This window comes from Ruegeria sp. CI1 (assembly GCF_056536925.1).
Genome location: NZ_JBQFQP010000022.1, coordinates 1 through 57,671, shown reverse-complemented (window position 1 = coordinate 57,671; position 57,671 = coordinate 1). Strand labels below are relative to the sequence as shown.

Below are 57,671 nucleotides of genomic sequence, written 5' to 3'. Positions count from 1 at the left end.
AAGCCCGACCACGACCATATCCAAGAATTGCCCGTCATTGAACCACGCCTGACGCATCTTGCCTTCGGTCTGGAACCCTACACGCGTCACCAAGGCCTGGCTTCGTTCGTTGTCGTCCCGATAATACGACGTGATCCGGTTCAATCCGAGTTGGCGAAATGCAAGGTCCAGAACCAACGCGACAGACCGCAGGCCGACACCGTTTCTGCGCACCGACTTGTCTATGAACAGTGCGATAACCGCATCCCGGTTTACCGAAGAAACCCCTTCCAGGCCGACAATGCCAACGACATCTGCATCTTCGGTCTCTACCGCAAACCAGCAACTGCCGTTTTCGGTCATCGGCCCGACGGCCGCTTCCCATTCCTTCTCGGTCGCGGCCAGGCTAAGCGGAACGCGCCCGGTTCGATCAAACGCGGCCAAGTCTTCGACATCCTGAAACCAAGCCGCCACAACCGCAAGATCGCCTTTCTCGATTGGCCGAAGCGAGTAATGACTTGAACGGGAATCTGGCATGTACAGGTTCCTTTTTTTCTTCTCTGGTCGAGAAATTCACTTTCTCAATTGCAACATGAATGAAAATTTTTGTTTGAACTGTATCACAGTTCACAGAGTTGTACCGTTTGAAAAAGAGAGTTGCACTCTACCATGGCTCATAGGTCGATTCTTGCCGATGTTGACCGACCGGGGATGCGATAGGGGCAACTCTGTTTTTGCGCAGTTCGTGCATGTGAGATATTGCTTTAAGCATAAAATTTTAAGGTTAAAATGATTGGGAACCTGTGATAGTCGTTTCTCTGTCCAAATATGACGAATCGCGATGGAGGGGACGGCGATGAAAATCACCATCATTGGCGGCGGACCGGGCGGGCTTTATACCGCACTTTTAACAAAAAAGGCGCGCCCAGATTGGGATATCGAGGTATTCGAGCGCAATCAGGCAGACGACACATTTGGATTTGGAGTGGTGTTTTCGGACGAAACTCTGGACGAGTTCCTAAATCGCGACAGACGTGTTTTTGAACGAATCCGGGACGAGTTCGCCTATTGGGACGACGTGGCGATACATTTCAAAGGAAACGAGATGCGCTGCGGCGGGAATGGGTTCTGCGGCACGTCCCGGCACACGTTGCTGCGCATCCTGCAAGAACGGTGCCTTGAACTGGGTATACATATCACCTTTGGTGCTGAAATCGACGCGGCCGAACTAAAAAACCAATTCCCTGACTCCGATGTAATCGTCGCCAGCGATGGTATCAACTCGGCCATTCGGGAGCATTTCAAAGCCGGCTTCAAACCGACGACAACCTGGAAATCCAACCGCTTTTGCTGGATGGGATCGACCCGGCCAATGGGGGAGTTCAACTATTTCTTCCGCGAAACGGAATTCGGGCAGATGGTTGCCCATTGTTATCAATATGAAAAAGACCATTCTACCTGGGTCTTCGAGATGGATGAAGCAACCTGGCAGGGGCATGGGTTCAGGGAATTCGACGAAGAAGGCTCGAAAGCCAAACTGGAAGAGATCTTTGCCGATGAGCTTCAGGGGCACCCTCTGTTGTTGAATCGGTCGAATTGGCGCAATTTCCCGCGGATATTTTGCGAAAACTGGTTTGTCGACAACATAGTCATACTGGGTGACGCCAAGGCAAGCGCACATTTCTCGATCGGCTCGGGGACCAAGCTGGCAATGGAATGCGCCATCGCGCTTTCGGACGCCTTGCTCGAACATGCCGAAACGGATGTACAAGTGGCGTTTCAGGCTTATGACGATTCTCGCCGAACCCCTTGCCAGATCATCCAGCACAACGCGGATGTGTCACTATCCTGGTTCGAACACATGGGCCGGTCGTGGGATATGGATCCTTATCAATTCGCAATGGTCGTAATGTGCCGAGCCAAGTCAATTACCTATGACAACCTGATCGTCCGGGATGCTGAATTTGTACGAAAGGCGGACGACGAGTGGTATGCGCGCCATTTGCGAGAGACCGGTGAAGATTTGACAGTATCCCGACTTACCCCGATGTTTTCCAAGTTCAAGCTGCGGGACATGGAATTGGCTAACCGTGTGGTGATGTCTCCGATGGCACAATATTCGGCAGACCTCAACGGTAACCCAACCGAATGGCATAAAGTTCACTATTGCAGCCATGCAATGGGAGGTATGGGGCTGATCTTCACCGAAATGACCTGCCCGTCCGCCGACGCACGCATTACCGAAGGCTGCCCAGGTATGTGGACGGATAGCCACGAAGAAGCATGGAAGGACATCGTCGATTTCATTCACGCAAATTCGGCGGCGAAAGTTGCGATGCAACTGGGCCATGCCGGACGAAAAGGTTCCACCCAATTGGGGTGGCAGCAGGCGGACTATCCCATTCAGGACAAAGAAGGCAATTGGCCGTTGGTTTCAGCCTCTCCCCTTCCCTGGATCCAAGGAATAAGTCAGGTCCCTGACGAGCTGGATCGCGCAGGGATGGATCGGATCAAGGCGGAATTTGTGCAGGCGACAGAACGCGCAGCGCGGGCCGGGTTCGACATGCTGGAGTTGCATTGCGCGCATGGCTATCTTCTGGCATCGTTCCTGTCACCCCTCACCAACAGACGCAATGACGACTTTGGCGGCTCTCTAGAAAACCGGGCGCGCTTTCCGCTTGAAGTTTTTGCCGCCATGCGACGCGTTTGGCCCGTTGGCCGTCCAATGTCAGTCCGCGTTTCCGGCACAGACTGGAAGGAAGGCGGTTTAACCGAAGCCGACCTCATCGGAGTAGCCGAAGCATTCCGTGACGCGGGTTGCGATCTTGTCGACGTTTCAGCAGGACAGACTGTCCCTGAACAACAGCCAGTCTATGGCCGTATGTTCCAAACTCATCTGGCTGAAGCTGTTCGTAACGTGCCAAGGATCGCGACAATGGCGGTCGGCGCGATTACAGAAGCCGCTCAAATCAACACAATCCTGCATACGCGGCGCGCCGATTTGGTCGCTCTGGGGCGCCCTCATTTGTGGAACCCATATTTCACTCACCAGGCAGCAGCCTGGTATGGAGCGCAAAATGAGGAGTTCTGGCCACCGCAATATCGGAGCGGTGGCGCGCAAGTATTTCGTGAGGCGGAAAAAAATCGCGTACGGATGCTTGATCTGCAACGGAAAGCCGCACCGGGGCGCCATGTCAGTTAGGCATTGTCGCCCGGCAATCGACCAACGCGTGTTACGTAATCAATTTTTTTGCGTAAGTAGAGGCTTGTCTCAGGAAGCGCGGTGGATTGGAACGGACCGCATTATGGATCTTAGGCCTTGTGAGGATTTTCCGGCAAATATACCTCATTCGCCTCTTCAACGAATTGGCTGAGAGTCTGATTGGCTGTTTTGATGATCTGGAACATCGGATTCTGCGACTGCACCGCAAAGGCGACTTGATATCCAGACCTTTGCGTTGGGTTCTCACCTTTTCGATCCCGGGAAAAGGTTATTGCGCCGGTGCACCGGCGCAACTGCCACTCCTAGTTGTATGCGGCCATCAAGGCTTTGGCTTCATCTATGAGGGCTTGTCCATCGATGCCCTTTTCCTTCATTTCGGAAATCCAAGCCTCATAGACCGGCGCTGCGGCCGCGGCCCATTCGGCCGACTGCTCCGCGCTCAAGGTGACGATATTGTTGCCCATCTCGACGGCAAGATCGCGCGATGGTTCGTCATAATCCTGTTGCGTTCCGCCAGCGAATATTGAGAATTTGAGGCCGGAAGCTTCGTCAATCACAGCCTTCAGGTCGTCAGGCAGGCTGTTGTACTTTTCGTGTGACATTGCCAAGACAAAGGTGACGGTATACAGCATCGGGCCGGTAAACTCGGTATGATTGTCCACCAGTTCCGGCACCTTCAGCGCCTTTGTAACCTCCCAAGGGATGGTCGTTCCGTCGATAACACCTTTGGAGAGGGCCTCGGGCACGGCTGGTACCGGCATTCCAACGGGTGTTGCACCCAACTCTTTCAATAATGCGTTGACCTGACGTGACGCGCCGCGGATCTTCATGCCATTGAAGTCCGCTGGCGTCAGAACGGGTTTGTTTGCGTGGATGACCCCTGGGCCGTGAACCCAAACACCTAGCACCTTGACATCTTTGAACTCGGTGTCTGCCATGTGTTTTTGCATCATCTGCCAATAGGCGGAGGAAGCAGCTCTCGCATCGGTCACAAGGAACGGCAGCTCGAACACTTCGGTGGACGGGAAACGCCCCGGAGTATACCCGACCACGTTCCACGTGATATCAATCGCACCATCGATGACTTGGTCAATCAGTTCCGGGGGTTTGCCACCCAACTGCATCGACGCGTATCGCTTGATTTCGATGCGTCCTTCGGATGCCTCTTCGATTTCATCGGCCCAGATATCAATGATCTTGCTGGGGATTGTGGCCTGGGCCGGCAGGAAGCTTTGCAGATTGAACGTATATTCGGCAGCTAGCGCCATCCCCGCTGTCGTTAGCGCTAGGGCGGCTCCTCCGACAAAGCCTTTGAACAGGTTTAGTATGGTCATTTTCTCCTCCCTTGACCTTTGTTGAATGGCTTGCTCTGATCCAATAGCGCAGATCGGAGCGGCAAGATTCCCAAGGTTTTTTGTGCCGTGACCGCAGTCGGCTAGATCTAAAATGCGCCCACATCACACCGGGTCCCAGGTGAACACGTCTTCGGTTCGATCGAGGTCGAAAAAGCTCGGCCTCATTGCGGGAAGGACATGCTCCAAAACGCTTTCCGGCGTCCAACCTTCGTTTCGCTGCATTCCCCGAACGGGCCGCGACTGACCCATCAGGAAAATCTCGTTGTTGCGCACCGCAAATATCTGCCCTGTCACATCTTTCGCGTCATCCGAGGCAAGAGCGGTTGCGACGACGGCGATCTTGTCCGGTGTCATCTGGCGCAGTTTTTGGATACGCGCACTTTCCTCTGGGGTTGTCGCGGGAATGGATTCCGTCATTCGGCTCCATGCAAACGGTGCTATGCAGTTGGACCGGACGTTGTAGCGAGCCATATCTATCGCAATGGATTTCGACAGTCCCGCAATGCCTAACTTGGCGGCCATGTAGTTGGCCTGACCTACGTTGCCGATAAGCCCAGACGTCGACGTCATGTGGACAAAGCACCCAGAGGTTTGTTTGCGAAACACCTCTGCGGCGCAGCGGCTGACATTGAATGTTCCTTTCAGATGAACGGCAACTACCTGATCAAAATCCTTCTCGGTCATCTTGTGAAAGATCGTGTCACGCAAAATCCCGGCATTGTTGACTACGATGTCGATACCGCCAAAGTCTTCCTGCGCCTGCTCGACCATGGCCTTGGCATCACGGAACTGGGCTACCGAACCATAGTTCACTACGGCTTCACCACCCCCTGCGATGATCTGGTTCGTGACTGCGCGAGCAGGTGTTTCATCCTGTCCTTCACCGTCGCTTTTCGCGCCGATGTCGTTTACCACGACCTTGGCGCCAGACATTGCCATCATCAATGCAATGTCACGCCCGATCCCACGCCCCCCACCGGTGACAAGTGCTACTTTTCCCTCCAGCAGACGCTTTCTCAAGATCCAAACCTTCTTGCTACACCCGTTTTTCCCTAATTCAGAATGGCTTGTGGTGATTGGAAAACCTACCTGCCAATTCCTGGATTGCGCGGTCAATAAATTAGGTATACAAGTACTACAATACTTTTTATGAAAACGGAAGTGGTTTGAGAGGCGAGCTTCGTGAGTCAGCTAAATCACTACAATGCCGCCCAAGTTATGGTGGACATCAATGTTTCAAGAGGTTTCGGTGAAAAGTGCGCCTTTGTCGATCCCGACCGGTCCCTCACATATGCGCAATTGCAAAAGGCGACCAACCAGGTCGCCAACATGTTGAACCAGCTCGGGCTTCATCAAGAGACCCGAGCCGCAGTATTAATGTTGGACACGGTAGACTATCCGGTTGTTTTCTGGGGGTGTGTCCGTGCAGGCATCGTTCCGGTCTGTCTCAATACGCTCCTGACTGCTGATCAGTACCTCTATATGCTGAGCGACAGCCGTTCTCAGGCCATTTTCGTGTCCATCGAGCTGATCGATTTGGTCGAGCCGCTTATTGACCAGCTTCCGTTCCTCAAGCACGTCATCGCCGTCGGCAATGATTGCGGTGCCTTCCCGACTTTGCGCGCGCTTATGGCCGAAGCCAACGATTCATTCGAAACCGCGCTGACCCATCCGGACGAAACAGCGTTTTGGCTATATTCTTCGGGGTCGACCGGCGCGCCGAAGGGCGTTAGGCATGTCCATACCAGCCCAGCCTATGTCGCCGACACCTATGGGCAAAACGTGTTGGGAATTCGACACGATGACGTATGCTTCAGCGCAGCAAAGCTTTTTTTCGCATATGGGCTGGGCGCAAGCATGGCGGTTCCTATGTCGGTCGGCGCAACTGCGGTTTTGCTTCCGGACCGGCCAACACCGCAATCTGTACTGGACATGATGCAGCGCTTCAGGCCGACCTTGTTCTTTGGCGTTCCAACGCTTTATGCCGCCATGCTTGCAAGCAACTCATGCATCCCGAAAAACGGCTCGGACCGGTTGCGGCTTTGCATTTCGGCGGGCGAAGGCTTGCCTGAAGATGTCGGCACGAACTGGGAACGCCGCATGGGGGTAGGTATACTGGACGGTATCGGGTCAACGGAGATGCTGCACGTGTTTTTGTCCAACCGACCCGACGATATCCGCTATGGCACATCGGGGCGCGAATTCTCGGGCTATAAACTCCGACTGGTCGATGAGCAGGACCAGGACGTCGAAGACGGCGTTCTGGGTGAGTTGCTGGTCTGTGGCGGCTCGGCTGGTGACGGGTATTGGAATCAACGTGCAAAATCTCGTGCCACGTTCATGGGCGAATGGACCCGAACCGGTGACAAGTACATCCGCGATAACGAAGGGTACTATCATTACTGCGGTCGAACCGATGATATGTTCAAGGTCAGCGGTCGCTGGGTGTCTCCCTTCGAAGTGGAACAGGCAATCATTTCTCATCCCGCAGTGATCGAGGCCGCCGTAGTGCCGCACGAGGATGAGGAGGGCCTTGTCAAACCCAAGGCCTACGTCGTGCTGAACGATGCCGGCGACGAAAATGATCTGATCAGGGAACTCAAAGACCATGTCAAGAAATCAATTGGGGTTTGGAAGTATCCTCGATGGGTTGTCGCGGTAGACGAACTGCCCAAAACCGCGACTGGCAAGATCCAGCGGTTCAAGCTGCGAAACTGAGAGCTTGTAGGAAACACCACACGACGGGAGCGCAGAATGCTGGAAATCGTGATCCTGGGGAGAGGAGGCCAAGGCGCACAAACTGCGGGAAACTTGTTGGCGCAAGCGCTGTTTGCCGAAGGCCACTATGTGCAGACGTTTTCCACCTATGGCGGTGCGCGTCGTGGTACCCCGGTCACGTCATCCCTCAGAGTGGATGCCGTCCCGATCCGCAGGCGTTGCAACATCGCAAACGCCTCTGCCCTTCTGTGTTTTGATGACAGCCTGCTGGATGGCGCATTTCTTGAAATTGCGAAGGTGGGTGCGGCAGTGGTGGTCAACACAGCGAAACATAAAGAGATGCTGCCAGCGTCGGGTGACCACAACATCATACAGGTGGATGGCAAGGCCATCGCGCGTCGTAACAATCTGGGAAAAATCGTGAACTCTGCCCTGCTGGGCGCGTTCGTGGCGACACTCGGCAAACCTGGAATTGATACCATGTGCAGGGTCATCAAAGAAACCGCGCCGGCGAAAGTTGCTGAAAACCTGGCGGCGTGCCGCGAGGCATTTGCACTGTTTCAGCCGGTCACCGAGAAAGCCTAGATCATGAACAAGCAGCTATCCCATTTGTGGACTCATTTGACCAGTGAAGGTCGCAATACCGGCACTTGGCGCAGTGCGCTGCCGAACTATCAGAACCAACCCTCGCCGTGCCTAGGGGCCTGCCCGGTCAACGGGCGAGTTGCCGAATGGATCAAACAAGTCGGCGACGGAGATCTGTTTGGCGCATGGACAACCCTCACCGACAACAACCCCTTCCCGGCAATTGCAGGGCGTATATGCCATCATCCCTGCGAGACAACTTGCAACAGACAATACATGGACGAAACCGTCGGCATTTGCAGCCTGGAACGGTTTGTCGGTGACACAGCACTTGCAGAAGGGTGGCAGTTTCCCGCAGCCGAAGAGGAATTGACGTTCTCAGTGGCCATCATCGGCGGAGGGCCTGCCGGACTGTCAGCGGCCTATCAACTTCGCCGCCTCGGCTTCGGCGTGTCGCTTTACGAGACAAAGGACGAGTTGGGCGGTGTGATGCGATACGGTATCCCGACCTATCGATTGGCCAGATCGGTTCTGGCGGCCGAAATAGAGCGGATCACCGCCATGGGTATTACTTTGCACCTTGGGATTCCTGCAATCGATGCAACGGCATTGGAAGCTCTTCAAGATTCTCATGACGCGGTATTTCTGGCAACAGGCGCCAGTGTGCCGAGACGGCTTCCAAACTTGGACTACTCCTGTCCCTGGGTGATCGACAGCGCCGATTTTCTTGCCGCTTCAATACCTGAGCAAACTCGCGCAACAGGGAAACGAGTTGTCGTGATCGGCGGCGGTAGTGCGGCAATAGATGTCGCGCGAACGGCCCGGCGCCTTGGTCGTGTCGTCAGGGTACTTACGCTGGAACCGCGAGATCGGCTACCCGCACAAACCGTAGAAGTTCGCGAAGCCATCGAGGAAGGGGTGCAATTCGAGCACGGCACGATGATGCAATCGGCCAAGGTAGCGACCGGTGCCGTTGTTTTGAAATGCGTTCCTGTCAAATTTTATTCCGGTCTACGGTCGGGTCAGTTCTCGGTCGAGCCACTGGATGCCAGCGGGTTCGAGATAGCCGCGGATACTATAATCCCAGCTATCGGCCAGAATGCCGATCTTGTACGATGGCGCGGAATACTGGACGAAACCGGCCCAGTGATCAACACGGATTCCGATTGGCAAACAAGCAAACCCGGCCTTTATGCAGGCGGCGATGTGGCAAGCACAAACCGCTTTGTCACTCACGCCGTCGGCATGGGCAAAGAGGCCGCTTTTGCAATCGCCTCGACATTGCTTTCCGACGGCAAGAGCCCAGTCGAAGGCAGCGTCGAGCCTGTCGAATATGAACGGATTAATACCGCTTATCACGCCTCGTATGAGCGCAACCGACAGTATACGATTGGAGTCGACAAAAGGCTGGCCGGTTTTGAAGAGGCACAAACTCCTTTCGGCCCAGACGAGGCTCGGTCAGAAGCCCAGCGGTGCTTCAGTTGCGGCACCTGCATCTATTGTGACAATTGTTATTTCTATTGTCCCGACATGGCGATCACCAAGCTCGAAAACGGCTATGCGGTGAACGCGGATTATTGCAAGGGCTGTGGGCTTTGTGTGGCCGAATGCCCAACCGGTTCCATCCACATGCTGGAGGACATATCGTCATGAATGCGCCCGTTTTTACCGAAGACCTTCAGCTGCTGAACGGTAATCACGCCGTGGCTTGCGGCGTTTGCCTGGCTGAGCCCGACGTTGCGCCGGTCTATCCAATAACGCCGCAAACGCCGATTTTGGAAAAGCTTATAGAATTCCAGAGCAAGGGAACATTTCTGGCCGAACTTCTGACTCCGGAATCGGAACATTCGGCCATGGCCGCCGCAATCGCCGCATCCGCTACCGGAGCGCGGGTATTTACGGCAACCTCATCACAGGGGCTGCTGCTGATGCACGAGTTGTTGCATTATGCGTCCGGTGCCCGAACCCCTATCGTGCTGTTCAATGTGAATCGAACACCGGCGGCACCATGGGGATTCTGGCCTGACCAGATCGACAGCTTGTCCCAACGTGATACGGGCTGGGTGCAGCTTTACAGCGAAAGCCCCCAAGACTCGCTCGATACCGTGATACAAGCGTTTCGAATAGCCGAAGCCGTCAATCTGCCGGTCATGGTCAATCACGACGCGTTCTATGTTTCGCATTCAGTTGAACCCGTCAACGTTCCCGACCAAGATCTGGTCAGGAGTTTTTTGCCGCGCGCTCCACGCGACTTCCGACTTGGCGACGGAAGCGGCAGATCACTGGGTGCACCCGTCGATCAAACAACTTGGAACCTGACGCGTCGGGAGCTGGATACAGCCATGAAACGCGTTGAAGAAGTGACCCGCGAAACTGGAACTGTGTGGGAGAAACTGACAGGTCGGCAATCCGAGCCACTTGAAAAATACCGTTGCAAGGACGCAAAAATCATATTTGTGACCATGGGCAGTATATCCGGCACCGTTCATGAAGCAGTCGATCATCTGCGCGAGGCCGGTCTTCAGGCTGGGCTTGTCAGAATCCGGCTGTTTCGCCCTTTGCCTGTGCACACTTTGCGCAATGCCCTGACCGGGGTGCCGTGTGCTATTATTATCGACCGCAACTATTCGCCGGGAACGGGCGGAGTTTTGCATCAGGAACTGAAATCCGCGCTGTACAGTATGAAGAATCCACCACATGTGCACGGGTTTCTTGCCGGTGTCGGTGGTGTGAATGTGCCGGTCGAACGCATCGTGGAAATGGCCGTTAGATACGGAAATGCTGAAACTACGACCGATCCGATCTGGGTGGAGTAGGTTATGGAAAAAATCAACTACCGTGACGAGGGGCAGTTTTGTTCAGGGCATGTTGCTTGTGCCGGTTGCGCCGAAGCGTTGTCGATGCGGGTCATCCTCAATGAAGTTGGCGAAGATGCCGTGGGAGTTGTCGCACCATCCTGTACGGCCGTCATCCTTGGTGGTCACCCGATGAGCGCTTCAAAAATTCCGGTTCTCCATGGAACACTGGAATCCGCCGCGGCCTCTGCCAGCGGCGTTAAACGCGCCCTCAAGGCACAAGGCCGGGACAATACGACGGTCCTCTGCCTTGCCGGGGATGGTGGAACTTATGACATCGGGCTGCAGGCACTATCATCCGCTGCAGAACGCAACGAAGATATTCTGTATATCTGCTTTGATAACGAAGGCTACATGAATACGGGCGGCCAAAAGAGTTCCTCAACCCCGCATCTGGCAACGACTGGCAGCACCCCGCTAGGCAAGGCTAGCCACAAAAAGAACCTTATCGAAATTCTTGCCGCCCACCGGATACCATATATTGCCACCGCCAGCCCCTCCCATCTTGGTGATATGGCGGCGAAAGTTGCGACGGCCAAGTCGATCCGGGGCACCAAGGTAATCATTGTCCTGATACCATGCCTGCCTGGCTGGGGCGTAGCGGAAAACGCCGCGATCAAGACCGCGAGGCTGGCAGTTGAGGCCTGCGTGTTTCCCTTGCTCGAGGTCAGGAATGGAGTCGACTATTCATTGGCCGTCCCGGAAAGACCACTTAGAATCAACGCGTATCTTGCCGAACAGAAACGGTATCGTCAGTTGGATGATCAGGACAGAGCCACGCTTCAGTCAGAAGTTGATGACGCTTGGACGCGGCTACTGGCGCGGGCAGAGGGGAAACCAACGGCTTGAAGTATCATCCATTTGGACTTGATTTCAATGGATCGATGTCGTGGTTAGTACATCCGAACAGTGGTTATGATTGGATAGCTTCAGCATGACTCATCGCAGCCGCGGCTTTTTTTCGGCGCTCTATCTGTTTCAACATGGTAGCGATTGTGATCGAGGCGTAGGTCGACAGGGAAATTTCCCGGATTTCCTTCGAGATGTCGAACAGAGCCCATTCTTCGTTGGTCGCCTGGGAAGGGTCGGCGAGTTTGCATCCCATCGACGTGTCTTCGAATAGGCTGATGACCTCCAGCAGGTTAAGCCGCTTGGCATTGCCCGTGAAACTGTATCCACCGCCGACACCGCGGGTTGCCTGAACAAGTCCAGCGCGGCCAAGTGTCATCAAGACTTTGGCCAGGTGGTGGGCGGACACGCGATACTTCTCTCCGATTTCAGCGGCTGAAAGCTGGCGGCCCGGATTTGATGCCAGTTCGATCAAAGCATAGATTGCCAAACGACTTGATTGCTGCACGACTACACCTCTTGGGGTTATGCTAAGTTTTACTCAGGAAGTCTCGCTGGCAAGACTCAACTCCATTTGGATGTAAGGACCAGCCATCATACCCTCGCTGCGAAAGAATGACATGTGCAGCGGATCCTGACGCCGAACCATCGTTCGCACTGTAGTAATGCCGATCTTCCTGAATTCCTTACACAATGCCTGAAATAAGGCTTCTCCGATGCCTTGCTGTCGGTGATCCGGATCAACCGATACTGCAAAAACCCAACCGCATGGCTCTGACCCGAACTCCCAACCCCGTACTTCGCCGACAATCAGGCCAAGAATTTGCCGCTGGGAGTTTTGTTGCGTGGGCTCGGCGATCAAAAAGAATCGCTCATCGACATGCCGCGAACCGTAACGTTCGAAAATGTCCTGCCAATACTCAGGTTTTGGTTGTCCGGTGATCCGTGCATCCAATTCGATGGCATGCGGAAGCTGGTCCGATGTCGCCTTGCGGATACGCAACCCTTCTTCTTGCAAACGCGTTTCCAGCGCATCAGTCATGGCAGCTCCTGTTTCATAAACCTTCGCGTCGAGTAGTTTGGTATCAGTACCAGAATGCGGATTTTAGGGTAATGTCGGTCAGGTTGGCAACCACGAGTGCAGCTGGCATCCGGACTGGCACTACCGGTTTTTCCTGTTTCAATCTGTTTTTGAGAATTTTGTGTACTGCAAAGTCTTTTAAAGTATAATGGTACCAAATTATATCTTTATCCATCAGGGACTCAAAAAGGGTCACAGCCATGAAGCGAATCGTTAGCCTGAACGTAAATGGCCGGACAGTCGAGCATGTCATCTCCGACAACCTTCTTTTGATTGATTTCCTGCGCGAACAGCAAGCGCTCACGGGAACAAAAAAGGGGTGCGATGGTGGGGAGTGTGGTGCGTGCACGGTTCTGCTGGACGGGCGTCCACGACTGGCTTGCCTGACATTGACGGCCAGTTGCGAGGACTCTGAGATCGAAACTATCGAAGGTCAGGCCCGGAATGGCAGGCTGTCGGCCCTCCAGCGAGCCTTTCATGAAAACCTTGGTTCACAGTGCGGTTTCTGCACACCCGGAATGATCATGGCCGCCGAGGGGCTGCTGCGCAATAACCCCGACCCGGATGATGCGGAAATCAAGACAGCATTGGGGGGCAACCTTTGCCGCTGCACCGGCTATGTGAAAATCATCAAGTCTGTGAAAATAGCGGCTTCGGAGGCGAGTCGATGAATACAAAGTCAAAGGTGGTAGGTCAGCCCGTTCCGCTGGTGGACGGAATTGAAAAGGTAACCGGCCGCGCGAACTATACTTCTGACCTTGATGCTCGCGACGTTTTGGTAGGCCGTATCCTTCGCGCTCCGGTGAGCCACGGTCGCATCATTTCGATAGACGTTTCTCGTGCTTTGGCACTCGATGGCGTTTGCGCAATCGTCACCGGACAGGACTGCGACAAGACATTTGGCGTCATCCCGATAGCAATGAACGAATACCCGATGGCACGTGACCATGTCCGATATCGCGGCGAACCGATCGCAGCCGTCGCCGCCCGGGATGCCGCGACGGCCGCCCGCGCGCTCGAATTGATCGACGTCGAGATCGAGCCGCTTGTCCCATGTTATACACCAAGTGAATCCCGAGCGCCGGATGCACCGCAACTGCACGAAGGAAAACCAGGCAACCTTGAACGAGAAGTACACCACGTTTTCGGTGACCTGAACGCGGGTTTCGATGAGGCTGATATCGTTCGTGAAGAGACGTTTTCCTGCGCCGAAGTCAACCACGCCCAGATGGAACCCCATGCAGCGTTGGCAGAATTTGATGTTGAGCGCGAAAGATTGACACTGCATTCAGTTACGCAGGTTCCATTCTACGTCCACCTGATGTTGGCGCGATGCCTGGAAATGGACAGTTCGCGCATACGAGTCGTCAAGCCCTTTGTCGGCGGCGGGTTTGGTGCACGCACGGAGACGCTGAACTTCGAGATTATCGTCGCGCTTTTGGCCCGAAAAGTCGGAGGCAAGGTGATGATGCAGCTAAGCCGCGAGGAATGCTTCCTGACTCACCGGGGACGTCCCAACACGCAAGTCAAGCTCAAGATTGGCATGACTCATACAGGAAGGATTACGGCGGTCGACTGCGAAACCGTGATGAACGGCGGGGCTTATGCTGGTTATGGCGTCGTAACGATCCTTTATGCAGGCGCACTGCTTCATGGGATCTATGACATCCAAAACGTCAAGTATGATGGTTATCGCGTCTATACCAATCAACCGCCTTGTGGCGCGATGCGTGGACATGGAACTGTCGACGTTCGCCATTCTTTCGAAGCGATGATTGACCGGATGGGTCGCGAACTTGGTCTTGATCCCTTTGTCGTGCGCCGGGCCAATCTGTTGCAGGCTCCTCTGTTCACTAGCAACGGGTTGATGGTCAACTCCTACGGCTTGGGGGAATGCCTAGACAAGGTCGAAACGGCCAGCGGCTGGTCAAACCGCAAGGGGAAATTGGGGAGCGGCCGTGGCCTTGGGATGGCGTGCTCGCACTATGTCTCGGGCGCAGCTAAGCCCGTGCACTGGACAGGTGAACCTCACGCCGTTGTTTCGATGAAACTCGATTTTGACGGCAGTGTAACGGTTCTTACTGGCGCTTCCGATATCGGCCAGGGTTCGACTACGATCGTCGCGTTGGCCGCTGCAGAGGTCCTGAGCATTGACCTTGGCCGGATCCGTGTGGTCGCCAACGACAGTGTCATCACACCCAAAGACAATGGGTCATATTCCAGCCGGGTGACCTTCATGGTCGGCAATGCCGCCATTCAGGCCGCCCGAACACTGCGTGAGAGACTGATCAATGCCGCCGCCGAGTTGTTGGACACGACACCGGAGGATGTCGAGTGTGAAGCCGAAACCTTTTTCGTCCAAGGCAGCTCGCAATCGGAACTCTCCTTTCACGACGTCGCCATTGCCGCGCTTGCCAAGGAAGGGACTATTACCGTCAAAGGCACTTTCTCGACGCCAATCGAAGCTCAAGGAGGCAAGCACAGGGGTGGAGCGGTTGGGTCTACCATGGGTTTTTCGTATGCGGCGCAGGTGGTTGAAGTCCGCGTGGACGAAGACACTTGCCAGATCAACGTTGAAAAAGTCTGGGCTGCCCTTGACTGCGGGTACGCCATCAATCCTCTGGCCGTTGAGGGGCAGATCGAAGGCTCTGTCTGGATGGGCATGGGTCAGGGCCTATGCGAGGAAACACACTATATTGATGGTCTACCCGCCCATGCCAATTTGACAGACTACCGTTTCCCGACAATTTCAGAATCTCCTCCGATAGACGTTCATATTGTCGAAAGCATCGATCCGCTGGGGCCGTTTGGTGCCAAGGAAGCGGGCGAAGGTGCGTTGTCGGGATTTCCGCCAGCGCTGGTGAATGCGGTGGCAGATGCAATTGGATTGGATGTAAACTTTTTGCCTGTCACGCCCGATCGATTGCTTGACGCACTAGTAAAGTACCGGCGTGCCAGCCGCCGAAAGGAGGCAGCGGAATGACTGAAGTTCTTCCAGGTTTCCACCTTGTCGAACCGACCTCAATAGGCGAGGCGATCGCTGCCTTGAGTTCGATGCCTGGCGCCCTGCTCTACGCGGGAGGAACAGATTTGATAGTGAAACTCCGCAAGGGCCTCGCGGACGCCGAAACAGTGATTAGCTTAAACCGCATCAATGTTTTGAAAGAGATAGAGGAAACCGACGCGGGTTTGCGCATCGGTGCCGCAGTTACTCTTTCCCAGATTGAGGATTTGCCGGCAATCACTGGAGATTTCTTCGCTGTAGCCAAGGCGGCTCGCTCAATCGCGAGCCCGTCGCACCGACAAGTTGCGACACTAGGTGGAAACCTATGCCTGGATACCCGTTGCGTCTATTACAATCAGAGCCACTGGTGGCGTAAGTCCAATGGGTTTTGCCTGAAATATAGAGGCGATATTTGCCATGTCGCTCCGCAGGGCGACCGGTGTCGGGCTGCATATAGCGGCGATATGGCACCAGCTTTGATGGTTCATGGAGCCATGATCGAAATCGCAGGACCAGCAGGCCTGAGGAAAATCTCGTTAACCGACTTCTATCATGAGGACGGCGCCGCCCATATCAAGCTTGAGTCTGGCGATATCCTAGTCGCCGTGCATCTGCCGTATTCGCAAGCGGTATCCGATTATGAAAAAGTCAGGGTGCGCGGGTCCATCGACTTCCCCTTGGCGGGTGTGGCCGTCGCCTGTGAAAAAACAGCAGATGGCGCAGCCAGATTCACCGTCGCCGTTACAGGTACCAATTCCAAACCTCTTTTGATCGAAATGCCGGGTGAACTACTGGATGAACCGTCTTCGGAAGCTTTTTGGGTCGGACTGGGAAAAGCCGTGCAGAAGGCTGTCTCACCACAACGTACTACAACCATTGCACCCCATTTTCGCCGTTTGTCGGTCTCAGCTTTGGCGGTTCGGCTTGCCCGAAGACTGATATGAGCAGCGAAGCTCCAGGAACGAATTGGAAGGCGGCGGACGGTTTGCACGTCGATACTCGCGGCTTGCTTCCACCTGATCCGATGATCACTATTATTTGGCACATCTCGCAACCCGGACAAACAGGGCCAATTACGGCCTATTTCGACCGAGACCCCATATTCCTTTTGCCTGAACTTCAGGAGCGCGGGTGGCTCTATGAATATGCAATGCGAAACTCATCAGGTGTCAAACTGGTCTTGAGGGCCAGACCATGACCATGTCGGCTGGATTTCTTGGTGGCGCTCGCGACCGATTGCTACCGGCTTCGATACCATTTCGCTTCTTTATTGCGGCCGCAGGTTTCCAGGTACTGGCCTGGGCCACTCTGTTCTTTGCTTCGGGTGAGGTTCCGGGATTTCAAGGCGGCCTGGGCATGACTCTGGCAGCGATTCATCTGGTCACTCTGGGTGTGCTCACAATGACCGCGATTGGCGCCTGCTATCAGCTTTTGCCTGTCGTAACACGCAAACCGTTGACATGCGACTGGCCGCCACGCCTGAGTTTTTGGCTGATCTTTCCAGGTATTGTCCTATTGACGTATGGAATGGCATCAGCCGATCAGGCTACAATGAAAATTGGTTCAATTCTTGTATGTGCTGGTCTTTCTGTCTTTGCCATTGTGACTACTGACAACTTAAGTCGCGCGCATGGTGTTCCTGTTGTTTCCGCGCATGGCTGGTTGGCGCTGATTTCTCTGGCGATCGTTGTCGTTCTTGGACTTCTGTTAATTTGGGATTATGACGCAGGTTTTCTTGAAGATCATTTCAAAGTGGCAATTGTTCACATGGCACTTGCGAGCTTTGGCTTCATGGGACTTCTCGTGCTGGGCTTCAGTCTTGTGCTGATCCCCATGTTTGTCATGTCCCGTAGTTTGCCAATGCCAATCTGCTGGACCCAGGTCTCGCTTGCGGCTTTCGCCCTTTCGGGGTTTTCTATTGCGTTTATGTTGAACGTCCCCGTGCTGACATTGACGGCCTTTGCTCCGGCCTTCACCGCCGTCGGCATTTATCTCTGGCTGATGCGAACGGCACTCAGAACCGGGATGCGGAAAAGACTGGGATTGCCCTTTGTACTGATGCGCACATCCTGGCTTTTTCTGGTCGCGGGACTACTACTGTCCGAAGCTGCTTTCACAGAGATCGATATCCCTAACGCCCCTGCTCTGGCCGGCTTCTTCATTCTTGTCGGGTGGCTACTGACTTTTCTAACCGGTGTGCTTCAACGCATCATGCCATTTCTTGCCTCAATGCATATCGCCGGAAAATCCGGCATGCCGCCTCTGCTTTCAGACCTGACTGCAAATCAGCCCCTAAAAATTCACGCCGCATGCATTATCGCGGCGCTGTTGTCCTGTTCTTCTGGCATTCTTTTGGACGTGGTGTGGATGATTCAAACAGGGGCAATCATCGGAACAATCGGAGCAGCGTCATTTGCTTTGTTCACCATCAATGTGGCGCTAAACCTTTGGCAATTAAAGTACCCTGAGTGAATTAAGGTTCTCCAGAAGCCTAGGAAAATCGTGTTGAATTTTATTCGGTATTTTGGTACGAAATTATATAATTTATCCCCAGCCCACAGGCACAACCAAATGACCTTTTCACGGCGCACTGCACAACTCTTGCATGAGGACCATCAGGCAACAATCGCCGTAATCGAAGCACTGGATCGATTGATTGCCAAGGCGGGGAAAATGGTTCCTGACACAGGCAATCCCATGGTCCGAAATACCTTGGCTCAAACCACGGGCGCCTTGGAAGAGGAGGTGAACCAACATTTCGAGTTTGAAGAATCCGAACTGTTCACCCGCCTCGAAGAAATGGGAGACGTTGGTATCGGCAAGCATCTGCGAGAAGAACACCGCGTGCTTGCGCCATTGGGCACATTTGTTGCGGAACAAGCTCGCGATGCATTGAAAAACGGATTTGACCACGAAACCTGGACTAAATTCCGGAACCTAGCGGCCGAGTTGGTAGAGCGCATGTACGCACATATCCAAAAGGAAGAAATGGCATTGGTGCCGGCATTGGAAGACCTACTGGATCAAGAAACAGACATGGAATTGTCCACCGCATATGCCGCGAAACGATGAGGAGCGCATACATGCAAATACAAGGCGCAACAGCGCAACCTAGTGTGCGCCCCCTTTCTCCCGGTGATCTGGAAAAGGTCATTGCAATTGACATGGCCGCATCAGGGTCGCCGCGGCGCGGATATTTCGAAAAGCGGCTTCTGGCCGCAACCGAAAAGCCAGGGGACTATGCCTTTGTTGGCGTGTTTGCTGGCAACAAGCTTGCGGGATTTGCTTTTGCCAAACTCGGCAAAGGTGAATTCGGAAAAAGCGACGTGAGTGCCTCGTTGGATGCTATTGGTGTGGACGGAGATCATGGACTTCAGGGGGTCGGACACAAACTGTTGGGCGAAGTCGAAAGGATTCTTCGTCGCAAAGGCGTAACCGAGTTGAGCAGCCAAGTGGACTGGAACCAATGGCCCTTGCTCAGCTTCTTTGCGCATTCCGGTTTCAAAATGGCCCCGAGTTTGGTTTTGACACGCATCGCAAGGGAAATGCCGCACAAATTGGCAGATGATCCGGCGGAAAACCCGTTGGAACTCGACTACAGTTCACCCGACGGTGATTCCGAAAATGCATTGTCCCGCGACTTAGTTCCGGTTCGCAGCATGACGGCATCCGATTTGCCCAAGATCATTTCCATTGACGCAGAAAGCACCGGCTATTCACGGAGCGAGTACTTCTCCCGAAAGCAAGACGAAAACCTCAATCACAGCGGTATCAGAGTGTCGTTGGTGGCGGAACAAGATGGATTTCTGGTCGGTTTCATCATGGCGCGCGTGGATTATGGCGAATTCGGTCGCACCAGTGCCGAGGCTGTAATGGACACGATCGGTGTTGACGGAGGATTTCGAAGGCAGGGTATCGGACAGTTTCTGATGGCCAAACTAATAGCTAACCTCAAAGCATTGCAGGTAGAAACGGTTCGCACCGAAGTTGGCTGGAACGAGTCTGCACTCATCGGATTTTTCAGCTCCGTCGGTTTCAGACCTTCGCAACGGATCTCCCTCACTAAACCTCTTTAGCGGTCCGCAGAACGGATATCAGTTCTGTGGAACCAAAACCGGAACGCAATCGCGTTCCGGTACTGTGTCGTATATTGATCTGCCAAAATCGGACTAATGCAGAGCTTCGTACTTGGCCTGCAATTCCTCGCGAGATTCTTCCCAATCCGGGTTTTGCACAATGCAATCCTCCGGGCAGACCAGTTTGCATTGCGGTTCATCCTCTTCGCCGACGCATTCGGTGCATTTCATCGGATCGATGGTGTAATAGGGTTCCGCAGCCGAAATTGCTTCGTTGGGGCAAACCGGCTCGCAAGCATCGCAGGCAGTGCAAGGGTCAACAATCATCAGTGCCATGTGTAATTCTCCTCCTGTTTGAGTCTCAGGATGCCCTAAGCATCTGGCCACTATTTAAGAGCTTTTCATACCGGAAAGCCCCCCAAAGCGCTGCTCCAATGGCGCCGGCATAGATCGAGTCAGGATGGTTCACCACCTCGGCGTCGACGCCCTTCATTTTTGCAAGCTGCTCGCGCATCGCCTGACAAAGCCCTTCATCCTGCGCAAGACCACCAGTCATCATGATCAAATCGCTCTTGACACCAATAGACTTCAGCAACCGCGCCAAACGGCTGGCCATCGACAGGTGAATTCCCTTGAGTATGTTTGGCGCAGTAATGCCACGCGACACCATGTTAATCACATCGGTTTCCGCCAGCACTGCGCAGATCGAAGATACTTCTTCGGGATCGTCCGCCTGCATCGACAGATTACCGATCTCGTCTTGGGCAATCCCAAGGTAGCGGGCGATATTCTCCAGAAACTGCCCGGACCCTGACGCGCATTGGCTTGTCATCTTGTAGTTCGTGACCTTACCCGCCGCGTCGGTAATCATGGCCCGACCATGCAGAGCGCCACAATCGAGGATCGCGATGGACTTCGGGTTCAGAAACCGTGCGCCGCGGGCATGTGAGGTCATGGAATAAAAGTGACCAGTATGATAGGGAATTGTCTCTCCCTCTCCAGTAGTTGCAATGTAATCGAGATCGGTTTCCAAAACTCCTGCGTCTTCGAGTGTTTGGACAAATGCCTCGCGGGAAAGCTGAATGGGATCCCGCTGGCGGATCCTGAGCGTGCAGCGCGACAACCATTCTTCCCTACCATCTTCCACCCGAAAGATTGCCGCCTTTACGGCTCCCGTTCCTACGTCAATTCCAGCAGTCAGTGTCATGCTTCCACCCCTTCCGTGCGGCCCTCGGCAGCGCGCCTGGCAAATTCGGCGGCGCCAAGCGCACCAGTGTAAATAGAGTCCGGGTTGATGTTGATTGTCACGTCACCGTAGTTTTCCGCTATCAGCTTTTTCAGCTCGCGCACGGCGGCCTCGTTTTTGGCCACGCCACCAGTGAAGGTCATCTGATCGGACACGCCGCCCGATCGAGACAAAATCGAGACCGCACGCAAGATGATGGCGCGGTGAAGACCGGCAAGAATATCCTCGCGTTTCTCACCCAGCGCCAAGCGGTCACGGAGTTCCGCACCGGCGAAAACGGTGCAGGTTGAATTGATCCGGGCAGGCTTGCCGGATTTCATCGCCAACGGGCCAAGTTCGTGCAGTCCCATGTTCATCTCGTCCGCGATGTATCCAAGGTACCGGCCACACCCCGCCGCACAGCGATCGTTCATCTGGAAGTTTTCGACAATCCCTCTTTCATCAACTTGAATGCCCTTGGTGTCTTGCCCGCCAATATCCAGAACAGTACGGGTTTTGGGGTACATCATGTGCGCGCCCAGCCCATGGCAAAGGATCTCGGAACGGATGTGTTCCTTGGAAAACGGCAAGGTCACGCGACCGTAGCCTGTACCTACCAGATAAATTTCCTCCAATTGAATTCCCAGCGCGTGCTCTGCCTTTTGGCCAAGCTCGCTTGAAAGTCCTGTCTCTTGCTTAGCTACTCTCGCCAATGCGCTCTTGAACTTCTGGTTCAGGTTTCCCGAAGGCGGGCGGTTTTCCACCGCAATAATTGATTTGTCGTAGATATTGAGCAGAACATCATAAGGGATACCCGCGTCGCGCCCGACCTCTTCGGCAACGGCCAGATAACGGGAACCGGCAATGTCGCGAAAGAAATCCGATTTGCGTTCTGCATCCGGTGCATACATGGCCGGTGCTTCCGTGCGAAGGCGCTTGAAGACCTCGGCCAAGGCCGCTTTCACCTCTGTGCCAGTTTTTTCGAAACGCTCTCCCCGTACCAGACGCGTGCATGTTTCTTCCAGATCCCCGAGCTGCTCAAGGAACTGCTCGAGCCGGAACGAACGCTCCAGCGCCGAAAGGAAACTCTCGACCTCATCGTCGAGCTTGTCGGCCCCGCCGAACTCCTGCCGGAACAGAGTAAAACGCGCGTCGATCTTGGCTTCTTCGGTAGCTACCTTGCAGGCCGTTTCGTAATTTGATCGAGAGTTGGTAATACCACGCCCCAAAACGCGCTCTTGGTCGTCCAACAGCACCGCCTTGGTTGTGGTGGAGCCCAGGTCGATTCCCACGAAGGTTTTCATGCCGCCACTCCTTTCCCGGTGCGTTTTTGTTCAACCATCTGGAAGTAGCTTTCGAGGCGGTTCTTCACATTGGCAGCCGAGAAGTACCGTGGGTCGACGAGGTCAGTTTCGATAAAGGCGGCCGGCTTCCCGGTGCGCTTTTCGACCTCACGCATGATCAGTAATTGACCTGCCGAAAAGCTGTTGCAGCTTTTGATCGAGTTGATCAGCAACCCGTCTGCTTCGTATTCGTTGATATAGTTCACCAACATGTCGATGCGCATCGGCAGACTGCGGTTCGTATAGACGCCCAGGCAGTATTCAGCGAGGGACTCCAGTGGGTTGCTGGGATCGTGGCGGAAACCGAAATCATATGTGCCACCGACCTTGGTGTAAGACGATGCCACAACAGTTGCACCTTCTTCGTAAAACATTTTCCAAAATTGTCGGAATGAAGTGTAATTGGGTGGGCCTTCGACAACGAGGCGGTACTTTTCCTCTCCCATGTCGCCATCCGGTGTTACCGGCCCTTTGCCTGCCGCGACACGGGCATCTACTTCCTGACGCAGAAAGCGGTAATACTCGATGGCATCGTCGGTGCCACGAAACGCGCCGAAGATCGGGCCAATGTAGTAGATACCGCCGAAATAGGCATCGATTGGCGAGGGCTTGTTCTTTGCGCTTTGCAGAACATGCACAAGATCGTCTTCGGTTTTGGCCGATTTCCCTAAATACTCTCTCAGCCGGTCGATGTCGAACCTGACGCCTGAAACCTGTTCCAGAGTTGGTATCACATCCTCTTTGAACTGCTTGACCATATATTCGATCATGTTCTTCGTAATCTTGCCGTCCGCCATGTAGGGGGTTTGCAGGAATATGGTCGGGCACTTGTACTGTTCGCGAAGCAGTTCGAACCATTTCAGGAAGGTGAAACACCCGGTGTAGGACAACAGCAAGACGTCCGGGTTTGGCAATTGCTTTCCGTTTGGACCGATATTTCCCTTCATCATCATGCCGATATCAGACTTTACATAGGTACAAACATCCTCGGAATGCCCTGCCCGTTCAGCCTCCATGATATAGCTGCCACTTTGCTTGCGCAGTCCACTTTGGATCGCATTGACCTCCGGCAGATTGTTAACCAAGTCAAAGCACATGAGCAGCTCGTTCAAATTGCCCGGCACGAATGTCGACGCAACCTTTTCACCGGTTTGCGGAGCGTTAGTAAGCCTGTCGTAGTGCTTGGCCATCATCTCCTTCTGCTTGATCATCGAGGCGTCCTTGAGAACGTCCTGGGACGGGGTCTGGGCAACGGGAGGTTTCATGCTGCGCTCCACAATTTGATTGAATCCACAAATGTTCCGGCCTGCTCGCGGATGGGCTGCATCTGGCCGGAATTCTCTGCATACTTGAAAGCGATGTAGGGGATACCGGCGTTTTTCAGCACGTTTTGAAGAATTGGCCGGTCAAGCAGCGCCGGATCGCAGAAGCTCGTGGACGCAAAAATCACGCCCTCCGCACCCGTCTTGTGCACTGCGCGAACAAGGAATTGTCCTTTCTCGGCCTGGTTTGGCTCGTATTTTGCAGCAGTCGATATGGAGCGGTGCAAGAAAGCCTGCGACAGGTTGTGAACCGGATCACCCTTGGTCGGGACATCCCCTGTCAGCCAGCGACTGACCAGCACAAAATCGTCGTCCACTATGTAGCAGCCCGACATTTCAAGGGACTTGATGAGGTTCAGTGGCGGCTGTTCACAGAACATACCGGTCAGGATTACCCGGCTGTTGTCCTTGAGCGGTCGTTCTTCCTTATCGGCAGCGGCAATATAATCGAGTACCAATCGTGTGTGTTCTTCAACCGGCAGGGTCAAGCCTGCACGGATCACAAGATAGGCCTCAAATGCCGGGGCTTTCCACGGCTGCGAAGCCCGCAAAGCATAAAGATCGTCGATGGCCCGTCTGTTTTCATTGTAAACTTCTATCGAGTAGCGAATGTCATCATCAGTGATCTTTCGGCCAGCCATGTCTTCCAGATCATGCAAAAACTCTCGCATCTCGTTGGTATAGAACACGCCTCCGACCGCGTCCTGATAGGTCTGAGGTACGTCGAAGTATTTGGAATAGACATGCGGAAACAGCGTCTTCCACATGCCTGAGAGATTGCGGATCACATCGCAGATCGATGGGAACAACATGCCATCAACAAAATCCAGCCGCCCCGATACACCAAGCTCAATCGTCGAGCGTGGGATGCGGCAGATATAGCTCTGATAGTAGGCATCACCGTGAATGACTTCCAGATTGTCACCACCCCCCATGATACCAAGAGGCAGCATGCCGGCGGCATGAATCAACTCACGCGGGACATAGATAGGCATGTAGCCGATAACCTTGCGGCCCGGTTCCGCATTCTTCCATTCGCGGGCGACCGTGAAATTCAGGTCGTCGTAGAGCGCCTGACAGCGCGCAACGATTTCGGATACGGTTGTTTCCGTCATCTGTTTTCCCACCTTGCTGTGCGTTTTGCCAGAAAGGCTTCGAGCCCTTCGACGGCATCACGCGTTGACATCAATTCATCCAGGTAAAGCGCTTCGACCTCATCCAACCGAGAAAGAACATCGCGGCAAAATCCAGCACGGGCGGCCCGGACAGCCATGCGTAGACTGCTGGTGCTCTTGGGTGTTAGATGCGTTTTCACATAGGCGACCACCGCTGCCTCAGGATCATGGGTAACCACATCGACCAAACCCATTTCTCCAGCTGCCGCACCACTCAACGAACGACCCGAATACAGCAGATCTTCGGCCTTGGCCTGACCAATGCGCCTCGGCAACAGGCAAGAGGCTGCCGGGGCAAACACACCAAGCATCATCTCAGGTTGACCGAGAGTGGCGTCCGGCGCGGCAAAGATCGTATGCCCTGCCATCGCCACCTCCAGCCCGCCCCCCAGGCACTGCCCCCGAACTGCAACGAGGATCGGCACCGGGTACTCCAGCATACGCCGAACCAGCGCGTGCAATGATCTCAACATTTGTGCACAGCTTTCGGGAAGGTGCTCTTCCACGGACGCACCGAAGCTGAAATGTGGGCCTTCGGCCTCGACAAGCACAGCAACCAAGTCACGATTGTCCTGTTGAGCCGCCAAGGCTCTATCCAGTGCCGCGATCATTTTTGCATCGACAATATTGGCCTTGGGGCGGTTCAAACGGACCCGAAGAAGAGAACCGTCCAAGGCGAACATCTCACCGACAACCGCGCTGTTTTCTGCAACAACAGCGCTCATTTGCGCACCCCCGGTATCATGCTGTCGATATAGTCGGGCGTGAATTTGGCGCCATCGGCCAGTTCTCTGCGCAGTTGAACGAAATCCACTTCTCGCCCGACTTCACGATTGCCTTCATTGAATGCGCGAAAACCTAAGTTGGCTTCGGACATCATGTTCAGACCAAGCCAAGCGCGCGCGTTTTCCTTGTTCATATTCCAGGCGTTGAGCTTGGGTTTGCGAAGCTCTTCGACGGACTTGGTGGTACAGCCTGGGAAGGTCAGCAGCAATTTCCCGCAAAGCTCGTCAACCTTTCTATCCAACTCGCCCAGATCCACCTCGCCTTTGCTCATCAACGCCTTGCCTTCAGCCAGCGCTTCACCTGTTTTGGGCTTGCCATGCATAATACGACCCCATTCGTCAGTCACCATCCTGGTTTCCACCAAGGGGTTTGGCACGAACTTGCCATCAACCCTCAAAGCCGGGGCAATATCGGAGAGGATTCCCAGCCTCATTGCCTCATGCGCAGAGAAGCTTTCGCACAGTACGCCCGAATTCATCGCCATCTCGCAACCGATCATCAGAGGCAGAAAGTCAGTCGAACCACCAATCGCGGCGCTACCGTGTTTCGGCCCGGCCTGCCCGAACCGTGCAAGGTCGGAGGCAACCGAGAAATCACATGCCATGCCAATTTCTTGCCCGCCGCCGATACGCATCCCGTTCACGCGACATACTACTGGCTTGTCGCAGCCGAGAATGGCTGACACCATGTCGTTGAACAAACGCATGTATTGCCGATACTCTTCAGGCCGCCCGGCATAGTATTCGGCATATTCCTTAGTGTTTCCTCCGGTGCAGAACGCCTTGTCGCCCGCCGCGGTGAAAACGACCGCATTCACGTCGCGCATGTTGGATGCTGCCCGGAACGCAAGGATCACAGACTTGACCATATCGGTCGTGTACGAGTTGTACTGGGCCGGGTTGTTCAGAATGATCCATGCGTTGTAGAGGCCGTCAGCGACCGTGCCGTCCGGCAGTTTGGCAGGACGCTTCTCAAAGATCACTTTGTCGGTTATTCCCTCGCGCGTGACGTCCGAAACCAAATCGTGCGAAACAAAATCAAACGTGGCATAGTTCATGACTAATCTCCTTTACATCTCGGGCACGAGGATTTGACGCCGGGTGACCTTCCCATCGTGGACGGCTTTGAATACATCGTTGATTTCGCTCAGCGACCGCTGCTCAACAAACGGCATCAACTTGACCTTGCCGCTCATCACGAGTTCCAACGCGCCTGGATACAATTCTGGTGGGCACCCCCAGTTGCCGAGAAGACGAGCATGGAACGCCATCAGGTTCGATAGGCGGACCTCGAGTTTGTCCATGGTGAAACCCACCACGCACATTGTCCCACCATGATTCAGCAAGCTGAATGCCACAGCTTGACCTGCAGCTGTCCCCGAGCATTCCATAATGATCCACTCGGTTGGCCTCAGTGCATTTTTTGCTGCAAATTCCTGGATCGTCTTCTTGAGACTTCGCGCATCATATTCGCGGGCGTTCAGGGTCAACTTAGCGCCGTATTCGCTAACTGCTTCCAGCTTTTCAGTCACGACGTCAATTGCGACCACTGTGGCACCGAGTGCATTGGCCACCTGGACGGCATAGCCGCCGACGCCGCCAACGCCATTCACAATTACAAGGTCGCCTTCGGATACCCCGGCCTGTACCGCAGCCTGATATGGTGTCGTCAAAGCATCAGCAACTACCGAAACATCCGCCAGACCCAGCCCTACGGCACTTAACCTGTCGAGGTCCACCGGACACAACCCCCGAGCGGGAACGACGATGTGGCTAGCAAACCCTCCCTGAATATCATTGCCAGGCATTTTCTGTGCCCTGCAGATTGTGCCTTTGCCTCGGCGGCACAAATCGCACTCGCCGCAAGGCATGACAGCTGGCACGATTACGGTTTCACCAACCCACTGTTCCGCCCCCTCGCCGGCATCGACAACAGTTCCGCTGATCTCGTGCCCCAGGGCCAGAGGCAAATCGTGATTGGTGCGCACCCCATCATAGAAATAACCCAGATCGGTGTGACACACCCCACATCCCGACACTTCGACCAAAACTTCGCCAGCATCTGGTTTTACGAGATCGAACTGGACTTTCTCCAGCGGTTCTCCCGGCGAAATCATCATCCAGCGAGTTGGCATCCTGATCCTCCTGTACTCGATCCACGCAATTTGTTGACAGCGCTTATGATCTTTAATACTGTAAATTGGTACCTTATTACCGATTTTAGGTCAACCAAGAATATCGCCACACCGGAACGCAGATAGGACCGATAATGAATGTGCCCTCTGTAAATGCGAGAAACATATCCTTTGCAATTGTCGGCAGCGGAGGTGCCGGCGCCATAACTGCCGGAGCCATCTTGCTGGAAGCTGCCGGCAAGGCAGGCTGGTATGGGTTGTTGAACCGTTCGGTCGGACCGCAAATTCGCGGCGGTGAGGCGGCAGCACTCGTGCGGCTCTCGACCGAACCTGCCGCCTGCATGTCAAAACAGTTCGATATCCTCGTTGCCATCGATTGGAAAAATGCTGATCGTTTCATCAGCGCCATGCCGGTGGCGACCGGTGGATTGGTGATCTGTGATCCTGCGGCCGGAGAACCACCCAAGGCCGTGCGCGAGACAGATTGCACTATCCTGCAGTGCCCAATCGGTGAGCTTGCAAAATCGCTACCCGGCGGGCGTGAGAACATGGTCTCGGTCGGTCTTGTTTCGGAATTGATCGGCCTGCCATTGGATGAAGTGTTGAAAGTCGTTTCATCAAGGCTCGGCAGCAAGGGAGAGATTGCGATTGAAGACGGTGGTGCCTGCATTCAATTGGGGATCGAGAGCGCGAAGCAGTTCTGCCGGAAGCTTTCGCTGGCCAAACCGAGGAATAATACAACTGACCGCTGGCTGATCACAGGAAACGAAGCAGTTGGTCTCGGTGCTCTTCGCGGCGGAATTCGCTTTGCTGCGGCTTACCCGATCACACCAGCGACCGAAGTCTTGGAGTATCTTGCCCCAGCTCTCGCTTCAATTGGAGGCACTCTGGTACAGGCCGAAGACGAACTGGCGTCTATCAACATGATCATCGGGGCCTCTTTCGGTGGTCTTCCGTCGATCACCGCCACTTCTGGACCAGGACTTTCACTGATGATGGAAAGCCTGGGCCTGGCAGCAGCGTCCGAAACTCCGATCGTCGTCGTCGATGTCATGCGGGTCGGACCCTCGACCGGTATTGCCACCAAGTCGGAACAATCAGATCTCAATATTGCCGTCTACGGCTTTCACGGTGACGCGGATCATGTGGTCGTTGCCCCGCTCAGCGTCGCGGATTGCCTCTTTACCTCGCAGTGGGCGGTCCATATTGCAGAAACACTGCAGTCGCCAGTTATAGTGTTGTCGGACCAATCCATCGGGCAGTCACGGGTACTGATCGAAAAACCGGCAGAGGTCAGTTTTTTGACCCGTCGAAAGATATTGTCAGAGACAGAGCGTATCTTCAGACGCTACGCGGTGACCGCTGACGGAGTTTCCCCTATGTCAATCCCGGGTCAATCGGGTGGTCAGTACACAGCTGATGGGTTGACGCATACCGAACGCGGCGCTCCTTCTTCGGCAAGACTCGATCAGCAGCAACAGATGGAGAAGCGCCGAAACAAGATCGAAGGTTTTGACTATGGCGACTTTTGGGGCGTTACCGAGGGTGACAGCAGCGCCACTACTGTAGTCCTGACTTGGGGATCGCTGACCGGCGCGGCGCGCGAAGCTGTCGATGCATTAACCGAAAAAGAGATTCCCGTTCGGCTGGTTGCTCTGCGGCAGATATCGCCCTTTCCGGTCAATGCTCTGGAAAAGGCTCTGCAGGGGGCGAAACGCGTCCTGTTTGTGGAGCAGAGTTTCTCGGGTCAGTTTTATCGTCACGTAAGGGCGCATATTGATCTGAAGTTCGACGTAAAGAAGCTAAACCGCGAGGGGCCGTATACCATCGGCCCCGACGAAATTGTTACCCGGATTCAGGAATGGAATGCACAATGAACGCGCCCTGTTTCAAAGCGAGCGACTACAAATCAGACATCAATCCGATCTGGTGCCCCGGCTGTGGCGATTTTCATGTTCTGATGTCCATCACCAAGGCATTGGCTAAACTCGGGCGACCACCAGAAGAAATCGCCGTCATATCCGGGATAGGCTGTTCTTCGCGGATTCCGGCCTATACCAACTGCTATGGTTTTCACGGGGTTCACGGCCGCTCGCTAGCTGTTGCTGCGGGCCTCAAGGTTGCGCGCCCCGACCTGACCGTGATGGCGATGAGTGGAGACGGCGATGGATTCTCGATTGGCGGCAATCATTTCCTGCATGCGTGCCGTCGCAACGTGGATATGACCTATGTCGTCATGGACAACCGTGTTTACGGCATGACCAAGGGGCAGCCATCGCCGACGACCGAACCTGACTGGGACAGCGCGTTGTCTCCCGGGGGCACCGGCCTGTCACCCTTCCATCCATTGGTAATCGCGCTGGCCTCGGGCGCGAATTTCGTCGCCCGTGAGTTTTCTGGCGACATTAAGGCCTGCACGCAAACCATCGTCGAGGCGATCAACCATCCCGGATTCTCATTTGTCGAAATCCTCAGCCCTTGCGTGACCTTCCGGCCGGATGAGCGGAAATGGAAAAAACAGGTCCATGTTGCCAGCGTCCCCGAAACCGACGACCCGGCCCGTGCAGCCCGGCGCATCATGACTGACGACGGCATGAATACCGGCATTCTTTACCGGGGCAGGCGCAGGCCCTATTTTGCGAGCGCTTCAAACAAGGAACACGACCTTTCCCGGCTAGAGAAGGCTTTCGAGATCTGACTTCCGAGAATGACGGAAAACCGGAATCACATTTTTTGTGGCTCCAGTTTTGTTGTTAACGTAAACCATCGAGTAGTGTTCAGCGCATATCCAGAACTCGTACAGCCTTGCCTTCTGATCTTGGGATTTCTCCCGGCTTCATCACGGTTACGTCGCAACTTACGCCGATGGTCGATTTAATGTGATGCCGGACCTCCGCTGATTTCCGTTCCCTGGATTGTGGGTCTTGCGAAAAAGCGGGTGATACTTCAACTTCAAGTTTCATCGCGTCAAGCGGACCATCCTTGTACAACTTGATCTGATAATGTGGCGCTAGACCATCAAAGCCCAAAAGCACAGCCTCCACCTGTGATGGATAGACGTTTACGCCCCGTATGATCATCATGTCGTCATTTCGGCCATCTACCCGCAAAATTCGTACATGCGTCCGCCCACAAGCACAGGGTTCGTCGCTTAGCCGGGTGATGTCACGGGTACGGTAACGGATCATCGGCATCGCTTCCTTGGTCAAGGTCGTGATCACCAATTCACCGGTTTCTCCCAATGGCAACGGCTCTTCTGTTTCAGGGTCGATAATCTCGAACAGGAAGTGATCCTCCCATCCGTGAAGGCCATTGCGCTCAATATCGCACTCACAGGCGACACCCGGCCCCATGATCTCTGACAGACCGTAGATATCGACCGCCTTGATGCCCAGGCGCATATCCAGTTCCGCGCGCAATTCGTTGGTCCAGGGTTCAGCGCCAAACAATCCGCGTTGAATAGGTAGGGTGGCGACATCGACCCCCATTTTCTCGGCAACTTCAGCAATATTCAGCGCATAGGAAGGTGTCGAACACAGGACGCGCGCGCCAAAGTCTCGGAGCAATGTTACTTGCCGTTCCGTACCGCCACCCGACACCGGTACGACCACACACCCCAACCGTTCAGCGCCATAGTGAGCGCCCAAGCCGCCCGTGAAAAGGCCATAACCATATGCGTTATGCACCAGATCACCCGGACGAATGCCCGCCGCCGCCATTGAACGCGCCATCAAGTCCGACCAACGGTTCAGGTCTCCGGAGGAATATCCCACTACGGTTGGCTGACCCGTGGTACCAGAGGACGCATGAATGCGCGCCATCTTTTCCAAGGGCATGGAAAACAATTTGAACGGGTAGTTGTTCCGCAGATCGGTTTTCACCGTAAATGGAAAATTCCGGATGTCTTTTAGCTTCTTGAGATCTGCGGGTGTGACGCCGGCCTTGTCGAATGTCTCGCGGTAGTGGGGCACAGTAGTAAATGCGCGCTCCAGCGTCCAACGCAGGCGTTCCAATTGCATTTCGGAAATTCTACCACGCGACAATGTCTCTGCCGGTCGGTTGAACATGAAGCCCGGGTCATTTTGGTTTAGTGTCAACATGTTGACGTTCCTCCCTGAACCACGACCTGCTCCGGCCTTCCGGATCAGGCTTTTTGCCAACCCGGTTGGATGCCGGGGCTGCTCTTGCCCGCACCTCGTGCCGGCATCTTGTTGATCGCGTAACCTTGGGTGAATGCCGCCCTAGTAATGAGGGCAAATTTGAAGGCCCAACCGGTTGCGGCCGCGCCGAGACCTGCCAAAGCGAGCACCGGTCCTTGCACCAAAGGGACAGCAACAGACAAAAGCGCCAGCCCCGCGAACAGAGCCTGCGGAAGGGCAGACAGCCCAGCCCCCACCTCGTCGAGGGCCTTGAACGCTCCGACCGGGGCTCCACTTCTACCAAGTTTGGCCCGATACCGGCGCCAAGCGGCAAAGCGTGTTCCGACCAGCATCAGAAGCGCTATTGCAACGCCGCTGTGAACTTCCGGTGTTGTCTCGAAGGCAAGTAGCAGAACCGTGAAAACTCCGATACCTTCAGCCAACCCGGACGCCAGGATCAGTGGTTCGACGGCAGGGTGACGCCAAGCTGGAATTCCTTTCGCGGCGCGCAGGATGCGGGCCTGGCAATAGAGAAAGAAAAGCCCACTTATGGCCGCCAATTCCCCAAGAGCCGGCGAACCCAAGAGCCATGACAGCCCACCAAATCCAAAGAATGGCACCGCTGCCATCGCCTCGCGGGTCATCCAGCTTGTCCGGGCATTAAGAAACACGTTCAAGAACCGCCACGGTCGACCAATCTCGAACCATATGCACAGCAGACCGATCGCAACCATGAGCATTGCGGCAATGATTGCGGGCCAAAGCAGCGATCCAAACAACCCCGCAACCATTGCTGCAGCAAACAGTCCGGTTCCGGCTCCACCGCATATGAAATTTACGGCCGCGCGCCAGTCCCAGTATGTCTGCAACTTCGGAGACACCGAAGCCAGCCCTACTGGTTCTGCCACCATCGACACGTCATCCGGCAAGCAGACCTCGCTGATGTCGCCATCGTACAGGTAGTATATATTGGGGCCGTTCCCGAGGTATTCGTGCATCCGGAAATGCCGATTGGTGCGCAGAAGCATCGAGACATTGCTTTCCGGCTCGTCCAGATCGCCCATTTGCAATGCACCAGAGATACAGGACGCCACACATGCGGGCGTCGCTTCCATATCTACACCAGGAACCAATCCAGCGGCGAGCCCAGCATCAATGCGGTCGACGCAAAACGTGCATTTCTGCGATACACCCAGCCGAGACAGGTCCTCGCGCTTGGTTTCGTGTCGCATCGGTTTTCCACCATAAGCCGAGGTCGGCTTGTCAACACGGAAACGGGCCTGATACGGGCAGGCCACCGCGCAAAACGCACAACCGATACACAGATCATAGTCAATCGTGACTATGCCATCCTCCCGCTTGCGCGTTGCTGTCGATGGACAGGCGTCCAGACAAGACGGGCTTTTGCAGTGCATGCACCCAACTGGCAGAAATGCCCTGTGGACCTCCGGATATTCGCCGGTTTCGAAATCCAGAACCTTGCGCCATTGTACACCCGGCGCGGTTGCGTTTTCGTGCTTGCAAGCCGATGTGCAGGTCTGACAGCCGACACAGCGATTGAGGTCAGCGACTATGGTCCAGGTTGTCATCTTCCCGTCCTCGCGACATCATTCTCCACTTTTTTGACTGCCACCCGAACAAGATCGGCACCCGAACCAGTCGCATCTGTCAGATCCAGCGACATCGGAACCAAGCCGTTCATGCTGGGTGTTTTCAGATCTTTTGCAAAAGGCGTTTTCCAATGATCGAACTGACCTATCATGAGCAGCGTGTCGGGACGAATTCCATTGCGCAGTATTACCGCGCCATTCGTACTGCCCACCGGCGAGTACACTTCGACCCGGTCGCCCTCGGACAGTCCCAATCTTGCGGCTGCCTGCGGGTTCATGACCACACCGCCGTGGCCCGCTACATTGGATGCGACCTCGTGGATCATCTGGATGCCGACATTTCCGCCCCAGGAATACTGCATTGACCGCGTCGAAAGCAGCCAGAACGGATAATCACCGATTTTGACACTGTATTGCGCCTCGATCGCCCGCTCCCATATGTTCTGGAGGTCTTGGAAATGAGGCAACGCTTCGTATTCTTTCAGTTGCCGGTCCCACCAGGTAATGCCCATTTCGTGCAATCTGGTGCTCAGTTCTTGTCCAATGCGTAACAAGCGCTCCTGATAGGGCAGTTCGAACCTCAGGCCCTTCTCCACCATCGCAGGATAAAGGTACCAGCGCTCCTTGGCGAAAGGTACGGTGCGGAAACCATGCTTGCGATAGTAGTCCAAGCCTTGACTTTCAGCCCCGTCCGTAAGCTCTGCACTGGCAGCGCGACAGGCCTTGTCCCAAATGTCCTCAACAGAATGTTCGTCAGTGGAATCTAGCGAAAAGTCATAGTTCTGACCGAACAACCGAACCCCGGCGGCGCCCTTGTTGATGGCACTGTTGTATTCTTCAAGCAGTCCCGTGCCTTTTGCCAGTTGAGTTGCAATCCACGTAAAATCCCGCGCCTCTCCCATTGGTTTCGATGCCGGACTGCGAAGCGCAAAGCCCTGATGCTCCCAAAACTGCTCAACGTATTTCGAGCCCCCGATCCGTATCAACTGCAATCCTTCAAGGTCGGTGCATTCCGGCAATAACACATCGGCCATGTGGTTGGTTTCGTCATTTGTGTAAGCAAAACAGACGGTAAACGGGAATTTCGCGATCACATCGCCGATAGCGGCGGTGTCCCAAAAGGAAATGACCGGGTTGGTCCGATAAACAAACCACACATCCGGGAGTGTTGGCGTCGGTAGATGCTCGAATCCCTGCATTTGCGCCATCCATGCCAAATGCGTCGGCCCGAGCGCCTGTGACCATGGAGAATTCGCGGCCAGCGGAATAAGCGTACTGTGCGCATGGCGTGATCCTGAGTTTTCAAGGAACTCACCTTTGCGGGTCGGATTCATCGGGTAATTCATGAACCCGTCCGGACCGGGAACGACGCTGGACCATCTGTTGTCCGCCGGGCGGTTCAACCGAACCGTGGTTCCCAAGGTGCCGCCAGGCACTTCCAGACCACCAATCAGAACTGCCATCAACGTACGGGCCCAGGCGCATTCATATCCGCCCCATCCGTTGCTAACGGTTTTGCCTAACGAGATCGCAACAGGCCGGAACGGCATCATTCGCCCATCGATCTCGATCGTTTCACCTACATGGGCGTGCGCAAGATAATCCAACGCTGTTTTGCGGATCGTCGCAGCTGACACATCGCAAATTTCAGCTGCCCATTCTGGGCTGTAGGGTTTGATATGATCGGCGAGATGGGAAAAGGCAGTCTTGCAGGTCACATCGTCATGCAACCACTTTTTGTCATCCGGTCCGATTTCCAGGCCGGAGATCACAAATTCTCCGTCCAACGCCGGATCAGTATCCTGAGTATCAAACACAACTGCGCGCTTCGATCTGACATCCCAAATTAGGGGCTTTTGAGTTTCTGGGTCTCGGAGATAAAATCCGTTTGGCGCCACCAGATAGGGTGAGGAGGTGCGTTCTTTCAGGAAAGATACATCCAACTGATGCCGCTCAACCTCGTGTAGTAACACGTGCAGTAGCGCGAACATAAAGGCCGGATCCGTTTTTGGGCGAATTGGCACCCATTCTGCGGAGCAAGCGCCAGTAACTGAAAGATGCGGTTCGACCTGAACTCGTTTGACGCCGCGGTCCCGGGCATCCGCATGACGGCGGACGCCGCAGACCCCGCCTGAGGCCTCGACATTGGCACCAAAAGAAATGATCATCTCGACCAACGGCGTATCCGGGGACACTGTGAACGCCCTGTGCCAGAACTCACCGTACAAGTGCTCAGAATGATAACATTTGACGCCTTGTCCACTGCCAAAGCTCATGTCGATGGGTCCCCACGCCTTTAGAAATGCCGGGAAGGTGCCCATGTAGACAGTGGAGGTTCCGCCTCCGCCAAAACTGGCTGCCACTCGGGGGAAACCGCTTTCATCCTTGAGGCCCTTTTCCCGGGCTTCGTTAAGCTTGCCGCAGATCAGTTTCAGCGCCTCTTCCCAAGTAGCCGGCAGAAAACCTGGGTCTTGATCCCTGCCCTTTCTAGGATTGGTGCGGATCATCGGGGTCCGAATTCGATTGGGGTTGTTGGTCTTCTGGATCAATCCAAAGGCCTTTACGCAGACCTTGCCTTGGGCAGGGTGTACCAAAGCCGCCTCTCCGTTCGGCCGAACTTGGACTGGTACGCCGTCCATGACGTCAACTTTCATCAGGTCTGGCCCGGCAACACACTGATAGCAATAAGATGGAACGCTTTCGGTCACCGATCTCGATGAAATACTCATGGCTCGAATTCCTCAACTCTCCGTCAGAGCGGCAGTTTTCCGGCGGAGCTTTTCCCGGGTCATGTTTACGTCTACGATGAAGCGTTCATGGCGGCCTTTACATATGCTGTCGATTGAGTCCGCCGCGCTGATGTCAAAGACAACTCTTCGCCCATCAATTTTGGTGACGGTGACGGTGATCGTCGCCTCCATACCCAGCAACGTGGGTGAGGTATGAGCAATCGAGACAACGGTACCGACGGAATCTTGCCCCGCAGGCACATGCTCGACGATTAGATCCCGACAGATATCCTCGATATCGCGTACCAGAGAGGGTGTCGCATAGACTCGACAGTCTTCTCCCATGAAGTCTATGGTTCGGGCTTGATCCACTTTTATTGACCTGCAGGTTGATGTCCCGATGTTGAGATCCTGCGACATTGGAATGGCACCTCCTGTTATAAATGTATTTTGGTACCAGCTTACCGATTTTTAAATCAAACTCCAATAGTATTTGTCGGCACCCATACGAAACACCCTGGTCACGTAGCTCATAGGGAAGTTCACCGTGCAAATTCAATGCGGTATCCCGAACCAGAATCTGAACCCAGCGACCGTGCCGCTCATCTATGTGGGATAATGATGATCACCTTGGAGCAGGCGTTCGACCGTCAAGGACCCTAAAGTTCCTATCCTGCTCGAAGAGAGGGCGGAGGGTATTGCCGCAGTCGGCTCAGGACAGTTTAGCGGAAGTTCCGCAAGTGTTTGGATCCGGTAACAACCAACTACACCGCCAAAATGACACCACCATAAGTGAAGGAAATGGAAGGGCCTCGGATGATCGTTTAAATCGCGGAGAAATGCCCCTGCAAACTACCACATTCTGGTTGAGAGCAGGCCCAATCCGCAAAGCAGATGCATGCTGACCCCATTTAGCTCGCTTACGATGACCTTTGCGGGTGCGTGGTACTCAGTTCGGCGCAGAGTGGAATAGAAAAGGGGGGGCCAAGGCCGGTCAAAGTTTTCGAGATTAGTCGTCTCCCAAACCTTCAAACAAGGCCGTTGATATATAGCGCTCCGACGCGCTTGGGAGCACGGTGACCAAAGTTTTACCCACCATGTCATCCCTTGTTGCAACTCGCAGAGCACAAGCTAGAGCAGCTCCCGACGATATACCTGCCGGAATTCCTTCAAGCCGGGCAGCACGTCGGGCGGTATTCATTGCATCGTCATTGCTGGCCAAAAGGACTTCATCGATCAATGCCATATCGAGAATATCGGGTACGAATCCTGCTCCGATACCCTGAATCATGTGAGGTGAGTGTGTTCCTCCTGACAAAACCTGGCTGAGCTCGGGCTCGACCGCCATGATCCTTATTTCAGGTTTGCGTTCTTTGAGGACTTGTCCGACGCCAGTCAACGTGCCGCCAGTTCCGACGCCCATGACTACCACGTCCACTTTACCACCAGTATCCGCCCAAATCTCTTCAGCGGTTGTGCGGCGATGTATGGCTGGATTGGCTGGATTGCCGAATTGCCATGGCATGACTGCGCCTTCGGTTTCGGCAATGATCTCATTGGCCTTCTCTATAGCGCCGTTGATCCCTTTTTCACGAGGGGTCAACACCAGTTCCGCGCCGAAGAACTTCATGAGCTTACGACGCTCGATCGAAAAACTGTCGGGCATTGTCAGGATGCAACGATACCCTTTTGCGGCGCAAGCAAAGGCGAGCCCGATACCGGTGTTACCCGATGTTGGCTCAACAATAACACTACCGGGCTTTATGGTGCCGTCTTGTTCCATCTCCTCAAGCATAGCAACAGCGATGCGGTCTTTGACGCTGGAAATCGGATTGAAACATTCCAACTTGACCAACACATCGGCTCGACAGCCGGCTTGCTCGGCCAAACGGCCGAGTCGCACCAAAGGTGTGTTGCCGATCGTTTCAAGAATCGAATCGTAAATACGACCACGACCAGGTTTGTCGAGTTTGATGGTGGCGGGTTTAGCATCCATTTCTTGTCTCCTCGCAATGCGCCGGTCGAGTTTCCCAACGACCATAAACAGATCGCACCATGAGTCTAGCAAGGACGTTAACTTAAGATGCCGCGTCTCTGAGGCGGCACCGGCACACAAAATTTGCCGAAAGTATTACGAAAATATTATATGCATCTTGAAGCAGCTTCCTGTAGCTGCTTCCGAAACGTGCATCGGGCGACAAACCGTAGGTCCTGAAGAAATGAACAATGGCAAAGATTCCAGCGATTGACATCGGCAAGACTGCATCAACGGCGACAATCGTGTGCAATGCCATACGCAAAGCGATCGTTGAAGGCGCCTTGAAAGATGGCGAGCCGTTGCGGCAGGATGAAATTGCCAAGTTGTTCAACACCAGCCGTATACCAGTGCGCGAGGCGTTGACCATGCTGGAACAACAAGGTCTGGTCAAAACCGAACGTTATCGTGGCGCGGTCGTGGCAGGAATGTCGCTGGATGAGGCAGGCGAGATTTTCGACTTTCGAGCATTGCTGGAACCCGAAATCATTCGCAAAGCCGTTCCAAACATGTCAGAAAATATCTTGGAAGAAGCACAGTCTTTTCTAACCCTTTCAAACCAGACAACAGATGCGATGGAATATGGTGACCTAAACAGGCGCTTTCACGCGACTTTATATGAACCGAGCGGCCTGCCCTACCACTTGAGCGTTATCAGTAACTCGATGGACAGAATCGATCGTTTTCTCAGGGCGCAGATGGTACTTAGCGATGGGTTTTCGAGAGCGGCGCGCGAACATCAGGCAATCCTGGATGCCTGTCAACGTGGCGACTCGAAGGCGGCGGGTGAGTTGACGGCCGCGCATATACTCGGCGCCAAGCATTCTCTGGCTCAGCAGCTCAGGAACTTCACCAAAAGCTGACCATTGCTTTTACAATGGATGGAAACAGGCCACTTGATGCGCATTGCCCTCCATCTGCGGTGCTTGGGCGCGGCACTCATCAGTCGCCTTCCAACAGCGCGGTGCAAATGCACAACCGGGAGGAACATTCATTGGGGACGGCAATTCACCCTCCAACTTGATCCGGTCTTTCTTTGCCTCCGGATCCGCACGCGGGGTGGTTGAAAGAAGCGCCTTGGAATAAGGATGCCTGGGTGCGGCAAACAGATTCTCTTTGCTGGCTTTCTCGACGGCACGGCCCAAATACATGACGATCACATCGTCGGCGAAATGTTTTACCACCGACAGATCATGCGAGATGAACAGATAAGCCAAATTAAGTCGTTCTTGCAATTCCACCAGAAGGTTTAGGATTTGGCTCTGAATCGATACATCCAAAGCCGAGACAGGTTCATCCAGTACCAGAATGCGTGGATCCAGCATCAATGCGCGAGCAATGGCGATGCGCTGTCGCTGCCCACCGGAAAACATATGCGGAAAGCGGTCGAAATGTTCTGGGCGCAGCCCGACCAGATCCATCATCTCCCGTGCCTTCGCCTCTCGATCCCGAGCGGAAATGTCGGGGCGATTGATAACCAGCGGCTCCATCAGGATAGTTCCGATTCTCTGGCGCGGGTTGAGCGAACCGTAGGGGTTCTGAAACACTATCTGAACGGTTTCGCGCAACCCTGACCAAACGGCAGGGGTCACTTCCTTCCCGTCGATAGCCAGGCGGCCCGAGGAAGGCTCCTCGATCATGGTGACAAGTCGAGCCAGAGTGGACTTTCCGCAACCGGATTCACCCACAACAGCCAGTGTCTTACCTGCCTCGAGTTCGAAATCAACTCCGGCCAGTGCCCGGACTATCTTGGCCTTCGCGAAAAAGCCCTCCTTGACTTCATAGAACCGTGCAAGCCCTTCTGCTTTGACGATTGGCGCGGTCATCAGGCTGTCTCCTTCTGGCCAGTTAGAGCATAGTGACACAGGGCTTGACCGAATTCAGCTCGATCTGGGCTAGGCGGTACAGTGTTGCATTTTTCGTCGGCATAGCGGCAGCGGGGTGCAAAAAGACATCCCTTTGGCCGGTCAAACTGACCGGGCACCACGCCGGGGATCGAGGGCAAGAGCTTTGAAGTTGCCCGCTCTGGAAGCGCTGCCAGAAGCGCCGCAGTATAGGGGTGATATGGGTGGCGAAACAGGTCGCGGACTGGCTGCTCCTCAACCTTCTGCCCAGCATATTGAACCTGCACCCTCTCCGCCGTTTCGGCAACTACACCCATGTCATGAGTGATCAGAACCAACCCCATGCCTGTCTCCTCCCGAAGCGACACCAGAAGGTCAAGTATTTGCGCTTGAATTGTTACATCAAGCGCAGTTGTCGGCTCGTCTGCAATCAGCAGCTTGGGGCGACAGGCGATCGCCATGGCGATCATCACGCGTTGGTTCATGCCGCCCGACATCTGATGCGGAAACACGTTCAGCCGACTTTCAGGTGCCGGAATTCCAACCTGGTCGAACAACTCGATCGCGCGTTGCTTGCAGGCCTTGCGGTCCAGACCCAAATGAATTCGCAATGCCTCTTTGATCTGGAAACCCACGGTAAAGCAGGGGTTGAGTGATGACATCGGCTCCTGAAAAATCATAGCCAGATCTTTACCGATAATCTTGCGACGGTTTCGGGCAGAAAGCCCGCGCAAATCAAGACCTTCAAAAGACATTTCGTCGGCGGTGATCGTTGCGGTCCAGGGCAGAAGCCCCATCAGAGCAAGCATCGAAACCGATTTGCCCGAACCGCTTTCGCCGACGATAGCCAGAATTTCTCCCTTGTCGAGCGTCAGGTCAACACCGTCCACCGCCCGGAACTGGCCCGAAGAAGTGGCAAAATCGACGGATAGATTGCGGATGCGCAACAGGCTCATGTCATCAGCTCCGCTTCAGTTTCGGGTCAAGTGCGTCGCGAAGGCCGTCACCCATAAGATTGATGGCGAGTACGGTCACGAGAATGGCAAGGCCGGGGAATGTTACGACCCACCATGCGCGTAGAATGAATTCACGTGCCTCAGCCAGCATCGTTCCCCATTCCGGTGTAGGTGGCTGCGCACCCATCCCAAGAAATCCCAGAGCCGCAGCGTCTAGAATCGCAGTCGAGAACGAAAGCGCCGCCTGTACTATGATTGGAGCCAAGCAGTTGGGCAGCACGGTTATGAACATCAGACGCGGTAAACCAGCGCCCGCTACTTGCGCGGATGTCACATAGTCTTTTTGCCGCTCTGACATGGCTTGCGCGCGGGTCAAGCGCACATAATGCGGAAGCAAAACGATCGCGATAGCAATCATGGCGTTCGTTAGCGACGGACCAAGGATCGCAACCAGAACCAGGGCCAGCAACAGCGACGGGAAGGCTAGGATGATATCCATGATCCGCATGATCAATGTGTCAACGAATTTGGGCGCAAAGCCCGAGAGCAAACCAACAATGATTCCGCCCGAAGCTGCTATGGTTACAACCACGATGCCGACAAAAAACGAGTAGCGCGACCCGGCGATAAGGCGCGAGAGGATATCTCGCCCTAGCGGGTCAGTGCCCAGAACAAACTCCCAGCTTCCGCCTTCAGCCCAGACGGGAGGTTGCAAGATGTGTTCGCGAAACTGTTCCGTCGGATCGTAAGGCGCAAGCCATGGCGCCAGAGCCGCACACAAAACAAAGGCGGTAAAAAACCAAAGACCGATGACTGCCCCGCGATTTTCGCGGAAATAGTACCAGAACTCGCGCACGGCATTTGGGCGTTCCGGGCTGGTAGTCGGTGACTGAATTGTCTGAATCGCCATTACCGCTTCCTAATCTTGGGGTTGATCACACCGTACAGCACATCAACGATTAGATTTACGATCATTACGATCACTGCGATCAACAACAATCCGCCCTGCACCACGGGATAGTCGCGGCGTGAAATACTGTCGACCATCCACTTGCCGATACCCGGCCAGCTAAAGATTGTTTCGGTCAAAATGGCGCCGGCCAATAGCGTTCCGACCGAAAGGCCGATCACCGTGATGACCGGGATCAGTGCGTTGCGCAGCGCATGGAGACCATTGATACGTGATGGGCTGAGACCTTTTGCGCGGGCGGTGCGTATATAATCTTCGCCCAACACCTCAAGCATCGCCGAACGGGTCTGGCGCGCAATAACCGCAAGTGGAATTGTCCCCAGAACGATTGTCGGCAAGATCAGGTGACGAACGGCAGACTTGAATGCGCCCTCCTGCCCCGAAAGCAAGCTGTCAACTAGCATCAGGCCAGTTACGTTGTCGAACCAATATATCAAATCGATGCGGCCTGAAACCGGCGTCCAACCCAGATTGCCCGAAAATACGATAATCAACAGCAGTGCCCACCAGAAGATCGGCATCGAGTAGCCGACCAAAGCCGATGACATCAGCAGCCTGTCGAACAATTTACCCCGGTTCACAGCGGCAATTACTCCAGCGGGAAGACCAAGTGCGACCGCAAAAATCATGGCACAGATCGATAGTTCCAGAGTTGCCGGAAACAGCGAAAAGAACTCATCCCAAACCGGTTTCTTGGTAACGAAGCTTTCGCCCAGATCGCCCTGCATCACGCCAAATAGATAATCGGAGTATTGTTGCCAGACCGGTTTGTCGAAACCGAGTTTTTCCACCATCTCCTGATAGCGTTCTTCGGTCATGCCGCGTTCTCCGGCCATGACAATAATGGGATCACCAGGCAGAATCCGGATGAACATGAAGGAAATCAGCGTCACTCCGATGAAAGTCGGAATGAACGTTCCCAATCTTGCAAATAGATAGCGTAGCATCAGCGTCCCACGACCATGAGGTCTTTTGGAAAGGTTGTAAGGCTGCGATAGCCGTCTGCGGTTACCAGAACATCGTCTTCGATCCTGACACCGAATTTGCCTACTGCATAGAGGCCGGGCTCATTCGTATACACAGTTCCAGCGGGAAGAACCGTGTGATTGCCGCGCATGACATAGGGTGCCTCGTGAACATCTCGCCCCAGCCCATGACCGGTTTTGGTGCGAATGCGATCTGCATAAGGCGATGCCTCCAAAACGCCTGTAACCGCATCGTCAATCTGATGTGCGGTTACACCGGCGCAGGTCACTTCGAGACCCTTCATGTTTGCGGCAAGGACGGTGTTATAGACATCTCGCGCCTCATCTGAGGCTTCCTTCACGAATACGGTCCGAGTTATGTCGGCGGCAAAACCATGTTTCCTCGCACCGAAATCGAACAACAAAGCATCACCTGCTTTGATCTTGTAATCTTCTCGAGCGTGCGCATGCGGGAGGGCCGTATTTTCTCCTGCCGCTACAATAGGTGAAAAAGCCATATCATCCGCCCCCTCTGCGAAAAGAGCGTGTATTAATGCGGCTTCAACTTGTTTCTCCGTCTGCCCGATCTGCACATTCTCCAGAACAGGAAACAAAGCCCGCTCCGAAATTGCGATTGCAGTTTCGAGAGCAGCAATATCTTCGGCGGACTTGATCATCCGCAAGCCTGAAATTTCACGCTCCCCATCAATGATCTGCAGTTCTTCATAGGCTTGCATCAACGCATGATGTACGAAAACGCGCATCACTTGACCTTCGACGGCCACCCTTTGGATTGGTCGCTGCGTTGCAAGAGCCGCAAAAGCATCATAATACCCCGTCTGATCTTTCCAATCAAAAACGTCGCCTTCGAACGCCACAAGATCCCAGCTGTCCAGTTCGAGATTAGGAACAATGGCCGCAGGTTTACCTTGTACAGGGATGATGACAAGGAATGGGCGTTCATGGCTCATGAAACTATGGCCAAGTGCACGCGTGAAATTCGGCCCGGGCACCAAGGCCACCGCATCGACCGAAAGATCGCGAGCAACCTGACGATAATCGGCAAGGCGATCAGTCATTGGCTATGTCTCCGCAGACAAAAAGAACCGGGGCCGCATTTGCAGCCCCGGTTCAGGTTCAGATGGTTATTCGACGCTCACGCCATAGAAGATGTGTCCACCAAGCGGATGAACCTTGTAGCCCTTCACGTTGTTTACCATCGGCATGAACACGACCGAATGCGCAATAGTGGCCCACGGCGCTTGCTCTTTGAAGATGACCTGGGCCTCTTCATAAAGCTTGGTCCTCTCGGCTACGTCCGTGGACTGCTTGGCCTGCTTGATGACGTTGTCGAACGGCTCATGGCACCACTGCGCTCGGTTCGAAGCTTCAACACCGTCACAGCCCAACAATACTGCCAGGAAATTGTCCGGATCCCCATTGTCACCGGTCCAACCGAGCAAAACAGCACCGTCACGGTTCAGCTCCTTCGAGCGCGACAGGTATTCGCCCCATTCGTAGGACACAATTTCCACATCCACACCGACTTTGGCGAAGTCTGCCTGGATAAGTTCGGCCATGCGGCGTGCATTTGGGTTGTAGGGACGCTGCACCGGCATTGCCCAGATTTTCATGCTCAGATCCGAAACGCCTTCGGCTTCCAGAGCTGCCTTTGCAGCTTCTGGATCATAAGCATCATCGACAATTGCTTCGTTGTAGCTCCACATTGTCGGGGGGATTGGGTTCTTGGCTGCCTGGCCCGAACCCTGGAACACGACATCGATGATCGCATTTTTGTCGATGGCCATGTTCAGCGCCTTGCGGACCTTGGGATTGTCGAAGGGTGCCATGGTGGTGTTGTACGCCAGATATCCGACGTTCAAGCCTTCCTGCTCCATCACATTGATGGCGGGGTCATCCTTCATCGCCTGAATATCAGCCGGGTTTGGATAAGGCATGACGTGGCATTCGCCCGCTTTCAGCTTTTGGTAGCGCACCGAAGCATCGGGAGTAATGGCAAAGATCAATTGGTCGATATCGGCTTTTCCGTTCCAATAGTCGGCGTTTGCCTGATAGCGAATGACAGCGTCTTTCTGATACGCCACCATTTCGAACGGGCCGGTGCCGATCGGGTTGGTGTTGATCTTTTCTGGTGTACCCGCATCCATCATTGCCTGCGCATATTCCGCAGACAGGATGGAGGCAAAGTCCATTGCCATATTGGCCACGAACGGTGCTTCGGGCGTATTCAGTGTGAACTTAACAGTGTGATCGTCGAGTTTTTCGACCGATTTCACCAAATCCGGCATTCCCATACCGTTGAAGTATTCCCATGTCCCGCCGTTCACTTTGTTGAACGGATGGTCTTCAAGCCGTTGACGTTCGAACGTGAAAATCACGTCATCGGCATTGAAGTCGCGAGTGGGTGTGAATTCGTCATTCGAATGGAATTTGACGCCCTTTCGCAGCGTGAATGTGTATTCAAGACCGTCATCGCTGGCTTCGACGCTTTCAGCCAGTCCCGGAATTACGTTGGTGGTTCCGGTTTCGAACTCCATCAAGCGGTTATAGATGGGGTGTGATGAGGCGTCGAACGTGGTGCCCGCCGTGAACAACGCCGGGTCGAACCCTTCCGGTGAACCTTCTGAGCAATAGACAAGCGTTCCGCCCGCAAGAGCTGGTCCCGCCATCAGTCCTATTGCGGCAGTTGCCGCTAAAATCTTGGATTTCATTGTTTACTCCCTTGTTATTATTTCTGATCGCTTCAGCACATCAGAATTCAGGCAACTTCCCGGTCACATTCGCTGACGGGGAAACTGTATGATGTTTTTAGTATATTGTATCCAATATCAACCTCATTCGTACGGGATTTTTCACAGAGCAATGGAAGCGACCGAGACTCCGCGCTATTGGAACGAAAATAACAAAAAACAATCACAACGGAGACGATTGTTACCCGGCCTCAAGATCTCGCAGGGCCTTATGATCAGGAATCACAAGAATAACCTGGATCAAAACCGGACGCCTGATCGATGGCCACAGTCGGTCGCACATTCCGACCAAAGTCCCTTTTCTTGTCGGACGTGTTGAGGATTATGGGTATATGACAATCATTCGGCGATATGCCTCGCTATGGCAGAATATGTCTTTGGCCACTCAATTTGGTCTTACTGGAGGCGTGGTGTTGGTCTTCGCAGCCCTTATCGTCGGAGCAATAGTCACTCGCCGGATCGAAGAAAGCGTCGTCCGCAATACCGCAAACGCAACCGCGCTTTATATGGAGAGCTTTGTCTCTCCGATCTCGCAACAGCTTGCCGACAGCGATGAGCTGTCTGAAAACGCTCAGCGCGCTCTGGATGAGATTTTCAATAACACACCGCTTGGTGAGCGCATCGTATCCTACAAAATCTGGAAAAAAGGCGGGCGCATTGTCGAAGCATCAGACCGCAGTCTGATCAACCGAGTGTTTGAAGTCACCCCGCCCTTGAAAGCAGCTTGGCAAGGCCAAGTGAGCGGTGAATTCGAGGAAGTTGGTGACGAAGAGGCTGAAAACGAAAGTGCGCTTGGCCTACCTTTGTTGGAGGTCTATTCCCCGATCCATGAGGTATGGACCGGCGAAGTTATCGCTGTGGCGGAGATTTATGAGGCTAACCCGCAGCTACGTAACGATCTCGTCGCCGCGCGCCAAACCGCTTGGGCAACTGTGGTTGGTGTCATATCGGCTATCGGAGCTGCGTTATACCTGATCGTGCGCCGCGGCAGCCGCACGATAGAGCGCCAACGCGCAGGATTGAATTCGCAGTTCCGGGATTTACGAGCTTTGTCCGCACGCAATCTCGATCTGCGTCGACGGGTTCAGGAAGCGGCGGCCAGATCGGCGGCCAGTACAGAGCACGCGCTACTTCAGATCGGAGCCGATTTGCATGATGGTCCGGCGCAATATCTGGCTTTCGCGGCTCTGCGCCTTGACGATTTGCGCGAAAAGCAAACCGATGATGCTGCTCGTTCCGAACTTGATGGTGTCAACGAGGCCTTGAAACAGGCCATGGAAGAAGTACGTTTCATATCGCAGGGCCTGTCTTTGCCCAATATCGCTGATATCCAGCTTTGTGACGTTGTCGCAAAAGCTGTCAGCGCTCATGAGAACCGTTCGGAACACGACGTTTCTGTTCTATGTGAATGTGAAAGTTTCCATGCATCTCCAGCGGAAAGGATCTGTATATATCGCTTTGTCCAGGAAGGCCTGAATAATGCTTCGCGCCATGGTGGCGGAACCGGCTTGGAAGTCCAAATGAAATGCGACAAGCAGTCGTTGTCACTTGCCGTGAGGGATCGCGGCACAGGGTTCGGACCGGATGGTCCCAGTCTCGGCCTTGGCCTAAGCGGATTGCGCGACCGCGTTGAAAGCCTTGGCGGCACTTTCCGCACATCAAACCGACAGGAAGGCGGCGGCGAGATTTGCATGATGTTTGAAACAGGAGATCACAGATGATCAAAACCCGCGTCGTATTGGCCGATGATCACCCGCTGTTTCGCGAAGGCGTTGCCCGCACCTTGGACGAAAGTAAGGATTTCGAAGTCGTCGGGCAAGCGACGACCGGAAAGGAAGCCGTAGAAATGACTTCCAGTCTGAAGCCCGACCTGGTCTTGCTTGATCTGTCCATGCCGGACGGGGGGCAATGGGCTCTGACCCAAATAGCCAAGGGTGAACACAAGGCGTTGGTTGCCATGCTCACAGTTTCCGAAGATGATGACTCTATTCTGGCGGCACTTTCTGCCGGTGCTTCAGGCTATGTGCTCAAAGGAGTTGGCTCGCGTGAGTTGATCCGGGTCTTGACAGATTTGGTAGCGGGCCGCAGCTATGTTGCACCCTCCCTGGCCGCCAAGGTTCTGACTCGGATGAACCGTCCGCGCCAACCAGTTGAACGGGCCAACCCCATTGGTACATTGTCGAAACGGGAAGAAGACATCTTGCGGCTGGTCTCGCAGGGAAAAAGCAATAAGGAAGTCGGGTTGGCCCTCGATCTGCAAGAAAAAACTGTTAAGCACTATATGACTGCAATCTTACAAAAGCTGCATGTCCGGAATCGCACCGAAGCCGCGCTTTTGGCGCAAAGCCATTGGGGCCACCACTGACACTATTTCCCCGCTGGCTTTCCTGCGCGCCCGCTTGTGCGGGTTCGCGCACCATACTCGTCAGCACACCGGAACGGTGAAAGGCTTTCTACAAAAGCATCCAAAAAATCCAAAGCCAGCAATGACCTGCTTCCCGCAATTGGCTTTAAGATCGAAAGCCGATGTGGAACGTTGGGTTCGAACTCCCGTATTTCCAATCCTTTTCCGCGAAATGGTTCGGCGTCCAGAGACGATACAACAGAAACCCCCTGCCCTTGACTGACAAACATACAGGCGGTGGTGAATTGTCGAACTTCAATCCACGAATTGATCAGCACTCCATAATCCGCAAAGGCCGTCGACAGATGGCCAAAAAAGTTACTGTCCCGACGAGTGTGGATGATTTTCTCGGCTTGCAGATCGATCGGGTTGATGATTTCTCTTTCGGCTAGAGGATGCCACTCAGGGACGACACAAACTGTTCGAATTTTTATGTCTTCGCTTTCAACAGTGGGGTGTCCAGTAAATCCGTCAGTGATACCGCAATCGTATTGCTCTCCGACAATCCACTCAAGGATGCGCTCTGGCCGATCTGGTTCCAGCGTTACCGTTACACCGGGTCTTTCCTTCAAGAAGTCGGCAAGAACAGCAGGCAGATGACTGGTGGCAAACCCCGGCAGACACGCAATTCTCAAGTGACCAGCCGTGCGCTCCGACAGGTCTCGGTTGAGATCTTCCAAATGGCGCAAACTGTCAAAGATGCGCCCAACCTCGGATAACAGGTACCTCGCTTCACTGGTTGGGACCAATTGCCCGCCTTCGCGAACGAACAGATCTACAGCCACGGTTTTTGAAAAATCCGACAGTAGTCGACTTACCGCAGGTTGCGATACTTCCAGCACTTGTGCAGCTCGGGTCATCGATCCGGTCTGCGCCACTGCTTGAAAGGCTTCGAGTTGCCTGAGTTTGAATTTCATCCGTCCACCTGCGCCAGGTATCGATGCTTTGTGGATAATATTTTGTTATATTATTTGTCAAAAAACTTTTGCTTGCATTATTGGTTTAGTTGCTCAAATGCTGTGTCATACATACGCATCGGGAGGTAACAATGTCTGTCAAATCCATTTTTGTAGCGTCTTCCATAGCAGCGGCGATGGCAACGACCGCGCTGGCTCAGACCGAAGTTCAGTGGTGGCACGCCATGGGCGGCACAAACGGAGAGCGGGTCAACAAGATTGCAGAGGACTTCAACGCGACGCAAAGTGATTATAAGATCGTCCCTGTATATAAGGGAAACTATACTGAAACCATGACCGCTGCGATTGCGGCCTTCCGCGCCAAGGAGCACCCGGCAATCGTTCAGGTGTTCGAAGTTGGCACTGCCACCATGATGGCCGCAAAGGGCGCCATTTATCCCGTGGAACAACTGATGAACGATACCGGTGAACCGTTTGATGGCGGCGACTATCTGCCGGCGGTGGTGTCCTATTATCAAACTCCTGAGGGCGAACTGCTTTCAATGCCGTTCAACAGCTCCACGCCTGTCCTTTGGTACAACAAGGATGCGCTGGATGCAGCCGGTGCTTCGGTTCCCGCCACTTGGGACGAAGTCAAGGAGACGGCTCAGAAGCTGGTCGACAACGGCATGAAATGCGGGCTTTCCTTTGGATGGCAATCCTGGGTTATGATCGAAAACTTCTCGGCATGGCACAATATGCCGATCGGCACGAAGGAAAACGGCTTTGCCGGGTTTGACACCGAATTCACCTTTAACAACGAAAAAGTCGCGGCGCGTCTGGACGACATCGCGTCCATGTCCGACGGCAACTTGTTCGTGTATGGCGGGCGTCGCGGCGACAGCTTGCCAATGTTCACAAATGGCGAATGCGGAATGTGGATGAACTCGTCAGCCTATTACGGCTCGATCAAATCACAAGCTGAGTTCGAATTTGGCCAGACAATGTTGCCGCTGGACACGTCGGTTTCCGACGCGCCGCAAAACTCGATCATCGGGGGCGCAACCTTGTGGGTTCTGAGTGGGCGGGACGAAGCCGAATATCCCGGCGTCGCCAAGTTCCTGACATACCTGTCCTCGCCCGAAGTGCAGGCGTGGTGGCATCAGGAGACCGGATATGTTCCGATCACCACCGCCGCATATGTTTTGTCCAAAGAACAGGGTTTCTATGATGCGAATCCTGGCACAGATACCGCAATCAAGCAGCTCAGCCTAAACACGCCAACTCCGAACAGCCGAGGTTTGCGCTTTGGCAACTTCGTTCAGGTCCGCGACGTGATCAACGAAGAGATGGAGGAAGTCTGGGCTGGCAACAAATCCGCCGCCGAGGCGCTTGATGCGGCTGTGGAACGCGGCAACGATCTGCTGCGCAAATTCGAACGCACGGCAAACTGATACTATACAACTTGTTGATCCCGCAGGGTAATGCCCTGCGGGGTCTGACGCCATCTGGAGTCCGCCATGCTGAAGCGCGTGCATTTCCCGACGTCGCCGCTGCCCTATGTCCTTGTGGCGCCGCAGCTTGTCATCACCTTGGTGTTTTTCATTTGGCCCGCCAGCCAGGCAGTCTATCAATCGTTTCTCATCGAAGACGCGTTTGGTCTCGGAACTGAATTCGTTTGGCTGGAAAATTATGAACTGCTCTGGTCAGACAAAAGTTACATTGCGACGTTCTGGCGGACCGCATACTTCTCGTTGGCCGTCGCGGCGCTTTCGATGATCTTTGCGTTGTTCTTGGCAGGATTTGCCCAGCGGGTGCTGCGCGGCGCCTTGTTCTATCGTACGATGCTGATCTGGCCCTATGCCGTTGCTCCGGTTCTGGCGGGCGCGCTTTGGGTTTTTATGTTCAATCCCACGTTGGGTATCTTACCATACCTCCTTGAATTCGTCGGAATCGAATGGAACCATTACCTTAGCGGCGGACAAGCCATGTTTCTTGTTATTCTAGCCGCCGCGTGGAAACAGGTTGCCTATAACTTTCTGTTCTATCTTGCGGCGATGCAGTCGATCCCGAACAGTGTTATCGAAGCTGCAGCAATCGACGGCGCTGGCCCATCGCGCCGTTTCTGGACAATTATTTTCCCACTGATTTCACCCACGACTTTTTTCTTGCTGGTGATCAACATGGTCTATGCCTTTTTTGAAACCTTCGGGATTATCCATGCAGTCACACAAGGAGGCCCCGGAACGTCAACCACAATTCTTGTCTACAAGGTATTCAATGATGGTTTCGTAGGCCTCGATCTTGGGGGGTCGGCGGCGCAGTCGGTCATCCTGATGGTTCTTGTCATCGCCATGACTGTGATCCAGTTCCGCTATGTCGAGCGAAAGGTGGAATACTGATGATCGAGAACCGACCTATCACAAATCTGGTCACCCACATCGTTCTGATCCTGGGCGTCGTCGCCATTGCGCTACCTGTATGGATCACCTTTGTTGCGGCAACTCACAGCGAATTGCGCATGAGCCAAGCCCCTCTACCTCTACTGCCGGGGAGTTACCTATGGGAAAACCTCAAACAAACGTTGTTCGGGGCAGGTCTGCGAGGAACCGAAATAGCCCCTGTATGGCTGATGTTGCTTAACAGCCTGGCAATGGCCATGATGATAGCGATCGGCAAAATCGCAATCTCACTACTATCGGCCTTTGCCATCGTGTATTTCAAGTTCCCGTTCCGCATGCTGAGTTTCTGGCTAATCTTCATCACCTTGATGCTGCCGGTCGAAGTACGGATTCTTCCTACTTTCGAAGTTGTCGCCAATCTTGGAATGCTGAACAGTTACTGGGGGTTGTCGATCCCGTTGATCGCGTCGGCAACGGCTACATTCATGTTCCGGCAGGTGTTTCTGACGGTACCCGACGAATTGCTGGAAAGTGCACGCGTCGACGGTGCAGGCCCGATGCGTTTCTTTTGGGACATTCTACTGCCGATGTCGCGGACGAATATTGCGGCTTTGTTCGTAATTCTCTTCATTTTCGGCTGGAACCAGTATCTGTGGCCGCTGCTGATTACAACCGACACATCGATGACCACAATCGTGATGTCGATAAAGCAGATGCTTGAAGCCGCCGAACAAACGCCGCTTTGGAACATCATCATGATGACCGCGCTGTTGGCGATGATCCCACCGATTATCGTCGTCATCGCGATGCAAAGGCTCTTTGTTCAGGGCTTGACGGAAACAGATAAGTAGGGTGCCCACAATGGCTGAAATCCACCTAAAAGACCTCGTCAAATCCTATGGGCAGACCGAAGTGTTGCACCACATCGAAGGAAAGATTGCTGATGGCGAATTTATCGTCATCGTCGGCCCTTCGGGCTGTGGTAAGTCCACCCTTTTGCGAATGATTGCCGGACTGGAGACCGTGACATCAGGCGAAATCCGCATCGGAGATCAACGCGTGAATGATCTGGAACCCGCGCAACGCGACATTGCAATGGTTTTCCAGAACTATGCCCTGTATCCGCATATGTCCGTGCGAGATAACATCTCCTACGGCCTTAAGATCCGCAAACTGCCGAAAGACGAAATTGCCCGCCGGGTCGAAGACGTTGCGGACATTCTTGAGATCCGACAGTACCTTGACCGGAAGCCGCGTCAGTTGTCCGGCGGACAGCGCCAACGTGTCGCCATGGGTCGGGCGATCGTCAGAGATCCGCAGGTTTTCCTGTTTGACGAACCGCTTTCCAATCTGGATGCCAAGTTGCGAGTACAGATGCGTTTGGAAATCCGAAAGCTGCAACAACGGCTAGGTGTTACCTCGATCTACGTGACTCACGATCAGGTCGAAGCCATGACCTTGGGAGATCGGCTCATGGTGTTGAATGGCGGTTATGTGGAACAGTTCGGAACACCAATCGAACTATATGACAAACCGGAATCGATATTTGTCGCCGGCTTCATTGGAAGTCCTGCCATGAACTTCGTAAAGGTCAAGGTTGATGAAGGTCAGGCTATCTTACCGAATAACGCGGCGATTCCGTTGGGCACACAGTTCACTGGCGAAGCAATCGTTGGCCTGCGCCCTGAACATCTGATCCCGAATGAAGGTGGGCCTATCGCACTGGAAATTGATCTCCTGGAGCAACTAGGAGCCAACACCCTTTTGCACGGGCGCCTGCAAAACTCAGATCAAGAACTGATTGCGTCCGTTCCGGGACATACAACCATCAATCAAGGGAAAACTCGGCGGTTTTCGATCGATCCGGATTTGGTGCATCTGTTTGACCCTGCAACCGAGAAACGAATGTGACTCGGATGAGATTTCCTCAGATCAAGGCATTTTCGGGCGATACCCGAACCATCCGCATCATCGGTCATCGTGGGGCACGTGGAATTCTGCCGGAAAACACCTTGGCGGGATTTGAGTTCGCACTTTCCTGCGGTGTCAAGCTATTGGAGTTCGATGTTGCGATGAGCGGGGACAGGGTTCCTGTCGTCACGCACAATCACCGACTTAGCAATGCCATGGTTCGTGATCCGAACGGACAGTGGCTGCGCGGAGAAGAGCGTAAGATTTCCTCTCTTTCCATGACAGAGCTTTCGAGGTTCGATGTAGGAGGATTGGATGGACAAAGCGACTATGGTAAACGCTTCCCAGATCAGGCATTTCTGTACGGCATAGGTATACCGCGCCTGAGCGAACTGTTTGATCTAGTTAACCAGCCTGAACATCGCGATGTTCATTTAATGCTGGAAATCAAGTCGGACCCTGAAATTCTGAATGATTTCGAGTGGCGCAGGGATTTGGTTGCCGCAGTCGTTGCCGACATTCGCACCGCGAATCTAGAAGAAAAAACAATCTTGCACAGTTTTGACTGGAACCTATTGAGTGAGTGTCGCAATCAAGCACCTGATATCCCGACTTCCTACCTTTCTGAGCTACCCACAAACAAAGACGAGATCGGTGAGGACTCTTCCAAGTCGGTTGGCCCGGATCTGAGCAGTGGGGTGGTGAGTTTACCCGATTTGGTATACCAGGCGGGTGGCCAGTTTTGGTGCCCGCGCTACTCGGATATTACCGCCACCGACATGGCGCGTGCGCGTGAACTTGATCTTTGCGTCGCGGTTTGGACCGTTAACGAACCAGAAGCCATTGATCAAATGATCGATCTGCAGATCGATTCCATCGTCACGGACTATCCCGGTCGTGTTCAGCGCCGCTTGATTGAACGGGGGTACACGTGGCTGGATCGCTGCCCGGAGATGGCATAGCTATGAATTCGGCTCGGGCTGCGTTTGACAAGTACGAGGATATTCGCGTACGTTTGGCAAAGATTCAGGCGCGCAAACCTGCTCAACCGATTACGTCGCTTTTGGGTATTGTAGATCATACAGTTGCTAGTCACCGGCGTAACCGCCTGCGCACAAATCTCGCGCTTCTCCTCATCCGCCCAAAACCGCTTCTTCCGCCCGCTCATAGAGTGCCCCTTAGTGTCCACTATCGATGGTGGACACTTAGCCCCCGCTAGCGGCACGCGTTAGGTCGGGTTCAACGGACGCTTACGACGCATCCGCGCTAAGCGCCTGGAGTGGGATTCACGCAAATTGGCAGCTCGGTCGGATTTGACCAAACCCATGTCTCAAAATCATGTAACCGCTTAATTCTCCGCTAGGACTAGCGGGTTAAAACCGCCACTGCGCCAGCTCTGCAATGCCGAAGTAAAGTTCGGTCCCGGCAGGCCGTCGATCACACTGGTGTACAGCCCCGCTTCCTGCAGCAGTCTTTGTACTTCCATGATTGTCTGTCGTTTCCACTGGTCGGATACCTGGGTCAGTTGTTTGATGATTGTTCCGTCATCTTCTGCGGCTCCACGCAACAAGGTACGAGCGGCTTGCGTCGCATCCCGTGGCACACCCCGGCCTTCGTCCAACAGAATAGCAGCGGCCAGGAAACCCTGGTATTCGCCCTCGCGTGCCGCTTTCTGAAAAAAACCAAGAGCCTGCGATGGTATTCCAGCTATGCCATCCTGCGCCAATACCCCCAAATTGAAAGTTGCCTTGGGGGAACCGCCATCAGCAGCGCGCTTGAGCAAGGATATCGCTCTCTGTTCGTCTTTGGCAACAATTTGACCTTGGAACAGAATCACAGCCAGATTGATCATCGCATCAAAACTGCCGCCTTCGACAGCGCGTTCATACAACGCCAGTGCTTGGTCCGTATTCCGAGACACTCCGGTTCCGCTTTCATAGAGCTGCGCCAACGATACCATAGCGCGCAAGTCACCCCGCTCAGCAGCCTGCTTATACAGAGTCACAGCCCTGTCCAAATCACCGCTCGCAATTGTTGCTCGGGCCAGCAAAGCGACGTAGTGGGGCAAATCTGGTGATTGCACGGTCGCAGCGCTGCATGCCTGAATGGCCGTCATGGCGTTTTGTTTCAGATGGTCAAACGGAACACCAGGGATACTGGCCGTTCGGTCGCGAGGATGGGTTGCCAGCCTTTCACAGATTCCACCAGGGCTTGAATCCTCGGGTCGTGGAATCGACTGAAGCAATCGCTTGGCTTGGGTTGAATGAGAACCATCCGGATATTGCTCAATATAGAATTCCAGCAAAGGACGCATCCGGCTGCGTTGTGCGAGCTTCCACAAACGTTCGGCTTGAGCGTCCTCATCCTCTACCGCGAGGGCACGGGTTCGCGCTCCAATCTGTTCAAACTGATCCAGAAAGGCCTCGACCTCGCCAGTGTGAGATCCCTGGGGGTAGCGATCCATATATAGCTGCATGAGCGTTGGGTCTTGCGCACTTGCCGCCACTTGCCACAGCAGGGTTTCTTCGGAAGCAGTTGCCGGACTGTTGTCAAAGCGGAACTGCCGCGTCATTGAGGAATTATCCCAAGGAATCTGCCGCCCTCCGGTCGCTGCAAGAACATCCCTGCGCACCGAAATCATCATATCTGAAATATCCTGTCCCGGAGTATAAATATGGCTGAGCATAGCTTCCGTAAAAAAGCTGTTCCTTCCGGTTCCGTCGTAGGCAACATTGTCTGGTTGGGTGGCATACGCGAAAAGAAAATCAGCCGAACTGCCGACCCGCGCCAGTCCGTCACCGCCCACATTCAAACCGGAGTCTTCAAACGGGTTGTCTCGGCAAGCATCCAAAAAAATCAGTCGAACACCTTTCGATTTCTCCATACGCGCGATGAACTCGCTGATCGGTACAGTCTGTGTGACGACATCTTGAGCCGATGAGATTTTGGCATCTACAGGAAGCAAATAGTTTTGCCCTTCGACCTGAAAACCATGACCCGCGTAGAAGAACAACGAGACATCAGAATCCGCTGCAGCAGATGCAAAAGCGTCAGCCATCGCCGTCATTTCGGCTTGTTGCAAATCCGTACCAAGAAATACTTCAAATCCCAGCCCTTCTAGCGCAATTGCCAGATCTGATGCGTCATTGATCGGATTGTCCAACGGGCTGACCGCCTGATAAGCAGAGTTACCGATTACCAAGGCAACCCTTTTTTCCGCAAATGCCGCAACAGCATTCACCGATACAAGCGCCAACGCCAATAACAAGCGGATTAGGATCACGGGACCATTGCTCCGACAGTCTACAAACCAGTGGCGTTGTATCGGCAGAATTCGAAACAACCAATCGCGGCCATGATTGTTCTACCTGTTGATACTACAAACTGACAAGGTCTCGATCGCTGGCCGGGTGTTCAGTCTGGACCTGTCCCGATTTCGTGCTGCCGTCGCGGATTGTTGAAGCCGTTGATGTATTGGAAGATGGCCAGTTCGACGTCTCTGCACGTTTGCAACGATCTTCGCCAGAATATTTCCGCCTTGATCGTCTTGAAGAACGTCTCGGAGGCGGAGTTGTCATAGCAGCTGCCTTTGCCGCTCATCGATACTTGGAAGCCGTGCTGACGCAAGAGCTTCTGATAATTGTGGGCGCAGTTTTGGCTGCCACGGTCCGTGTGGCGGAGGCAGCCTTTGGGAGGCTGCCGCAGAGCTACGGCCATCTGTATCGAGCCAGTGAAATCCTGCTCATGCTATAAGAAAGGACCTAGCAATGAGCGATACGATGACAGAGGCAGTGAAACGATGGACGGCTAGGCGCAAATCAGCGCTGGTCGTTGAGATCATTCAGGGCAAGACGACGGTGGCCGAGGCGAGCCGGACTTACGACCTTGCACCATCAGAGATCGAGAGTTGGGTTGATGATGCCAAGAAGGGCATGGAGAACGCCCTGAAGACCAATCCGCTCGACGTTCGACAGGAATATGGAAAGCAGCTCAAAGACCTTCAGGAAGCTTACGGCGAAGCCATGCTGGAGCTCCGGGCGCTTCATGAGGGCCTTCTCGCTGATGGTGACGCCGTGCCGATCTCCAGGCTTTGCACCTGGTTCGGAGTTCCGCGCCGCACGGTCTACTACAAGCCGATGAAGGCCGCGCCGAAGCTGGACGATCGGTTCATTGCGCCGATCAAGTCCATGATCGAGGAGAACCCGTCGTTTGGCTATCGCTGTCTGACGTCAGCACCAATGGGACAGTTTAGGTCGATTTGATAAGAGAGGGTTTCTGGCTCATCGTAACCGCCAAGGAGTGGAGATGAGAAAGAAACCCGGAACCAAG

General features: G+C 54.2%; 50 protein-coding genes and 1 pseudogene (1 of these 51 running past the window's edge). 23 read left to right on the top strand and 28 right to left on the bottom strand.

The window, feature by feature from the left end; genetic code table 11:
• Window positions 1-516, bottom strand: the 5' portion of a protein-coding gene (locus ACR0LZ_RS20270; protein WP_480752001.1) for a GNAT family N-acetyltransferase. It extends 129 nt beyond the left edge of the window; 516 of the gene's 645 nt are visible here — the first part of the coding sequence; its start codon is at window positions 514-516; the stop codon falls past the left edge of the window.
• Window positions 517-835: 319 nt separating this feature from the next.
• Here ACR0LZ_RS20270 and ACR0LZ_RS20265 point away from each other — a divergent pair, with 319 nt between their 5' ends.
• Window positions 836-3,181 carry an oxidoreductase gene (locus tag ACR0LZ_RS20265; RefSeq protein ID WP_480751999.1) on the top strand — a complete coding sequence of 782 codons (2,346 nt, stop codon included), beginning with the start codon at window positions 836-838 and terminating at the stop codon, window positions 3,179-3,181.
• A 323-nt stretch (window positions 3,182-3,504) separates the two neighbouring features.
• Here the strand turns inward: ACR0LZ_RS20265 and ACR0LZ_RS20260 are convergent, their stop codons facing one another.
• Complete coding sequence (locus tag ACR0LZ_RS20260; RefSeq protein WP_480751998.1) at window positions 3,505-4,536, bottom strand: TRAP transporter substrate-binding protein; 1,032 nt, start codon at window positions 4,534-4,536, stop codon at window positions 3,505-3,507.
• A 123-nt stretch (window positions 4,537-4,659) separates the two neighbouring features.
• Window positions 4,660-5,577: an SDR family oxidoreductase gene (locus ACR0LZ_RS20255; protein ID WP_480751996.1), complete on the bottom strand. Its 918-nt coding sequence runs from the start codon at window positions 5,575-5,577 to the stop codon at window positions 4,660-4,662.
• Between the two features lie 162 nt (window positions 5,578-5,739).
• Here ACR0LZ_RS20255 and ACR0LZ_RS20250 point away from each other — a divergent pair, with 162 nt between their 5' ends.
• Genes ACR0LZ_RS20250 through ACR0LZ_RS20230 form a run of 5 tightly spaced genes read left to right on the top strand, consistent with a single transcriptional unit; the run spans window position 5,740 to window position 11,564 of the window.
• Window positions 5,740-7,275 (top strand): benzoate-CoA ligase family protein, encoded by a 1,536-nt coding sequence (locus tag ACR0LZ_RS20250; RefSeq protein ID WP_480751995.1) that lies wholly within the window; start codon window positions 5,740-5,742, stop codon window positions 7,273-7,275.
• Between the two features lie 36 nt (window positions 7,276-7,311).
• On the top strand, window positions 7,312-7,860 hold the full coding sequence (locus ACR0LZ_RS20245) for a 2-oxoacid:acceptor oxidoreductase family protein (protein WP_480751993.1): 549 nt from the start codon (window positions 7,312-7,314) through the stop codon (window positions 7,858-7,860).
• 3 nt (window positions 7,861-7,863) lie between these two features.
• The gene (locus ACR0LZ_RS20240) at window positions 7,864-9,513 is read left to right on the top strand and encodes an NAD(P)-binding protein (protein ID WP_480751992.1); all 1,650 of its coding nucleotides are present in this window, start codon (window positions 7,864-7,866) and stop codon (window positions 9,511-9,513) included.
• Complete coding sequence (locus ACR0LZ_RS20235; RefSeq protein WP_480751991.1) at window positions 9,510-10,676, top strand: hypothetical protein; 1,167 nt, start codon at window positions 9,510-9,512, stop codon at window positions 10,674-10,676. Before ACR0LZ_RS20240 ends, ACR0LZ_RS20235 begins: the two co-directional genes overlap by 4 nt.
• A 3-nt stretch (window positions 10,677-10,679) precedes the next feature.
• A complete protein-coding gene (locus ACR0LZ_RS20230; protein ID WP_480751990.1) occupies window positions 10,680-11,564 on the top strand; it encodes a thiamine pyrophosphate-dependent enzyme in 885 nt (294 codons plus the stop codon).
• A 64-nt stretch (window positions 11,565-11,628) separates the two neighbouring features.
• On the opposite strand, the gene ACR0LZ_RS20225 is transcribed toward ACR0LZ_RS20230, so the two are convergent.
• From ACR0LZ_RS20225 to ACR0LZ_RS20215, 3 genes are read right to left on the bottom strand one after another with little or no spacing between them, the layout of a single operon-like run.
• Complete coding sequence (locus ACR0LZ_RS20225) at window positions 11,629-12,072, bottom strand: Rrf2 family transcriptional regulator (RefSeq protein ID WP_480751989.1); 444 nt, start codon at window positions 12,070-12,072, stop codon at window positions 11,629-11,631.
• A gap of 33 nt (window positions 12,073-12,105) precedes the next feature.
• Entirely contained in the window at window positions 12,106-12,606 is a 501-nt protein-coding gene (locus tag ACR0LZ_RS20220; protein WP_480751988.1) for a GNAT family N-acetyltransferase, read from the bottom strand.
• A gap of 43 nt (window positions 12,607-12,649) precedes the next feature.
• Window positions 12,650-12,847, bottom strand: coding sequence for a hypothetical protein (locus ACR0LZ_RS20215; protein ID WP_480751987.1), 198 nt, complete (start codon window positions 12,845-12,847; stop codon window positions 12,650-12,652).
• Here ACR0LZ_RS20215 and ACR0LZ_RS20210 point away from each other — a divergent pair.
• The 6 genes from ACR0LZ_RS20210 (at window position 12,846) to ACR0LZ_RS20185 (ending at window position 19,725) form a co-directional block, all read left to right on the top strand.
• Window positions 12,846-13,316 (top strand): (2Fe-2S)-binding protein, encoded by a 471-nt coding sequence (locus ACR0LZ_RS20210; protein WP_480751986.1) that lies wholly within the window; start codon window positions 12,846-12,848, stop codon window positions 13,314-13,316. The genes ACR0LZ_RS20215 and ACR0LZ_RS20210 overlap by 2 nt on opposite strands.
• Complete coding sequence (gene hcrA, locus ACR0LZ_RS20205) at window positions 13,313-15,628, top strand: 4-hydroxybenzoyl-CoA reductase subunit alpha (RefSeq protein ID WP_480751984.1); 2,316 nt, start codon at window positions 13,313-13,315, stop codon at window positions 15,626-15,628. The genes ACR0LZ_RS20210 and hcrA overlap by 4 nt, the downstream gene beginning before the upstream one ends.
• A complete protein-coding gene (locus tag ACR0LZ_RS20200) occupies window positions 15,625-16,593 on the top strand; it encodes an FAD binding domain-containing protein (RefSeq protein ID WP_480751983.1) in 969 nt (322 codons plus the stop codon). Before hcrA ends, ACR0LZ_RS20200 begins: the two co-directional genes overlap by 4 nt.
• A gap of 250 nt (window positions 16,594-16,843) precedes the next feature.
• The gene (locus ACR0LZ_RS20195) at window positions 16,844-18,121 is read left to right on the top strand and encodes a hypothetical protein (protein WP_480751981.1); all 1,278 of its coding nucleotides are present in this window, start codon (window positions 16,844-16,846) and stop codon (window positions 18,119-18,121) included.
• A 33-nt stretch (window positions 18,122-18,154) separates the two neighbouring features.
• Window positions 18,155-18,721 (top strand): hemerythrin domain-containing protein, encoded by a 567-nt coding sequence (locus ACR0LZ_RS20190; RefSeq protein WP_480751979.1) that lies wholly within the window; start codon window positions 18,155-18,157, stop codon window positions 18,719-18,721.
• A complete protein-coding gene (locus ACR0LZ_RS20185; protein WP_480751978.1) occupies window positions 18,718-19,725 on the top strand; it encodes an N-acetyltransferase family protein in 1,008 nt (335 codons plus the stop codon). Before ACR0LZ_RS20190 ends, ACR0LZ_RS20185 begins: the two co-directional genes overlap by 4 nt.
• Window positions 19,726-19,818: 93 nt before the next feature.
• Here ACR0LZ_RS20185 and ACR0LZ_RS20180 read toward each other — a convergent pair whose 3' ends face one another.
• Genes ACR0LZ_RS20180 through had form a run of 8 tightly spaced genes read right to left on the bottom strand, consistent with a single transcriptional unit; the run spans window position 19,819 to window position 27,710 of the window.
• Window positions 19,819-20,061 (bottom strand): YfhL family 4Fe-4S dicluster ferredoxin, encoded by a 243-nt coding sequence (locus ACR0LZ_RS20180; protein ID WP_480751976.1) that lies wholly within the window; start codon window positions 20,059-20,061, stop codon window positions 19,819-19,821.
• 25 nt (window positions 20,062-20,086) lie between these two features.
• On the bottom strand, window positions 20,087-20,932 hold the full coding sequence (bcrD, locus tag ACR0LZ_RS20175) for a benzoyl-CoA reductase subunit D (RefSeq protein ID WP_480751975.1): 846 nt from the start codon (window positions 20,930-20,932) through the stop codon (window positions 20,087-20,089).
• The gene (bcrA, locus tag ACR0LZ_RS20170) at window positions 20,929-22,254 is read right to left on the bottom strand and encodes a benzoyl-CoA reductase subunit A (protein ID WP_480751974.1); all 1,326 of its coding nucleotides are present in this window, start codon (window positions 22,252-22,254) and stop codon (window positions 20,929-20,931) included. The genes bcrD and bcrA overlap by 4 nt, the downstream gene beginning before the upstream one ends.
• A complete protein-coding gene (bcrB, locus tag ACR0LZ_RS20165) occupies window positions 22,251-23,558 on the bottom strand; it encodes a benzoyl-CoA reductase subunit B (RefSeq protein ID WP_480751972.1) in 1,308 nt (435 codons plus the stop codon). The genes bcrA and bcrB overlap by 4 nt, the downstream gene beginning before the upstream one ends.
• Window positions 23,555-24,730 (bottom strand): benzoyl-CoA reductase subunit C, encoded by a 1,176-nt coding sequence (bcrC, locus tag ACR0LZ_RS20160; protein ID WP_480751971.1) that lies wholly within the window; start codon window positions 24,728-24,730, stop codon window positions 23,555-23,557. The genes bcrB and bcrC overlap by 4 nt, the downstream gene beginning before the upstream one ends.
• Window positions 24,727-25,515, bottom strand: coding sequence for a cyclohexa-1,5-dienecarbonyl-CoA hydratase (locus tag ACR0LZ_RS20155; protein ID WP_480751970.1), 789 nt, complete (start codon window positions 25,513-25,515; stop codon window positions 24,727-24,729). The genes bcrC and ACR0LZ_RS20155 overlap by 4 nt, the downstream gene beginning before the upstream one ends.
• Window positions 25,512-26,633 carry a 6-oxocyclohex-1-ene-1-carbonyl-CoA hydratase gene (gene oah / locus ACR0LZ_RS20150; protein WP_480751968.1) on the bottom strand — a complete coding sequence of 374 codons (1,122 nt, stop codon included), beginning with the start codon at window positions 26,631-26,633 and terminating at the stop codon, window positions 25,512-25,514. The genes ACR0LZ_RS20155 and oah overlap by 4 nt, the downstream gene beginning before the upstream one ends.
• A 12-nt stretch (window positions 26,634-26,645) precedes the next feature.
• A complete protein-coding gene (had, locus tag ACR0LZ_RS20145) occupies window positions 26,646-27,710 on the bottom strand; it encodes a 6-hydroxycyclohex-1-ene-1-carbonyl-CoA dehydrogenase (protein WP_480751966.1) in 1,065 nt (354 codons plus the stop codon).
• Between the two features lie 134 nt (window positions 27,711-27,844).
• Here had and ACR0LZ_RS20140 point away from each other — a divergent pair, with 134 nt between their 5' ends.
• Both ACR0LZ_RS20140 and ACR0LZ_RS20135 read left to right on the top strand, forming a co-directional pair.
• The gene (locus ACR0LZ_RS20140) at window positions 27,845-29,587 is read left to right on the top strand and encodes a 2-oxoacid:acceptor oxidoreductase subunit alpha (protein WP_480751965.1); all 1,743 of its coding nucleotides are present in this window, start codon (window positions 27,845-27,847) and stop codon (window positions 29,585-29,587) included.
• Complete coding sequence (locus ACR0LZ_RS20135; RefSeq protein ID WP_480751963.1) at window positions 29,584-30,408, top strand: 2-oxoacid:ferredoxin oxidoreductase subunit beta; 825 nt, start codon at window positions 29,584-29,586, stop codon at window positions 30,406-30,408. The genes ACR0LZ_RS20140 and ACR0LZ_RS20135 overlap by 4 nt, the downstream gene beginning before the upstream one ends.
• 79 nt (window positions 30,409-30,487) lie before the next feature.
• Here the strand turns inward: ACR0LZ_RS20135 and ACR0LZ_RS20130 are convergent, their stop codons facing one another.
• The 5 genes from ACR0LZ_RS20130 to cysK all read right to left on the bottom strand — a co-directional run bounded on the left by ACR0LZ_RS20130 (window position 30,488) and on the right by cysK (window position 38,184).
• A complete protein-coding gene (locus ACR0LZ_RS20130; protein ID WP_480751962.1) occupies window positions 30,488-31,810 on the bottom strand; it encodes a phenylacetate--CoA ligase family protein in 1,323 nt (440 codons plus the stop codon).
• A 44-nt stretch (window positions 31,811-31,854) separates the two neighbouring features.
• On the bottom strand, window positions 31,855-33,438 hold the full coding sequence (locus tag ACR0LZ_RS20125) for a DmsC/YnfH family molybdoenzyme membrane anchor subunit (RefSeq protein ID WP_480751961.1): 1,584 nt from the start codon (window positions 33,436-33,438) through the stop codon (window positions 31,855-31,857).
• Window positions 33,435-36,188 carry a molybdopterin-dependent oxidoreductase gene (locus ACR0LZ_RS20120; protein ID WP_480751960.1) on the bottom strand — a complete coding sequence of 918 codons (2,754 nt, stop codon included), beginning with the start codon at window positions 36,186-36,188 and terminating at the stop codon, window positions 33,435-33,437. The genes ACR0LZ_RS20125 and ACR0LZ_RS20120 overlap by 4 nt, the downstream gene beginning before the upstream one ends.
• Window positions 36,189-36,200: 12 nt before the next feature.
• Window positions 36,201-36,608 carry a thioesterase family protein gene (locus ACR0LZ_RS20115; RefSeq protein ID WP_480751958.1) on the bottom strand — a complete coding sequence of 136 codons (408 nt, stop codon included), beginning with the start codon at window positions 36,606-36,608 and terminating at the stop codon, window positions 36,201-36,203.
• Window positions 36,609-37,197: 589 nt separating this feature from the next.
• On the bottom strand, window positions 37,198-38,184 hold the full coding sequence (gene cysK, locus ACR0LZ_RS20110) for a cysteine synthase A (RefSeq protein ID WP_480751957.1): 987 nt from the start codon (window positions 38,182-38,184) through the stop codon (window positions 37,198-37,200).
• A gap of 230 nt (window positions 38,185-38,414) precedes the next feature.
• Here cysK and ACR0LZ_RS20105 point away from each other — a divergent pair, with 230 nt between their 5' ends.
• Complete coding sequence (locus ACR0LZ_RS20105) at window positions 38,415-39,086, top strand: GntR family transcriptional regulator (protein WP_480751956.1); 672 nt, start codon at window positions 38,415-38,417, stop codon at window positions 39,084-39,086.
• A gap of 9 nt (window positions 39,087-39,095) precedes the next feature.
• Here the strand turns inward: ACR0LZ_RS20105 and ACR0LZ_RS20100 are convergent, their stop codons facing one another.
• From ACR0LZ_RS20100 to ACR0LZ_RS20075, 6 genes are all read right to left on the bottom strand, one after another.
• Window positions 39,096-40,049 carry a dipeptide ABC transporter ATP-binding protein gene (locus ACR0LZ_RS20100; protein ID WP_480751955.1) on the bottom strand — a complete coding sequence of 318 codons (954 nt, stop codon included), beginning with the start codon at window positions 40,047-40,049 and terminating at the stop codon, window positions 39,096-39,098.
• Window positions 40,049-41,023 carry an ABC transporter ATP-binding protein gene (locus ACR0LZ_RS20095; RefSeq protein WP_480751953.1) on the bottom strand — a complete coding sequence of 325 codons (975 nt, stop codon included), beginning with the start codon at window positions 41,021-41,023 and terminating at the stop codon, window positions 40,049-40,051. The genes ACR0LZ_RS20100 and ACR0LZ_RS20095 overlap by 1 nt, the downstream gene beginning before the upstream one ends.
• A 4-nt stretch (window positions 41,024-41,027) precedes the next feature.
• Complete coding sequence (locus tag ACR0LZ_RS20090; protein ID WP_480751951.1) at window positions 41,028-41,933, bottom strand: ABC transporter permease subunit; 906 nt, start codon at window positions 41,931-41,933, stop codon at window positions 41,028-41,030.
• Complete coding sequence (locus ACR0LZ_RS20085; RefSeq protein ID WP_480751950.1) at window positions 41,933-42,940, bottom strand: ABC transporter permease subunit; 1,008 nt, start codon at window positions 42,938-42,940, stop codon at window positions 41,933-41,935. The genes ACR0LZ_RS20090 and ACR0LZ_RS20085 overlap by 1 nt, the downstream gene beginning before the upstream one ends.
• Window positions 42,940-44,037 carry a M24 family metallopeptidase gene (locus tag ACR0LZ_RS20080; protein ID WP_480751948.1) on the bottom strand — a complete coding sequence of 366 codons (1,098 nt, stop codon included), beginning with the start codon at window positions 44,035-44,037 and terminating at the stop codon, window positions 42,940-42,942. The genes ACR0LZ_RS20085 and ACR0LZ_RS20080 overlap by 1 nt, the downstream gene beginning before the upstream one ends.
• 66 nt (window positions 44,038-44,103) lie before the next feature.
• Window positions 44,104-45,690 (bottom strand): ABC transporter substrate-binding protein, encoded by a 1,587-nt coding sequence (locus ACR0LZ_RS20075; protein WP_480751947.1) that lies wholly within the window; start codon window positions 45,688-45,690, stop codon window positions 44,104-44,106.
• A gap of 371 nt (window positions 45,691-46,061) precedes the next feature.
• On the opposite strand from ACR0LZ_RS20075, the gene ACR0LZ_RS20070 reads away from it, so the two are divergent.
• Together ACR0LZ_RS20070 and ACR0LZ_RS20065 are read left to right on the top strand one after the other, a co-directional pair.
• Window positions 46,062-47,450: a sensor histidine kinase gene (locus ACR0LZ_RS20070; RefSeq protein WP_480751945.1), complete on the top strand. Its 1,389-nt coding sequence runs from the start codon at window positions 46,062-46,064 to the stop codon at window positions 47,448-47,450.
• Window positions 47,447-48,094: a response regulator gene (locus ACR0LZ_RS20065; protein WP_480751944.1), complete on the top strand. Its 648-nt coding sequence runs from the start codon at window positions 47,447-47,449 to the stop codon at window positions 48,092-48,094. Before ACR0LZ_RS20070 ends, ACR0LZ_RS20065 begins: the two co-directional genes overlap by 4 nt.
• A 2-nt stretch (window positions 48,095-48,096) precedes the next feature.
• Here ACR0LZ_RS20065 and ACR0LZ_RS20060 read toward each other — a convergent pair whose 3' ends face one another.
• The gene (locus tag ACR0LZ_RS20060; protein ID WP_480751943.1) at window positions 48,097-49,050 is read right to left on the bottom strand and encodes a LysR substrate-binding domain-containing protein; all 954 of its coding nucleotides are present in this window, start codon (window positions 49,048-49,050) and stop codon (window positions 48,097-48,099) included.
• Window positions 49,051-49,181: 131 nt separating this feature from the next.
• On the opposite strand from ACR0LZ_RS20060, the gene ugpB reads away from it, so the two are divergent.
• From ugpB to ACR0LZ_RS20035, 5 genes are all read left to right on the top strand, one after another.
• Window positions 49,182-50,483 carry a sn-glycerol-3-phosphate ABC transporter substrate-binding protein UgpB gene (ugpB, locus tag ACR0LZ_RS20055; protein ID WP_480751942.1) on the top strand — a complete coding sequence of 434 codons (1,302 nt, stop codon included), beginning with the start codon at window positions 49,182-49,184 and terminating at the stop codon, window positions 50,481-50,483.
• A 66-nt stretch (window positions 50,484-50,549) separates the two neighbouring features.
• Window positions 50,550-51,431, top strand: coding sequence for a sn-glycerol-3-phosphate ABC transporter permease UgpA (gene ugpA / locus ACR0LZ_RS20050; RefSeq protein ID WP_480751940.1), 882 nt, complete (start codon window positions 50,550-50,552; stop codon window positions 51,429-51,431).
• Window positions 51,431-52,282 carry a sn-glycerol-3-phosphate ABC transporter permease UgpE gene (ugpE, locus tag ACR0LZ_RS20045; RefSeq protein ID WP_480751939.1) on the top strand — a complete coding sequence of 284 codons (852 nt, stop codon included), beginning with the start codon at window positions 51,431-51,433 and terminating at the stop codon, window positions 52,280-52,282. The genes ugpA and ugpE overlap by 1 nt, the downstream gene beginning before the upstream one ends.
• A 10-nt stretch (window positions 52,283-52,292) precedes the next feature.
• Entirely contained in the window at window positions 52,293-53,342 is a 1,050-nt protein-coding gene (locus tag ACR0LZ_RS20040; RefSeq protein ID WP_480751938.1) for a sn-glycerol-3-phosphate import ATP-binding protein UgpC, read from the top strand.
• Window positions 53,343-53,347: 5 nt separating this feature from the next.
• A complete protein-coding gene (locus tag ACR0LZ_RS20035; protein ID WP_480751937.1) occupies window positions 53,348-54,304 on the top strand; it encodes a glycerophosphodiester phosphodiesterase family protein in 957 nt (318 codons plus the stop codon).
• A gap of 386 nt (window positions 54,305-54,690) precedes the next feature.
• Here ACR0LZ_RS20035 and ACR0LZ_RS20030 read toward each other — a convergent pair whose 3' ends face one another.
• A complete protein-coding gene (locus ACR0LZ_RS20030) occupies window positions 54,691-56,625 on the bottom strand; it encodes a caspase family protein (protein ID WP_480751935.1) in 1,935 nt (644 codons plus the stop codon).
• Window positions 56,626-56,756: 131 nt separating this feature from the next.
• A pseudogene (locus ACR0LZ_RS20025) lies at window positions 56,757-57,068 on the bottom strand (IS3 family transposase); the annotation flags it as partial.
• A 41-nt stretch (window positions 57,069-57,109) separates the two neighbouring features.
• Between ACR0LZ_RS20025 and ACR0LZ_RS20020 the strand changes: the two are divergent.
• A complete protein-coding gene (locus ACR0LZ_RS20020; RefSeq protein WP_480751934.1) occupies window positions 57,110-57,604 on the top strand; it encodes a DUF1153 domain-containing protein in 495 nt (164 codons plus the stop codon).
• The last annotated feature ends 67 nt before the right edge of the window (window positions 57,605-57,671 follow it).

Excerpts from the sequence above, each read along its gene's own strand:
- ACR0LZ_RS20265 (WP_480751999.1), top strand. The coding sequence starts at position 836 with ATGAAAATCACCATCATTGGCGGCGGACCGGGCGGGCTTTATACCGCA.
- ACR0LZ_RS20260 (WP_480751998.1), bottom strand. The coding sequence starts at position 4,536 with ATGACCATACTAAACCTGTTCAAAGGCTTTGTCGGAGGAGCCGCCCTA.
- ACR0LZ_RS20245 (WP_480751993.1), top strand. The coding sequence starts at position 7,312 with ATGCTGGAAATCGTGATCCTGGGGAGAGGAGGCCAAGGCGCACAAACT.
- ACR0LZ_RS20240 (WP_480751992.1), top strand. The coding sequence starts at position 7,864 with ATGAACAAGCAGCTATCCCATTTGTGGACTCATTTGACCAGTGAAGGT.
- ACR0LZ_RS20235 (WP_480751991.1), top strand. The coding sequence starts at position 9,510 with ATGAATGCGCCCGTTTTTACCGAAGACCTTCAGCTGCTGAACGGTAAT.
- ACR0LZ_RS20230 (WP_480751990.1), top strand. The coding sequence starts at position 10,680 with ATGGAAAAAATCAACTACCGTGACGAGGGGCAGTTTTGTTCAGGGCAT.
- ACR0LZ_RS20220 (WP_480751988.1), bottom strand. The coding sequence starts at position 12,606 with ATGACTGATGCGCTGGAAACGCGTTTGCAAGAAGAAGGGTTGCGTATC.
- ACR0LZ_RS20210 (WP_480751986.1), top strand. The coding sequence starts at position 12,846 with ATGAAGCGAATCGTTAGCCTGAACGTAAATGGCCGGACAGTCGAGCAT.
- ACR0LZ_RS20215 (WP_480751987.1), bottom strand. The coding sequence starts at position 12,847 with ATGGCTGTGACCCTTTTTGAGTCCCTGATGGATAAAGATATAATTTGG.
- hcrA (WP_480751984.1), top strand. The coding sequence starts at position 13,313 with ATGAATACAAAGTCAAAGGTGGTAGGTCAGCCCGTTCCGCTGGTGGAC.
- ACR0LZ_RS20200 (WP_480751983.1), top strand. The coding sequence starts at position 15,625 with ATGACTGAAGTTCTTCCAGGTTTCCACCTTGTCGAACCGACCTCAATA.
- ACR0LZ_RS20195 (WP_480751981.1), top strand. The coding sequence starts at position 16,844 with ATGACCATGTCGGCTGGATTTCTTGGTGGCGCTCGCGACCGATTGCTA.
- ACR0LZ_RS20185 (WP_480751978.1), top strand. The coding sequence starts at position 18,718 with ATGAGGAGCGCATACATGCAAATACAAGGCGCAACAGCGCAACCTAGT.
- ACR0LZ_RS20180 (WP_480751976.1), bottom strand. The coding sequence starts at position 20,061 with ATGGCACTGATGATTGTTGACCCTTGCACTGCCTGCGATGCTTGCGAG.
- bcrD (WP_480751975.1), bottom strand. The coding sequence starts at position 20,932 with ATGACACTGACTGCTGGAATTGACGTAGGAACGGGAGCCGTAAAGGCG.
- bcrA (WP_480751974.1), bottom strand. The coding sequence starts at position 22,254 with ATGAAAACCTTCGTGGGAATCGACCTGGGCTCCACCACAACCAAGGCG.
- bcrB (WP_480751972.1), bottom strand. The coding sequence starts at position 23,558 with ATGAAACCTCCCGTTGCCCAGACCCCGTCCCAGGACGTTCTCAAGGAC.
- bcrC (WP_480751971.1), bottom strand. The coding sequence starts at position 24,730 with ATGACGGAAACAACCGTATCCGAAATCGTTGCGCGCTGTCAGGCGCTC.
- ACR0LZ_RS20155 (WP_480751970.1), bottom strand. The coding sequence starts at position 25,515 with ATGAGCGCTGTTGTTGCAGAAAACAGCGCGGTTGTCGGTGAGATGTTC.
- oah (WP_480751968.1), bottom strand. The coding sequence starts at position 26,633 with ATGAACTATGCCACGTTTGATTTTGTTTCGCACGATTTGGTTTCGGAC.
- had (WP_480751966.1), bottom strand. The coding sequence starts at position 27,710 with ATGCCAACTCGCTGGATGATGATTTCGCCGGGAGAACCGCTGGAGAAA.
- ACR0LZ_RS20140 (WP_480751965.1), top strand. The coding sequence starts at position 27,845 with ATGAATGTGCCCTCTGTAAATGCGAGAAACATATCCTTTGCAATTGTC.
- ACR0LZ_RS20135 (WP_480751963.1), top strand. The coding sequence starts at position 29,584 with ATGAACGCGCCCTGTTTCAAAGCGAGCGACTACAAATCAGACATCAAT.
- ACR0LZ_RS20130 (WP_480751962.1), bottom strand. The coding sequence starts at position 31,810 with ATGTTGACACTAAACCAAAATGACCCGGGCTTCATGTTCAACCGACCG.
- ACR0LZ_RS20125 (WP_480751961.1), bottom strand. The coding sequence starts at position 33,438 with ATGACAACCTGGACCATAGTCGCTGACCTCAATCGCTGTGTCGGCTGT.
- ACR0LZ_RS20120 (WP_480751960.1), bottom strand. The coding sequence starts at position 36,188 with ATGAGTATTTCATCGAGATCGGTGACCGAAAGCGTTCCATCTTATTGC.
- ACR0LZ_RS20115 (WP_480751958.1), bottom strand. The coding sequence starts at position 36,608 with ATGTCGCAGGATCTCAACATCGGGACATCAACCTGCAGGTCAATAAAA.
- cysK (WP_480751957.1), bottom strand. The coding sequence starts at position 38,184 with ATGGATGCTAAACCCGCCACCATCAAACTCGACAAACCTGGTCGTGGT.
- ACR0LZ_RS20105 (WP_480751956.1), top strand. The coding sequence starts at position 38,415 with ATGGCAAAGATTCCAGCGATTGACATCGGCAAGACTGCATCAACGGCG.
- ACR0LZ_RS20100 (WP_480751955.1), bottom strand. The coding sequence starts at position 40,049 with ATGACCGCGCCAATCGTCAAAGCAGAAGGGCTTGCACGGTTCTATGAA.
- ACR0LZ_RS20095 (WP_480751953.1), bottom strand. The coding sequence starts at position 41,023 with ATGAGCCTGTTGCGCATCCGCAATCTATCCGTCGATTTTGCCACTTCT.
- ACR0LZ_RS20090 (WP_480751951.1), bottom strand. The coding sequence starts at position 41,933 with ATGGCGATTCAGACAATTCAGTCACCGACTACCAGCCCGGAACGCCCA.
- ACR0LZ_RS20085 (WP_480751950.1), bottom strand. The coding sequence starts at position 42,940 with ATGCTACGCTATCTATTTGCAAGATTGGGAACGTTCATTCCGACTTTC.
- ACR0LZ_RS20080 (WP_480751948.1), bottom strand. The coding sequence starts at position 44,037 with ATGACTGATCGCCTTGCCGATTATCGTCAGGTTGCTCGCGATCTTTCG.
- ACR0LZ_RS20075 (WP_480751947.1), bottom strand. The coding sequence starts at position 45,690 with ATGAAATCCAAGATTTTAGCGGCAACTGCCGCAATAGGACTGATGGCG.
- ACR0LZ_RS20070 (WP_480751945.1), top strand. The coding sequence starts at position 46,062 with ATGACAATCATTCGGCGATATGCCTCGCTATGGCAGAATATGTCTTTG.
- ACR0LZ_RS20065 (WP_480751944.1), top strand. The coding sequence starts at position 47,447 with ATGATCAAAACCCGCGTCGTATTGGCCGATGATCACCCGCTGTTTCGC.
- ACR0LZ_RS20060 (WP_480751943.1), bottom strand. The coding sequence starts at position 49,050 with ATGAAATTCAAACTCAGGCAACTCGAAGCCTTTCAAGCAGTGGCGCAG.
- ugpB (WP_480751942.1), top strand. The coding sequence starts at position 49,182 with ATGTCTGTCAAATCCATTTTTGTAGCGTCTTCCATAGCAGCGGCGATG.
- ugpA (WP_480751940.1), top strand. The coding sequence starts at position 50,550 with ATGCTGAAGCGCGTGCATTTCCCGACGTCGCCGCTGCCCTATGTCCTT.
- ugpE (WP_480751939.1), top strand. The coding sequence starts at position 51,431 with ATGATCGAGAACCGACCTATCACAAATCTGGTCACCCACATCGTTCTG.
- ACR0LZ_RS20040 (WP_480751938.1), top strand. The coding sequence starts at position 52,293 with ATGGCTGAAATCCACCTAAAAGACCTCGTCAAATCCTATGGGCAGACC.
- ACR0LZ_RS20035 (WP_480751937.1), top strand. The coding sequence starts at position 53,348 with ATGAGATTTCCTCAGATCAAGGCATTTTCGGGCGATACCCGAACCATC.
- ACR0LZ_RS20020 (WP_480751934.1), top strand. The coding sequence starts at position 57,110 with ATGAGCGATACGATGACAGAGGCAGTGAAACGATGGACGGCTAGGCGC.